A 57,671-nucleotide genomic window follows, 5' to 3' on the forward strand; every position below is an offset into this window, starting at 1 on the left:
GCAGCTGCGCCCGGGTCGACCAGATCAGTGCCATGGAGGCTTCACCATCCATGAGCACGGACTGGCTTTCCGCGCCGCCGCCCCAGTAAGCCACGACGTTTTCCTTGAAGGCTGCGATCTTGTCATGGGCGCGCTTCAGGTCGAGTGGGTAGAGTTTTTCCGGCGCCACGCCATCGGCCATCAACGCCGCTTCCCACATGGCCGAGCCCCATTTGTACAGCGAGCGCTTGCCGGGGAATTTTTTCACATCGAAGAAGTCGGCCATGCCTGTCGGGGCCTGATCGCCGAACTTCGAGGAATCATAGGCGATGATGTAGGAGAAGAAATAGGTCGATGCCGCATGATCCCAGCCGAACCCGGGGCGCATCTTGTTCCTGTCGACAATGGCATAGTCGATGGGTTCCAGCATGCCCTGCTTGCCCAGGGTAATGCCGGAGAAGGGATCAATGTCCATCAGATCCCAGCTCGGCTTGCCGCTCTTGAACTGGGCGGTGATGGCGCCTTCTGTGGGACCCGAGCCATCAAGCTTGATGGCAATGCCGCTCTCCTTGGCGAAGGGCTGGCCATAGGCCTTGTCATAGGCGGTCATGGCATCGCCGCCCCAGTTGACCAGCACCAGATCCTTCGATTGCGCCAATGCCCGGTTAGAGCGCATGAGGGCAGGCGCGCCAGCCAGCAGCATCGCTGCCATCTGGGTGAAACGCCGCCGGCTGATCTCGCCGCGTTCCACCTTTTCAGCCAGTCGTTCCAGACAGTCCTTTTGAAATGCGTGATCCATTGTGTTCCCCTTGGATTGTTATTGTCACATTCCGTATCGTTGGCCATATACCGGCCGTTATGCGCGGGTCTCATTCTGATGCGGCAGCAAAAATCCCTGTTCTGTCGGCCATGACACCCAGACATCGGAGCGATGCGCAAACGGGGCTGTCGCAGCCGTGGGCATCGACACGGCGATGGATGTGCCGCTGCGCGTTTTCAGATGATATTTGGTGACCGCCCCGAGATAGGTCGCATCCTCGATCCAGCAGGCAATGGCATTATGCCCGGCGTTTTGCGGGATGGCCGCGATGGTCATATGCTCGGGGCGCACCGCAGCAACGGCCTTCGGACCGATCTGCGGTCGTGTCTGGCTGAGGACAATGGTTCTGTCCTCGAACTGTCCGGCGGCCTTGTCACCGTCGAGCCGCAGGGCATCGAGCGGCAAAAGATTGATCTCGCCGAGAAACTCCGCAACGAAGCGGTTTTCCGGCCGCTCATAGACGTCCTGCGGGCGTCCAACCTGCAAAAGCTCGCCATGGTTGAAAATCGCCACGCGCGATGACAAGGCGAGTGCTTCCGACTGGTCATGTGTGACGAATACGAAAGTCGTGCCGGTTTCCTGATGCAGGCGTTTGACCTCCTCCTGCATCATCTCGCGCAAATTCTTGTCCAGCGCAGAGAAGGGTTCATCCAGCAGGAGCACCGAGGGTTCGAAAGCCAGAGCCCGGGCGAGGGCAACACGCTGCTGCTGGCCGCCGGAGAGTTTCGTCGGCAGTTTTTTCTCGTGCCCGGTGAGACCAACCCGTTCGACCATTTCGCCAACCCGGCGCTTGATGTCGGCGGACGAGCGGCCCCGCACCTTCAGCGGGAAGGCGATGTTCTGTTCAACTGTCAGGTGCGGAAACAGGGCATAGCCCTGAAACACCATGCCATAGGAGCGGTCTTCGGCGGGAACGTCGGTGATATCTTTGCCATCCATCATCAGGCGGCCTTCGCTCGGCGCAGTGAACCCCGCAAGGATCATCAGAAAGGTCGTCTTGCCCGAACCGGAGGGGCCGAGAAGGGTCAGAAACTCGCCGCGCCCGATGTCGAGCGACAAATCCTTCAGCGCACGGAATGCACCGAATGTCTTGCCGATGGAAACAGCCTTGATCTCGGCGGCTTTCGCGTCGCCCAGTTGCATGCGCTGAGGCATTGATTGACCTCTTTCCCCTGCTTTTTCGGAAAGCCTAGGCACAATCTCCGGTGACGACAATTGAAATATATTACCGCGACACGTGAATGAAATTCACGCCAGCATGAGCAAATATGAATTCGCTGGCTATGCGTTGCGCGTTTGCGACAGGCGGGATTTCAGCCATTCCGTGAACGCCAGCTGGGCCGGATGCTCGATCTTGGCAAAATCCGTGACGAGAAAATACGACTTCGGCGACTTGATCCCGAGGTCGAACGGGCGGATGAGTTGACCTGCCTTCATGGCTTTGCGGCAGGTCAGTTCATCGCCCATGGCAACGCCCTGCGCCGTGATGGCAGCGGAATAGACAAGGTTCATGTCGGAAAAGATGATGCCGCGCTCGGAATCCGGGTTTTCCACATTGGCCAACGCCATCCAGCGGGTCCAGTCCTCGAAATCGCCAAGATGCAGCAGTGGCGCGCACAGCAGGTCTTTCGGTTCGGAAATGCCGCCGATCTTGTTGATCAGCACGGGACTGCACAGTGGGGTGAACTCCACCTCGCACAACAGCTCCACCGCGCGGTTCGGCCAGTTGCCGTCGCCGAACGCTATAAAAATATCGACAGTGGAGTCAGTCACATCATCGAGCTTGCGCGGTGTGACAATGCGCAGCGCGACGTCAGGATATTTTTCCTGAAACTCGGCGATATGGGTGCACAGCCACAGCGATGCAAAGCCCGCTGTCGAACTCACGCACAATGAACCACCCACGCCCGCCGGGCTTTGCCTGCCACCGGCATCGTCGATGACAATAAGCGCTTTGCGCACGTCATTGGCATATTTGCGGCCGCGTGGGGTGAGGGCAACACCCTTGCCGTCCCGTTGCAGCAGTTCAAAGCCGAGATCGCGCTCCAGCAGGCGCAACTGGTGGCTGACGGCGCTGCGCGTCAGGTGCAATTCGTCAGCCGCACGCCAGACGCTGCCATGCCGGGCAAAACTCTCGAGGGACCGCAGGGCCTGCGTGGACGGAATGCGCATGGATGGGTTTCCGGTTGAAGAGGTGAATAGAATTTGCATGTTTTGAAAAAACATATCACTTTTTGTCCCACCTTCCAGATGATTATCTCGCCGCAACGGGAGATGGATCGTGATCACGGCAGCAGGAACCACAGCGCTGGATTTTGTCGATACGCATCAGGCCGACCTGTCGGCATGGACGCGCACCATTTTCGACTTCGGCGAAACCGCCTGGCGCGAATACCAATCAGCTGAATGGTACGTGGCGCTGTTGCGCCGTGAAGGTTTTGACGTGGAGACCGGATCGGGCGGCATGCCCACGGCATTCTGCGCGTACTGGACCAACAAGGCCGGAACGACAGGCAAATCCCCTGTCATCGGCATGTATGCGGAATATGATGCGGTCCCCGGCAATTGCCAGGACGCAGCCACGGTCAAACGGCCAAGACCCGGCCTGAATGAACACGCGGGCGGCCACACGGACCCGCATTCCGGCCTCGGTATTTCCAGTCTGGGCGGGCTTCTGGCGACAAAGGCTGCCATGCAGAAACATGGCATTGCGGGCACGTTGCGCTTCACCGGCGAACCGGCGGAAAAGGTGCGGGGGTCCAAACCCATCCACGCCGCCAAGGGTTACTATGACGGGCTGGACGGGATGATCTCGTTTCATCCGTTCTACATGCTGCCTCTGTGCAATACGGTGCGATGGGATACGCATTGTGGTGCCGCCTATTCGATGATCTACCGGTTTGTCTGCGACCAGCCCGAGGGCTGGGGGCTCAGTGACGGTGCGCCCATCCCGCAATCCCATTCGGCGGTGCGTGCCCCCGGCGCCAATGATGCGCTGATGATGATGTACATGGCCTCGAAAGCCTTGCGCGATTCCATGCTGCCGCATCAGGGCGGCTGGTCGATCAGCGAGGCGATCTTGACGGCGGGGCAGGCAACCGCCGACAACCTTCCTGCCGCGCTTGCCGAAATCCAATATATGATGCGCGTGCCTGACATTGCCATGGCCGAGCGCATCACCGCCGTCCTCGACCGCAATGCCGAACACGCTGCCGCCATGACCGGATGCCGGGTGGAGCGGCACTGGGTGTGCAAGTCGCGGCCCGGCCTTGCCAACCATGCCATGGCAGAGGTGACGTGGGATGCCCTGCAGGCCGTCGGTGCGCCGCGCTGGAACGAGGCGGCAAAGGCGGTTGCGCGGGAGATCCAGGTGAATGCCGGGATTGATGCGATGCAGGAACCATTTCTCGATGAATGCGAGGCATTGATCGCGCCTCGGGAAGCCGAAGCAATCCTGCGCCGCGACCTGCCGCCGTCACAGATCAATTCCACCTCCGACGATTATACCGACATGACATGGCATGCACCCACCGTGCGGTTCTACGTGGCGCGGCCCGCGTTGAAGGCACCGAAAGGCTTTGCCTATCCGGGCTGGGTGATGAATGCGCTCGGCGGTATCCCGGCGACGATCGATCCGATGGTGCTGACCGCTGCCAAGACGGTAGCACTGACAGCTCTGCGCCTGCTTGAAGACGATGCGGCGAGGGGCAAGGCCAAAGACGAATTCATTCAGCGTACCGGCGGCGGCGTTGGCGGCTCGAACTGGATCGCGCCGCTGTGCGACTACGAGCCGCCGATTCATTTCCGCTGGCCGGAATATGTGACCACAGCACGCGGGCGGGACTGGTGGATACCCGCGCGCCCTTGACGAGGAGACGGACCAATGACACGCCATGAACAGGGGTTTGAGAGCGATGCTTTCACACTGAAGCGCCGCAACCCGAACGGCGGCACCGCGCCGCTGAAAGGCTGGGGTTTTCGCAACGAAACCGACCCGCTGACCGATGTACTTTTGGGCTCGCCCGCATTTCTGCGCCACATGGCGACCAGCTCGCTGTCACGCAAGCATCTGCGCGAGGCACCGTGCAACATTCAGGCCGCACAGGCCCAGCACAAGGAACTGGTCGCCGCCTACGAACATTTCGGTGTGAAAATCCACTGGCACGAACCCGAACCGGAACTGCCGATGCAGGTCTATTCCCGCGATTCCAGTGTCATGACGCCCTATGGCGCGATCATTACCGCCATGGCCAACTGGTGGCGGCGCGGCGAAAACTACGCTGCGATCCGCACCTATGAAAAGCTTGGCATTCCGATCTACGACATGGTGACTGCTGGCACGTTCGAGGGTGGCGATTTCAACGTGATCGAGGAGGGCTGTGTCCTCATCGGCTGCGGCGGTGCCCGCACGCAGGAAGAGGGTGCCCGGCAGGTGGAGGAATGGTTCCGCAAGGAGGGCTGGGAGACACGCCTTGCCTTCATCGACGAATACTACGTCCATATCGATCTGATGGTGGTGCCGATTGCGCCGAAACTGACGGCCGTATGCCTCGCCTGCACGGAGCCGGGTATCGTCGATTGGCTGAAAGCCAAGGGTCACGAGATCATCGACGTACCGTTTCAGGATACGATGAATCTGGGATGCAATTTCATGTCGCTGGGTAAGGACAGGATTATCGCCCCGACGTCGAGCAAGACCCTGATCGACAAGCTGCGCGCGCGCGGATTTGAAGTGGCGGCAGTGGATATGAGCGAGATTTCCAAAACCGGCGGTGGGATACACTGCATGGCACAGGCGCTGTTACGGTCAGCGGAGTGAGAGATGATTTTCACCCCCCTCTATCCTGTCGCCCTACCGGGGCGAGCCACGGGTCTCGCCCGCCTTCGGCCCCCCGCAAGGGGGGAGATCAGCCTTCATGACTGCCTTCGCATAATTTGCAATTTTGAAAATAGCGCGAAATCCCTGATGTCGATGTGATCTCCCCCCCTTGTGGGGGAGATGGGCGACAGCCCAGAGGGGGGTGAGAACGACAATCTCATCACTCGTACTCGTTCATACATAAACTTTCCGTCGTTTTTCCTTCTAGCAACCAAGCGAAAAGCCCCATACCATTTCCGGGACGAACAGCATTCACAAGGAGGCGAACATGCTCATCAAGCGGGATTTCTATATCAATGGTGCATGGGTGCCGCCTCTCAAGGCCAATGATCTCGAGGTGATCAACCCGGCGACGGAAAAGCCGATCGCCGTGATTTCCATGGGCACCGCAGCGGATATCGACCGCGCAGTGGCTGCGGCGAAAACAGCATTCCAGACCTACAGCCAGACATCGGTGGAAGAGCGTCTGGCCCTTCTGGAAAAACTGCTCGCGATCTACAAGCGCCGCTACGACGAGATGGCGCAGACAATCACGCTGGAATTGGGCGCGCCGATCACCATGAGCACGCAGCAGCAGGCGGATGTCGGCGTCGGCCATCTTCAGGGCTTTATTGATGCTCTGAAAAATCTGCATATGCGAGAGGAACTGCCGAACGGCGATCTTCTGGTGCGCGAGCCCATCGGCGTGTGCGGACTGATCACCCCCTGGAATTGGCCGATCAATCAGATCGCGCTGAAGGTCGTCCCGGTTCTCGCTACCGGCAGCACCTGCGTGCTGAAGCCAAGCGAGTTCACGCCGCTCAATGCGCTGCTTTACGCCGAGATGGTTGATGAAGCGGGCTTTCCGGCAGGCGTGTTCAATCTCGTCAATGGCGACGGCGCGACGGTGGGCGCTGCCTTGTCCAAACACAAGGACGTCGACATGATGTCATTCACCGGCTCCACCCGCGCCGGTATCGCCGTCAGCAAGGATGCGGCCGAAACTGTCAAGCGCGTCACGCTGGAACTCGGCGGCAAGTCACCCAACATTGTGTTCGAAGATGCCGATCTGGAGGATCGTGTCGCGGGCAGCGTGCTCGAATGTTTCAACAACAGCGGCCAGTCCTGCGATGCGCCGACGCGCATGCTGGTGCAGCGCTCCGTCTACGACAAGGCGGTCAAGATCGCCGAAGCCACCGGCAGGCAGGCACAGGTCGGTGATCCGCAGGAAGAAGGCGGTCATATCGGCCCGCTTGTCAGTCATATCCAGTATGGAAGGGTACAGAACCTGATCGAAGCGGGTATTTCCGAAGGCGCGCGTGTGCTGGTCGGTGGTGCGGGCAAACCGGAGGGCTATGAAACCGGCTATTTCGTCCGCCCGACCATCTTTGCCGATGTGCGCAACGATATGCGCATTGCACGGGAAGAAGTATTCGGGCCGGTGCTCTCGCTCATTCCGTTCGATACGGAGGAAGAAGCAATCGCCATCGCCAATGATACGCCCTACGGCCTCGCCGCCTATGTGCAGACGGGTGACGCGAAGCGTGCGGAACGGGTGGCGTCAAAGTTGAAAGCCGGCATGGTGCATATCAATGGCGGCGCACACCGCTATGGCAGCCCGTTCGGCGGCTACAAGCAGTCGGGCAATGGCCGCGAGGGTGGAAAATTCGGGCTGGAAGACTTTCTCGAGGTTAAGACGATTCATCGGCCATGACAGGTGGAAATGGTTGATGGCTAGATGCCATCAACCGATCAATGTTTCATCGATTTCAATCAGATATGGCTGTCCGCTCGTCTTGGCTTTCAACAATGCGGCGGGCAGTTCTTCCAGCGTTTTCAGCTTCTGCGAAGCCACGCCATAGGCTTCGGCGATTTTCAGGTAATCGGGTGCCGAAGGACGCACGCCCACCGGGTTGATGTGGACATCGCGCATGGCGCGCTCGATTTCCTGATAGCCCTGATTGTTCCAGACAATGAAAATAACCGGAACTCTCTCATCGACCGCTGCGCCGAGTTCCCCCAGCACGAACTGAAATCCGCCGTCCCCGACGATGCAGATCGTCGATGTCTCTGGTTGGCCAAGCGCTGCACCAATGGCAGCAGGCGGACCAAAGCCGAGGGCACCAAAACCGGTTGCTGCATTGAACCAGCCGCCGACGCGGTCGTGATCGTAATAGAGATTGCCGGAATAGATGGCCTGGGTAGAATCACCGACAATCAACGAATCCGGCAGCGTGTCGCGCAGGATATTGAGAAAGCGCACATGGCTCTGTGTCCTCGGGCCGATTTCAGCCCATGCCGCATCGCGTGTGGCGAGTGCCCGGTCTTCACCGGATTTCGTATTGCGCCGTACCGGCAATGTCGCAGCGAGTGCACTTACAGTCTCCCTGGCCGAAGCTTCGATAGGCATGAAGGCTGGGCGGCGGTCAAGCTGACCGGCATCGATGTCGATACGCACGAGACGTTTCAATTCGGGAAAGCCGCCATCACCATACATGTCATAATCGGTCGGCCCCATTTCCGTGCCGATGGCAATGACAAGATCGCTGTCCGCAAGAAGATCGCGCACCGCGGTGAGGCTGGCGCTGGCCGGGATCAGCAGCGCGTGATTGTGCAGGATGCCGCGCGCATTGGTGGTCGCCACCACGGGCGCATCCAGCTTTTCCGCCAGATCCTTGAGTTCCGCCGCAGCGGCTTTGGCGCCGCCGCCGATGAGGATAACCGGCTGTTCCGCCGCAAGGCACTGGCGGGTGAGTTCAGCCATGGTTTCCGCTGATGCCTGAGGGATCGGCGCGTCCGAAATCTGGCGGGTTGCGTCATCCAGTGGCTGCGCCATGACATCGAGCGGTATCTCGATATGCACAGGACCGGGACGGCGCGACGCAAACAGCGCAAAGGCGCGGGCGAGCACGATGGGCAATTCATCCGCTTTTTCAATACGATGCGAGAACATCGCAACGGTTTGCAGCATGGCGCGCTGATTGGGCAGTTCATGCAGGAAACCCATGCCCTTGCCGAGCGACTCCCGCTGATTAACGCCTGAAATCACCAGCATGGGGATGGAATCGGCGCGCGCCTGTCCCATGGCGGTGATCGTGTTGGTGATACCGGGACCGGTAATGACAAAGGCAACGCCGGGCTTGCCGGTTGCCCGCGCATAGCCATCGGCCATGAAGCCCGCGCCCTGCTCGTGGCGCGGCGTGATGTGCCGTATCTTTGAGGCAGCAAGGCCGCGATAGAGTTCGATGGTGTGGACGCCGGGGATGCCGAAAACAGTATCGACATCATAGGATTCAAGCAGATGGACGAGGGCTTCACCAACCGTTGTCATGCGGATTTCCGTTGCTGGAGGCGGGTTGCGAGACGGACGATCCCGGCACAGGCTGCATCGATCTTATCATCGGCAACGCTGAGGCTGAGACGCAGATAACCGGCGAGGTTGTCGCCGAAGGATTCGCCGGGCATGACGGCCACGTGTTCCTCTTCGAGAAGACGCATGGCGAAATCATTGCCGCTCAGTCCTGTGGCGCGGATGTCGGCGAGAATGAACATGCCCGCCTGCGGCACGTCGGCACCGATCCCGGCAATGCCGTCGAGCCGCTTTGAGATCAGCTGGGCGCGGCGGCGATAGCTTTCACGCATGGTGGCAGCGGCTGCCGATGGCTTGCCGAGGGCGTAGGCGGTCATATCGGCAATGAAGGGCTGGACGCCGAACAGCATCGACTCCGACAACGGCAGCAATTTTCGGGTAAATTCGGCTGGACCGACACACCAGCCGCTGCGGAAACCGGGCGCGGCATGGGATTTGGAAATGGAGGCAACCGCAATGGTCCGGTCGGCCAGTTCCGGCCGGTCGAGCGGCGAGGCGAACGTGCCGTCAAAAATCAGCAGCTCATAGACCTCGTCGGACACGATCCACAGATTGTGTTTGCGGCAGACTTCACCGATCTCGGCCACTTCCTTCTCGCTCAGTACTGCGCCGGTCGGATTGTGCGGGGTGTTGAGCAGCAGCACCCTGGATTTCGGCGTGATCACCTTTTCCAAATCTGCTGCCTGCATGCGGAAGCCGTTTTCCGGCCGCAGGGGCACGGACACGCGGGTAGCACCCGTTCCGCGCACAACGCCATCATAGGTGGCATAGAGCGGATCGCCGGTGATGATCTCGTCGCCTTCTTCGGCAAGGCCAAGCATGACGAGCGACAGTGCGGTCTGGGTGCCGGGAAAGCACAGGATGTGTTCGGGGCCGATGGGCCGTCCGGTGCGCGCCGTGTACTTTGCCGACAGCGCCGCGAGCACGCCGGGCTCACCCCGGCCGTTGGAATAGCCGGTGCGGCCGGAGCGCATCGCCCGTTCAGCCACGTCAAGCATATCGGTCGGAGTGGGAATGTCAGGTTCGCCGATGGTAAGCTCAATGATCTCGTGACCGGCGTGCTTCATTTCGCGCGCACGGATATGCACGGCCCACTTATCCGATCCCAGTCCGGCCAGACGGTCGGTCACAGACGCATAGCGCATCATTGGGCGCCTCCTTCAGCTTGTAATGATATACCTAATACGGCTTCAATAGCGGCAACGCCGGTCTCCGCCAATTCCCCATCCTCGAAAATATCGCCGGCAAGGCAGCCTTCCAACCATAATCCGTCGATGATCGCATTGATGGCAATGGCGTGGCGGCGGGTATGGATACGCTCGGCGGGCTTTCCGGCAGCGCGCAGCGCCTCGCGGATCAGGATTTCCAGCTCATCGCGAAAACCGAGATAGCCGTCGCGGTGGGCGGTGGCCATGGCTGGGTCAGCATGCACGAGCGCAATGAAACCCGCCCATAGCGAGAGATTGTGCGGGTCCATGATCGGGGCACCCAGATTGGCGGTGACAAAGGCCTGCAACCGGGAGCGGGGATCATCGGCAGCGTTCTGCAGCGCATCGCTGGCCTGCACGGTCATGCGGTTCATCACGGCACGATAGGCGGCGCCGATCAGGTCATCCTTGGTCGGAAAGTAATAGCGGATCAGCCCGGCGGTCACATCGGCGCGCTGGGCGATCTCGCGCACGGTCGCACCGGCAAGACCGCGCTCGGCCACGCATTCAAGCGTCGCGGCGATCAGATCCTCGCGGCGCTTGTCTTCGCCTTCACGGCGAAAGGTTTTGCGTGTGGCCGATTGTGCATTCATTGCCGGAAGACCGGGCGGGTGAGGCAGGTTGGGCCGCCTTCGCAGGCAATGCACAGGGCGTCGGCTTCAAAGGTTGTGACGGTGCAGCCCGCAGCTTCCATGGCGGCCTTGGTCTTGTCGAAGCCTGCCACGGCGATCACCTCATAGGGCGCAGTTGGCAGCACATTGAGATTAAGTCCGTTGCTCGCGGCAAATTCGTCTTCCGGCGCCGCGATCAGGCGAATGCCCCGCTCTTTCAGCAACTGGTAGAAGGCGGCTGGGAGAAGCGGCAGGTGTACCAATGCAAGGTCTTCGGCGAGGGGCGATATGATCGACATCAGGTGCAGGCAAGCCTCTTCGCCCTGCCAGAGCGGCAAGTCAAATCCGAGGACGGTGACGCCAAGCGGCTCCAGAATGGCGGACATCTGTTCGATACCTGCCTGATTGGTGCGCACGCCGCGACCAATGGCCAGTGTCTTGCTGTCGACCCAGACACAATCGCCGCCTTCAACGGTGCCCGGCGCGACAATGCGGCCGAGAACCGGCACATCCATCTGGCTATAGGTTTCGTGATGCAGATCTGTTTCGTCCAGGCGCAGGGGTTTGCCCATGCGCAGCAGGATCGCGCCCTGGTCTGTGACGAGGGAGGGGTCGTGGGTGAATACGGAATCCGACAATCCATCATTGCCGTCCCTGATCCAGGTGATGTCGGCACCCGACTGGGCCACGAGATCGGCAAAGACCCGGTGCTGTTCGGACGCACGGCGCGGATCGAACTGCGGGCCGTAATGCCAGACATCCCGTTCGGCGCCCGCCATGACGCGGTCAGGCATGCGCATGATGACGCGTTTCAAGGGAAGGGCCATGGACTGGGAACCGAATGCGCTCATGCGACTGCTCTCTCGTAAAAATTGCATATGAGAGTATTTATACGCTTGCATAATTAGAGCGCAAGTGGTGTGATGCACTAAATTAGGCAGTTTCGCCTCATGCTGACAAAACAGGCAGAAATGAACGGTGTCATGACAGCAGGTGCACGACAACCCACGGGAACCCAACAATGACGGGGGCGTTGCACGCATCCGTTGCGACGGACCCTCTCCAATCCGTCACGGCTGAACGAGCCGAAGCCATCCACGTCTGGAACCTGCACAAGAAGTTCGGCGCCCTTGAGGTTCTCAAGGGCGTTTCGCTGACAGCCAAAGACGGCGACGTGGTCGCCATGATCGGCGGCAGCGGTTCTGGAAAATCCACCTTCCTGCGTTGTATCAATTTCCTTGAAAACCCGACGAGCGGCGTCATTCGCATCAATGGCGAAGACGTGAAAATGATCAGCGATGGCGAAGGCGGGCAGTACCCGGCCAACCGGCGCCAGATCGAGCGCATCCGCAGCCGCCTCGGCATGGTGTTCCAGAATTTCAATCTCTGGCAGCATATGACCCTCATCCAGAACGTCATCGAAGTGCCGGTTCATGTGCTGGGCATGAAGCGCGACGAGGCCATGGCCATTGGCGAGCAATTGCTGGAGCGGGTCGGACTCTCGGCCAAGCGTGACGTCTATCCGGCCTATCTCTCTGGCGGCCAGCAGCAGCGCGGCGCGATTGCCCGCGCGCTTGCCATCCAGCCGCGTGTCATGCTGTTTGACGAGCCGACATCTGCGCTCGATCCTGAACTGGTCGGGGAAGTCCTGAAAGTCATCGGTGATCTCGCCAAGGAGGGGCGGACGATGCTTCTTGTCACGCATGAGATGAAATTCGCCCGGGAAGTGGCGAGCCATGTCATGTATCTGCACAACGGCATCGTCGAAGAAGAGGGGCCGCCGGAAGAATTGTTTGGATCACCAAAATCCGAACGTTTGAAGCAGTTTATCCGTACTGTATCATAAGTTGCATGAGAAAATACAGGGAATAATCCTGGGGAACAATAAAGAGAAAAGGAGATAAGAATGCGAGCTTTCTTGAAATCAGCGGTTGCCGCCGCTGTGCTGGTTGCCGGAATGGGTGTTGCCAGTGCTGAACAGGTCAAGGTTGGCATAGCCGCCGAACCCTATCCGCCCTTCGCCTCGCCGGATGCTTCAGGCAAATGGGAAGGCTGGGAAGTCGATGTTGCCCTTGCCATCTGCGCACAGGCCAAACTGGATTGCGTGATCACACCCGTATCGTGGGATGGCATCATTCCTGCGCTGACGACCAAGAAGATCGACATGATCGCTGCCTCCATGTCAATTACGCCGGAGCGCGAGAAGACGATCGATTTCTCCGACAAATATTACAACACGCCCACGGTTATACTCGGCTCGAAGGACGTCAAGATGGACGCCACGCCGGAGGGTCTGAAGGGCAAGATTATCGGCGTACAGGTTTCGACCATTCATCAGGCGTATGCGAAAAAGCATTTTGGCGCCACTGCCGCTGAAATCAAGGAATACCAGACGCAGGACGAAGCCAATCAGGATCTGGCAGCCGGACGCATCGATGCCACGCAGGCCGATTCACTGGCGCTCGAGACTTTTGCCCAGACCGATGCGGGCAAAGCCTGTTGCGAGATCAAGGGCACGGTTGCGCCCGATCTGGAAGTTCTTGGACCCGGTGTTGGTATTGGCCTGCGCAAAGGCGACACGGAACTCAAAGGCAAGATCAATACGGCCATCAAGGAGATTCGCTCCAATGGCAAGTATGACGAGATTTCGAAGAAGTACTTCAACTTCGATATTTATGGCGGTTGAGCCGCTGGCCGGATTGTGGTGCGTGGGTCGTGGTGTGTAATTCGGGGTTCGACAAGCTCACCATGAGGGAGAGTGGTGCTGTAGGGCCAACCGGAAACATTGCGGTATGAGCAATCTTGCAGGACTTGGCTCCTTGAAGTCCTCGCTCTCCCTCATGGTGAGCTTGTCGAACCACGCACTTCGAACCACGCGAGAATGGTAACGCATTGTTTTGAATCGAGGATCGCTTGGCCGACGCATCGATTGCTCCTGCCGCAATAGCCGGTATGTTTGACCTTCTGTCTCCCAATCCGCCGGGATGGGGCGGTAATCTGTTGCGTGGGTTGTTGAACTCGCTGCAGATCGCCTTGGGAGCTTTTGGCATGGGCTTGCTCATCGGCACCGTCGGTGCCTATGGCAAGCTCTATGGCGGCCCACTGGTGCGCGATATCGCCGCGATCTACACCACCATCGTCCGCGCCGTGCCGGAACTGGTGTTGATCCTGCTGCTCTATTATGCCGGCACCGACATGATCAATCGTGTGCTGGAAGGCCTCGGCTATCAGCGTGTGGATATCAGCGGACTTGTCGCGGGTATCGTGGTTCTTGGTTTCGTCCAGGGCGCTTACGCAACCGAAGTGCTGCGCGGCGCCATCAAGGCCATTCCGCAAGGTGAAATCGAGGCGGCAAGGGCCTATGGCATGTCGCCTGTTATGATGATGCGCCGCATCACCCTGCCTGCCATGCTGCCGCATGCACTGCCGGGGCTTGCCAATCTGTGGCTGATCTCGACCAAGGATACAGCGCTGCTTGCAGTCGTGGGTTTCAGCGAATTGACGCTCGTTACCCGGCAGGCAGCGGGCACGACAAAGGCGTATTTCCTGTTCTTCATTGCCGCCGGTATCCTCTATCTTGCCATCACTCTGTTTTCCAATGTCATCCTCGCCAAGGTCGAGCAATGGGCACGCCGCGGCATGCCTTCGGTCAAGGAGGCGCGGTGATGACCGAGACGCCGCTGGAAACACCGATCGAGACATTTCCGATCCACAAGGACAAGGACACAAGCGGTCAGGCACGCAGACTGCCGCCCCACCGCATCGTCCTCATCCTGATCGGCCTTGCGCTTGTAGCGTCCGCCATTTTTTTCATGCGCTGGGACTGGCTGCCCAATTATGGCGATCTGATCCTGCAGGGCCTGTGGCGGACGATCTGGATATTGGTTGTGACGGTGATCATCGGCTTTCTGCTGGCCGTGCCGCTTGGACTGGCTCAGGCCGCGGGACCTGCCGTTCTGGCGGTACCGGCGCGGGTGTTCTGCACCGTTATCCGCGGCACGCCGCTGCTGCTGCAGCTTTGGCTGCTCTATTACGGTCTCGGCTCACTGTTTCCGCAATATCCGTGGATACGCAGTTCGGAACTCTGGCCCTATCTGCGGCAGGCTTGGCCCTATGCCGTTCTCGCGCTCTCCCTGTCCTATGCAGGGTATGAGGGCGAGGTCATGCGCGGGGCTTTTGCCGGTGTGCCCAAAGGACAGCTGGAATCGGCCCGCGCCTTCGGTATGCGCCGTTTTACCATTTTTCGCCGCATCTGGTTGCCTCAGGCCATTCACCGCGCCTTGCCGACACTGGCGGGTGAAGCCGTTCTGCAGCTGAAATCCACGCCTCTGGTTGCGACCATTACGGTCGTTGATCTCTATTCCGTTGCTTCGCGGATAAGACAGGATACCTACATCACCTATGAGCCGCTTCTGCTGCTGGCTGCCGGATATCTCGTCATAACCGGCATCATTGTTTTCCTCTTCCGGCGCTTGGAAAAGCTCATTCCATCGAGGCTCGGATGAGACTTTTTCATCGTGACGCAAATGACGGCACATATGTCGCAAGTGTTTGGTCCGCATAGCCGGACTGATGCGCATAGTGAGTTATAAAAAGGAACACCTCGCAAAGACGAGAAAATGGGATTCATGTTTTCACCGGGTGTTCTGCCCGGTGTGCATTATCTGTTTTCAGGTCCGCTGTGAGGACGAAAGATGATAATGCGGACAGTCGAAACATTTCAGCACCAAGTGAAAGAAGAAGCCGATCTGGGCATTGTACTGCCCGATGGGTGCCGCCTGTCGGCCCGGGTCTGGATGCCCGAAGATGCCACTGAAAACCCTGTTCCCGCCATTCTCGAATTTCTGCCCTATCGCAAGCGCGATGGTACGACGGCGCGCGATAATCTCACTCACCCTTATTTTGCCGGGCATGGCTATGCCTGCCTGCGCGTCGACATGCGCGGCAACGGCGATTCTGAAGGGCTGATGGAGGACGAATATTCGGTTCAGGAGCTGAATGATGCCTGCGAAATAATCAAATGGATCGCGGCGCAGCCGTGGTCATCAGGCAAAGTCGGCATGATGGGCATCTCCTGGGGCGGTTTCAATTCGCTGCAGGTGGCCGCGCTGCAGCCCGAAGCGCTGAAGGCCATCATCACGCTGTGCTCCACCGATGACCGCTATGCCGATGACATCCACTACAAGGGCGGGCTCCTGCTCAACGAGAATCTGGGATGGGGGGCAACCATGCTCGCCTATTCGTCCCGCTCGCCCGATCCGATGCTGGTCGGCGACAAGTGGCGCAGCATGTGGCTGGACCGGCTCGATCATGAACCATTCCTGCCCGCTGTCTGGCTGATGCACCAGACACGCGATGCCTATTGGAAGCGCGGCTCGATCTGCGAGGATTTTTCTGCGGTCAAAGCTGCCACGCTGGCCGTCGGCGGCTGGGGCGATGCCTACAAAAATGCTGTGCCGCGCCTCATGGAGAGCATAAAGGCACCCGTCAAAGGCATTATCGGCCCATGGGTGCACAAATATCCGCATTTCGCCGTGCCGGAACCGCGCATCGGCTTCTTGCAGGAAGCATTGCGCTGGTGGGACCGCTGGCTGAAGGACATCGATACCGGTGTTGAGAACGATCCGGCGTATCGCGGCTATCTCATGGATTCGGTTCGCCCGAAAAGCTGGTACACGGAGCGTCCGGGTTACTGGATCGCCGAACAGCAATGGCCGTCCAAGACGATCCGCAGCGAAATCCTCAATCTGGGTGCTGACAAGTCTTTGGGCGCGAAGCGGGCCGGGGATTTTTCCCATCTCGTCGCTTCGCCGCAGGATTGCGGGATGATGGGCGGCGAATATTGCGCCATCTGGCTTGGCCCGGAACTTCCCGGCGATCAGCGCCGCGATGATGCTCTGTCGGTCTGTTACGACAGTGATATCCTTGAGAAGGCTGTTGATATTGTCGGCGCCCCGGAAATCAGCCTGACGCTGTCCAGCGACAAGCCCGTTGCCATGGTTGCCGTGCGCCTGTGCGATGTGCACCCGGATGGCGCGTCGACGCGCATCACCTACGGCGTATTCAACCTGTGTCATCGTAACAGCCATGAAAAACCGGAGGCCCTTACACCGGGCGAAACGGTAAAAATCAAATTCAAGCTCGACGATATCGCTTACCGCATTCCTGCCGGACACCGGCTGCGCGTTGCTGTTTCATCCAGCTACTGGCCGATGGTCTGGCCATCGCCGGAAGCCGTAAACCTGACACTGCATGCGGGCGCGCTCGATCTGCCATCGCGGGATCTGGCCACCGGGGATGAATGGACCTTTCCGGAACCTGAAGCGGCATCGCCCTGGCAGCTCGATATATTGCGCGAGGGCACAAACAGCCGCCTTATCGAGCACGATCAGGTCAGCGGCAAGATCATCCTGTCGATCATGGATGATTTTGGTGAGGCGCGGGACAGGGAGCATGGTCTCATCCATGGCAGTGTTGCGCGCGAACGCTGGGAGATCCATGCGGATGATCCGCTTTCCGCCCGTGGCGAGACACATTGGACGGAACTGTCCGGCCGCGATGAATGGCGCGTTCGGACGGAAACGTTCACGACGATGCGGTCAGATCAACAAAATTTCCATCTGACCGGCCGCATTGAAGCCTACGAAAATGACGAACTGGTTTTCGAGCGAAACTTCGCCGAGACGATCGCGCGTCAGTACATATGATTGCTGGAGGTCCACGTTAAAGACTCACATTAACGGTTGAAATTCACGGGTATCAAGTCGCATAATTCACAAAAACCGAATTTGGGCGCCAGGCGTTCAAGCAACAAAAGGGGAATGGGTATGTCAAAAGAACTCGATTATCTGAGCCGCAAGGTCGCACGCGGACATCTGTCACGGCGTGACTTTCTCGGCCGCGCTGCCGCACTCGGCGTTACCACCGTCTTTGCCAATTCATTGCTTTCCAGCGCGGCTTTGGCCGAAGGCCCAGTAAAAGGCGGTACGCTGAAAGCCGGCATGCAGGGCGGTGCCTCGACCGACAGCATGGACCCAGCGACATGGCAGAGCCAGGTTCCTTACAAATTCGGCCGCCAGTGGGGCGAACAGCTCGTTGAAATTCAGGCCGATGGCACACTCAATCCCAAATTGGCAACGGAGTGGGGCTCAACCCCCGATGCCAAGGTCTGGACGTTCAAGATCCGCAAGGGCGTGCAGTTCCACAACGGCAAGGACATGACCGCCGACGACGTCGTGGCCACGATGGAACGCCATTCCGACGCCAATTCCAAATCCGGCGCTCTCGGCGTGATGAAGGGTATCGACAGTGTAAAGAAAGACGGCGATACCGTTGTTTTCACATTGAAAGAAGCCAATGCCGACCTGCCGTTCCTGATGGACGACTACCATCTGATGATCCAGCCGAACGGCGGCAAGGACAAGCCCACCGCAGGCATCGGCACCGGACCATACAAGGTCGTCAAGGACGAGCCGGGTGTGCGCCATATCGGTGAAAAATTCGCCAATTATTGGGATGGTGACAAGCGCGGCCACGCGGCACAGATCGAGATTATCGTCATCAATGACGCCACCGCACGCACGTCCGCATTGCAGTCGGGTCAGGTCCACATGATCAACCGCGTGGAGCCGAAGATTGTTGATCTCGTCAAGCGCGTCCCCGGCGTGACCATCCAGAACGTAGCGGGCAAAGGGCACTATGTGTTCATCGCCCATTGCAACACGGCACCGTTCGACAACAATGACCTGCGTCTGGCACTGAAATACGCCATGAACCGCGAAGACATGGTGCAGAAAATCCTGCGCGGCTATGGCTCTGTCGGCAATGATTTCCCAATCAACAAGGCCTATCCGCTGTTCTCCGACGATATCGAACAGCGCGCCTACGACCCCGATAAGGCGGCCTTCCATTTCAAGAAGTCCGGCCACGACGGCGCGGTGCTGCTGCGCACATCCGATGTTGCCTTTCCAGGTGCCATCGATGCGGCACAGCTTTACCAGCAGAGCGCGGCAAAGGCCGGCATCAAGATCGAGATCAAGCGTGAACCCGGTGACGGCTACTGGTCGGAAGTCTGGAACAAGCAGCCGTTCTCGACATCCTATTGGGGTGGCCGTCCGACGCAGGACCAGATGTATTCGACTGCCTATCTGTCGACTGCAGACTGGAATGATACGCGCTTCTTCAATGAAAAGTTCGACAAGACGCTGATCGCAGCGCGCGCCGAACTCGACACTGGCAAGCGCAAGCAGATGTACCGCGACATGTCGGTGACGGTGCGCGACGAGGGCGGCGTCATCGTGCCGATGTTCAACGACTTCATCGACGCCACCAGCGCCAAGGTTGGCGGCTGGGTGAAGGACGGCAATCAGGAAATGAGCGGCGGTTATGCATTGTCCCGCTGCTGGCTGAACGCTTAGGGCCGGGGCGGATGAGCGGTCCTGTCCTCAAACTGGTGGCCCAGCGCATTGCGATGGGCCTTCTCCTCCTTCTGGCAGTTTCGGTGTTGATCTTCGCAGGCACCCAGATACTGCCGGGAGATGTGGCGCAATCCATTCTCGGCCAGTCGGCCACACCGGAGGCACTGGAAAACCTGCGGCGTGACATGGGGCTGAATGATCCGGCCTATATCCGCTACCTGCATTGGCTCGGCGGCATACTGACCGGTGATCTCGGCACGGCGCTCTCCAGCGGACAGGACATCGCGACATCACTCAAGGGGCGGTTGTGGAACACCCTTTTCCTCGCATTCTGGGCAGCGGCCGTTTCCATTCCGCTGGCCATTGCCCTCGGTTTGCTAGCCGTGCGCTATCGCAACGGCTGGGTTGACAAGATCATCTCCGGCCTCGGCCTCGCATCCACGTCGTTGCCGGAGTTTTTTACCGGTTATCTGCTGATCTATTTCGTGGCCGTGCGTCTGCAATGGTTCCCGAGCGTCTCCACGGTTTACGACGGCATGCCGCTCGGCGAACGGCTGAGCGCCATCGCCTTGCCGGTCACGGTGCTGACTCTGGTTGTTCTGGCCCATATGATGCGCATGACCCGGGCGGCCATCCTCAATGTCATGCAGTCGGCCTATATCGAAACCGCGGAACTCAAGGGACTGACACCCTTCCAGATCATTGCCCGCCATGCTTTCCCCAATGCCATCGCCCCGATCGTCAATGTCGTGATGCTCAATCTGGCATTCCTTGTGGTCGGCGTCGTCGTGGTCGAGGTGATCTTCGTCTATCCCGGCATGGGGCAATATCTGGTGGACCATGTAGCCAAGCGCGACGTGCCGGTTGTTCAGGCATGCGGGCTGGTTTTCGCGGCTGTTTACATCACCCTCAATATCATTGCTGACATCGTGGCGATTGTTTCCAATCCCCGCCTCAGACATCCAAAGTGAGGCCGCGCCATGCTGAATGTTAAGAACATCCCCATCAGCGCCTGGATCGGCCTGATCATCACGGCGGTCTTTCTGTTCGCGGCCATCTTTGCGCCGTGGGTTGCCCCGTATTCCGTCGGCGAAACAGTCGGCGATGTCTGGGAGCCCATGTCGGCGAAATACTGGCTCGGTACGGACAATCTCGGCCGGGACCTGTTGTCCCGTATGATCTACGGCGCGCGCATCACCATCTTCATCGCCGCGATGGCTACGGCGCTGTCGTTCATTCTCGGATCGGTGCTGGGTTTTGCCGCCGCCGTTATCGGCGGCTGGTTCGACCAGCTCATGTCGCGTTTCGTCGATCTGATCATGGCGATCCCGACATTGATCTTTGCCCTTGTCGTGTTGTCGGTTCTGCCCGGCAATGTCACCACACTGATCCTTGTCATGGGCCTGCTTGACGCCACGCGCGTCTACCGGTTGGCCCGGGCTGTGGCGGTCGACATCAATGTCATGGATTTCGTCGAGGCGGCGAAGCTGCGCGGCGAGGGGCGTATCTGGATCATCTTCCGCGAGATACTGCCCAACGCCCTGACCCCGCTGATTGCCGAACTCGGCCTGCGTTTCATCTTTGCCGTGCTGTTCCTGTCGGCACTGTCATTCCTTGGTCTCGGCGTCCAACCGCCGGATGCGGACTGGGGCGGCATGGTCAAGGAGAACAAGGAAGGTATCGTCTTCGGCATTCCGGCCGCGCTGATTCCGGCCGCCGCTATTGCCGTGCTGGCGATCTCCGTCAATCTCGTCGCCGACTGGATTCTCAACCGGACCACAAGCCTGAAGGGAGGACGCGGCAATGGCTAAAGCGCCTGCGAAAGACAAGACCGGTCTCCTTCTCGACATCCGCAATCTGCGGATCGAAGCGACCAGTTATCCGCCCGGCGAGGCGCCGCGAAACGTGGTGATCGTCGATAATGTCTCGGTAAAGGTGGAGCGCGGCAAGGTGCTCGGGCTGATCGGCGAATCCGGCGCGGGCAAGTCGACCATCGGCCTTTCCGGTATGGGCTATGGCCGCGGCGGCGTACGCATCACCGGCGGCGAAGTGTTGCTCAACGGGCGTGATATCCTCAAAGGCGGTGCAAAGACGCTGCGGCAGATCCGGGGCCGGGAAGTCTGCTATGTCGCGCAGTCCGCCGCTGCGGCCTTCAATCCGGCGCGCAAACTGATGGATCAGGTGATTGAGGCGGCGCTTCAGCACAGGATCGCCACGCGCGCCGAGGCGGAAAAGCGCGCTATTGGACTGTTCAAAAAGCTGGGCCTGCCCAACCCTGAAACCTTTGGGCAGCGGTTTCCGCATCAGGTTTCCGGTGGTCAGCTGCAACGGGCCATGACAGCCATGGCGCTGTGTTCCGAGCCGGATCTAATCGTGTTCGACGAGCCGACAACGGCGCTTGATGTGACCACGCAGATCGACGTGCTTGCCTCGATCAAGGATGCCATTCGCGATACGAATGTTGCCGCACTCTACATCACCCATGACCTGGCTGTTGTGGCGCAGGTGGCCGATGACATCATGGTGCTGCGTCATGGAAAGATGGTGGAATATGGCGACACGCGTCAGATCATCAAGGAGCCGCGCGAGGACTATACGCGCCAGCTGGTGTCCGTGCATCACATCCCGCACCAGGAAAAGACGTCCGACAATACACCCATCCTGTCGGTGAAGAACATCACTGCTGCCTATGGCGGCGGGCTGGTAAAGGTACTGAAAAACGTATCGGTTGATCTGCATCTCGGCCAGACGCTGGCGGTTGTCGGCGAATCCGGCTCAGGCAAATCCACGCTGGCGCGGGCCATTACCGGTCTGTTGCCGCCGATGGAGGGTACGATCACTTTTGACGGGCGTACGCTATCACCGCGCCTCGCCAACCGCACCCGCAACGATCTGCGCGAATTGCAGATGATCTATCAGATGGCCGACGTGGCGATGAATCCGCGCCAGACCATCGGAACCATCATCGGTCGGCCGCTCGAATTCTATTTCGGCATGCGCGGCAAGGTGCGTGATGCGCGCATTGCCGAATTGCTCGACAAGATCGAGATGGGCAAGGGCTTTGCCGACCGTTATCCAGCGGAATTGTCAGGCGGACAGAAGCAGCGTGTCTGCATTGCCCGTGCACTTGCGGCCAAGCCGAAACTGATCATCTGCGACGAGGTGACGAGCGCACTCGATCCGCTTGTGGCCGACGGCATTTTGAAGCTTCTGCTCGATCTGCAGGCGGATGAACACGTCGCCTACCTCTTCATCACCCACGATCTTGCGACGGTGAAATCCATCGCCGATGCGATTGCGGTGATGTATCGGGGCGAGGTGGTGCGCTACGGCCCGAAATCACAGGTGCTCAAGCCGCCCTTTGATGCCTATACCGATCTACTGCTGTCATCGGTTCCGGAAATGGAACTTGGCTGGCTGGAGGGAGCCGTGAAAAACCGCCGCATGGCGAGTGCGGGGAATTAGGGGAATTTGCCCCATTATCTCTCCCCTTGCGGGAGAGAACGGATTTTCTTGGATTTAGCTTCTTCGCTAAATCCTTAGAAAATCCAAGAGAGGGGATTTATGTGAATTCTGGAACTTCCCCTCTCGTGCGATTTCTAGCACTTGAGCTTCGCTGCGCTCGCTAAGATGCTGAAATCGCTTTCTCCCCCACAAGGGGGGAGATAACCGAGTAACTACTTTAAACTTAAAGCTGGCCCGGCCAGCGGCCCTGTCCCAGCAGATGCACGGCGGTGCAGACGCGGCGGAAACTGGAGCGCGCGCGTGTGACACTGTGGCGGGCGCGCAGGTAGCCATGCACCAGACCGGGTTCGTTGTTCCAGATCGCCTTGCCGCCTGCGGCCAGGATCTTGTCACGGTAGTGGCGGCCATCATCGGAAAGAGGATCGCATTCGGCCGAAATCACGATTGTATCGGGCAGGCCGGAAAAGTCCGTGTCGGCGAGCGGGACAAAGCGTGGATCCGCCGACCAGTCCTCGCCGCCGCTTCTGATCTTTGCATAATAGAGCGTATCACGCGTGGTCAGCATCGGCGCTTCGGCATGGGTGACATAGGAGCCTTGATCCTGCGCACCGCCCAGTCCCGGATAGACCATGACCTGGCCGATGGGTGCGCGATTGCTATGGCGCACATGGTGCGAAACCGCAGCAACCAGATTGCCGCCGGCGCTGTCACCGCACAGGACAATCGGCAGGCTGGACGTGGCCGCCACATGCTCGAATGCCGCAAGGCAATCCTCGAATGAGGCGGGGTGCAGATGTTCCGGAGCGAGGCGATAATCGACCGAGACGACGTGAAAGCCGGTGGCGTCGCAAATCTCGGCACAAACATCATCATGGCTGTCGAGGCCGCCGACGACAAAGCCGCCGCCATGGAAATACAGGCATATCGCTTCGGGATCACTGTCGCGCTTTTCATACATGCGGATTGGTATTTTGCGGTCTTCGGCATCGATGAAACGATCCATCGCCAAAACGCCTGTGGGATAACCGGTAAAGAAGGCCCCGCACATCCGGTTATACACGTCGCGCTGCTGGGCAACAGTATGGTCAACGGCATCGGGCGGATAAAAGCTGTTCGTCCGCTCGATGAAAGCCCAGGTTTCCGTGTCGATCAGGACTGAATAATCAGCGCTCATCTGCCCTTCCATACAGGATCGCGTTTTTCGGCAAAGGCCTTGAACCCTTCCTGACCATCTTCCGAAGCGTACAAGACGTCAACCGTGCGGAATTTACGCTTGGTGATCCAGTTCATGGCATCCTGGAAACTCATGTCTTCCGCTTCGCGCGCCACTTCCTTGATGGCGGCGAACACCAGCGGCGGGCCGCTTTCCAGCAGCCGGGCGATCTCCCAGACCCGTTCCATCAGTTTGTCCTTGGGCAGGACCTCGTTGACGAGGCCCCAGCGATGCGCCTCGGTGACATCCATCCAGCGGCCGGTCAGAAGCAGATCCATGGCCACGTGGTAGGGAATGCGCTTGGGCAGTTTCACCGTTGCGGCATCAGCCAGCGTGCCCGCGCGGATTTCCGGCAGGGCAAAGCTGGAATGGTCGGAGGCATAGATGAGATCGCAGGAGAGGGCGAGTTCGAACCCGCCGCCCACCGCCATGCCGTTGACGGCGGCGATGACGGGCTTGTTGAAGTCGCGCATTTCCTGCAGGCCGCCAAAGCCGCCGACACCGTAATCACCGTCCACCGCATCGCCGCTTGCTGCGGCTTTGAGGTCCCAGCCGGCGCAGAAGAACTTGTCGCCTTCGGTCTGGACAATCGCGACGCGAAGCTCGGGATCGTCGCGGAATTTTTGAAACGTTTCACCGAGCAGGCGGCTCGTCTTCAGGTCGATGGCATTGGCCTTCGGACGGTCCAATGTGATTTCAAGAATGCCGCCTTCGCGGCGCGTCCTGACGACATCATTCATGCAACTCTCCCCTGGTGATGAGCAGCGCATCGGCTATCCATGCGCCTTGGCCGCTGCGGCATACAAGCAGCGGATTGATATCGAGTTCAACAATCCTGCCCGCATTCTTGACCGCAAATCCGGCAATGCCAAGAATTGCGTCGAGCGCAGCATCAAGATCAGCTTTCGGCTTGCCGCGATAGCCATCGAGCAGCGGGAACATGCGCAGGCTCCGAAGCGCGGCTTCGATCTCCACAAGGCTGGACGGCAGGAGCAGCGTAACACTGTCTTTCAACAGTTCCACCAGAACGCCGCCGGTCCCGAGGGTCATCAGCGGACCGAACTGCGGATCATCGACAATACCGACGATGAGTTCGGCAACCGCATCGGTCACCATGCGCTCGACATAGAGACCGCTGCCGATGCTGATGAGGTCGGTTGCCGCCGCACGGACGGCTTCGGCATCGCGCAGATTGAGCCGCACCGCATTGTGTTCGGATTTGTGCGCAACGCCGAGGGCCTTCAATGCCACTGGAAAGGTCAGTTCTTCCGCAGCCGTAATGGCCGCATCGACAGTCTGGCAGCGTCGACCCGGTGGTACGGGCAGGCCATGTTTCGCAAGGATGGCCTTTGCCGCCGCTTCATCAGGCGCCTGTTCGTCTGCGTCACGGATTTCCGGGGAGACGACCGGCTGGGTAAGGGACGTCTTCCATGCCCTGCCGATAAAGGCGGCGGCTTCCGCCGCATCGAAAGCTTCGGTGATGCCGCAGAGCGGCGCGATGCCCTGCGCCATCAGCCCGGCCATATATTCTTCCGGAATGTTTTCCGGCAGCGACGCGACGATGGCGCCCTTGGCCCCGTTGGTCTTGAGGGCCGATTCAAAACCACGCACTGTCGACCACCAGTCCACGTCGGAACAGCGGTCTTTCCGTGGGAAATCAAGCACAAGACAGCTCAAGCCAAACCCGCCTGACACCATGGCGGTGAAAGTTTGGGTCAGCGCCGGTTCATTGTTCCAGATGAACGTGTGGTAGTCCAGTGGGTTGGCCACGGCGACCAGCGGTCCCAGCGTGGATTTGACCTTGGCACGATGCTCGGATGTAAGTGCTGGGAAGTGGATGCTCCGTCCCTCGGCGCTGTCTGCCATGACAGAGGCTTCACCGCCGGAACAGCTCATGGAGCACAGAGTATCGCCATCGAGCGGTCCGTGTACATGCAGGAGTTTCAGGGTTTCGAGGAAAGACGCGATGGAATTGACGCGGGCAATGCCAAGCCGTTTCAGGAATGCATCCGATGCCGCATCCGATCCGGCCAGCGAGGCCGTATGCGACACCGTGGCGGCGCGTGCTTGGGCAGAGCGTCCGACCTTCATGGCGACGATGGGTTTGTTCAGCTCGCGTGCGCGCTTTGCCAATGCTTCGAATTTTGCTGCCGATTGAAATGCTTCGATGTGGAGGCCCAGCGCCGTCACCCGTTCATCCTCAAGCAGGGCAATGGCCATATCAGGCAGGCCCGTCTGCGCCTGATTGCCTGCCGTCATGACGTGGGCAATCGGCAATCCGCGCGTCTGCATCGTCATGTTGATGGCGATATTGGAGGATTGCGTGATGATGGCGACGCCACGCTCGTCGGCGGCGAGCCTGCGCCCACCATGCTGGTCCGGCCAGAGCAGGGCACCATCGCAATAATTGATCAGGCCGTAACAGTTCGGCCCGATGATGGGCATGTCGCCCGCCGCCTCGATCAGCTCATCCTGCAGGCGTGCGCCATCCGCATCATCGGCGCCAGCTTCGAGAAACCCCGAGGCGTAGCAGACGGCAACACCCGCGCCGCGTTCGCGCAATTGCCTGACGATATCAAGGGTCAGAAAGCGGTTGACGCCGACAAACGCGGCATCGGGACTGCCGGGCAGATCGGCAACGGAGCGGTAGGCCTTGAGCCCGAGGATTTCGTCGTGCTTGGGATGCACCGGCCATATCTCGCCGGAGAATCCCATTTTCTGTGATTGCCTGATGACTTCGGCGGCCTGAAGGCCACCGAAGACAGCAATGGTTTTGGGACGGAGCAGACGATCGAGGTTTGCCATGTTTCAGACACCCCCCTCTGCCCTGTCGGGCATCTCCCCCGCAAGGGGGGAGATCACATCGACATCAAAATTTTCGCTTACTTTGCAATATCTCAGAACTGATCGAAACCGTAATGAAGGCTGATCTCCCCCCTTGCGGGGGAGATGGGCGATAGCCCAGAGGGGGGTAAAACCTGATATCATTACCCCTTACGCTCCGTGCGGGCGAAGTAGGGCGCGCGAGATGATATGCCGCTGGATTTCCGATGTGCCTTCCCAGATGCGCTCCACCCGTGCATCGCGCCAGATCCGTTCGAGCGGCAGATCGTCCATCAGCCCCATGCCGCCGTGAATCTGGATCGCCTCGTCAGCGACAAAGGCCAGCATTTCCGTGGCTTTCAGTTTGGCCATGGCCATGTCCTGATCGGTGACGGTGCCCTGATCGAATTTCCAGCCCGCCTCAAACGTCAGGAGGTCGGCGGCCTTCAGTTCCGTTGCCATATCGGCAAGTTTGAACGAAACGCCCTGAAACTTGCCGATCTGCTGGCCGAACTGCTGGCGCTGTGCCGCATATTCAATGGCATGGCCAAGCGCGCGTTCGGCCCGGCCGAGACAGGTCGCCGCGACCTGCAACCGTGTGGCACCGAGCCATGTATTGGCGACCTCGAAACCCTTGTGTACTTCGCCAAGGATCGCATCGGCGGGCAGACGGCAATCATCGAATTCGATGATGGCATTGGTATAGCCCCGGTGCGAGACATTGCGATAACCCTCGCGGATCGTCATCCCCGGATGGCCCTTGTCGACGAAGAAGGCGGTGATTTTCTTCTTCTTGCCGCGCGGCGTGTCTTCCTCACCTGAGGCCACGAAGAGGATGACAAAATCCGCTTCCAATGCATGACTGATGAAGTGCTTGGTGCCGTTGATAACCCAGTCACCACCTTTTTCGACCGCCGTCGCCTTCATGCCGCGCAGGTCGGAACCGGCGCCCGGTTCTGTCATGGCGAGGCAATCGGACTTTTCGCCGCGAATGCAGGGATAGAGGTACTTTTCCTTCTGCGCGTCGGTACCGGCGAGCAGGATGTTGGAGGGACGGCCAACACAGGACCAGTGCAACGCGTAATTGGCGCGGCCAAGCTCCTTTTCATACAGCAGCCATGTCACGGTATCGAGTCCGGCACCGCCGACGGATTCCGGCATGTTGGCCGCATAAAGACCTGATGCAATCGCCTTCTGCTTGAGTTCGTCCGCAAGCTCCTTGCGCAGGACACCCGTACGCTCCACTTCCGCCTCATGCGGGTAAAGCTCGTTTTCGACAAAGGCCCGGGTTGTCTCGACAATCAGCCTTTGCTCCTCCGAAAGACCGAAATCCATGATTTAAGCCTTCTTCTTGGGTTTGGTGGATTTGGCCTTTTCAGCCGCCTTGGAAATCGCAGGCTTCTTTGCCAGTTTGGACAACTGCTTGGTGTAGTCCTTGTAGAGTGCTCCGGCGCCCCAGCCCTTACCTTTGTTCTGGCGCGACAGGGCATCCATGATGGCCACGAGATTGTCGTCGCGAATGCGTTCCAGCTCGCGGATGGACAGGCCATGCGCCTGTTCATCGGATTGTGCAGCGATCTTGTCGACGAGTTCATCGGTGAGTTCAGGCACGTCCATCAGCTTGGTCCACGGCCAGGAAAGGCAGGGGCCGAACTGGGCCATGAAGTGACGCATACCAGCTTCGCCGCCCGCCACGCGATAAACCTGGAACATGCCCATCTGCGCCCAGCGAATGCCGAACGAATAGCGCATGATGTCGTCAAGTTCCTCGACGGTGGTGATGTCATCCTTGATGAGCCAGAGGGCCTCGCGCCAGACGGCCTCGAGCAGGCGGTCGCCGACAAAGGCTTCGATTTCCTTGCGGATGACCACGGGTTTCATGCCGATGGAGGCGTAGAGTTCCCGCGCGGTTTCGATGGCTTCCGGCGACGTCAGCTTGCCGCCGACGATTTCAACCAGCGGCAGCAGGTAGACCGGATTGTAAGGGTGGCCGACAACGAGGCGCTCGGGATGCTTCATCGACGTCTGCATGTCAGACGGCAGGATGCCTGACGTGGACGAGCCGATGATGGCGTCAATGGCCGCATGCTTGTCGATTTCCGCCAGCACCTTGTGCTTGAGGTCGAGGCGTTCCGGCACGCTTTCCTGAATAAAATTGGCACCGGCAACAGCCTCGGCAATCGTCTTGGCAAAAGTCAGTTTGCCCTCTTTGGGCAGGCCGCCGGGAACCATGGTCTTGTAGGCGCGGCGTGAATTCTTCATCACCTCGCTGACCTTGCGTTCCGCTTCCGGGTCCGGATCGAAGATCGACACGTCGATACCGTTGAGGATGAGACGGGCAACCCAGCCCGCACCAATGACGCCGCCGCCGACGGCTGCCGCTTTGCGAATGACGCTCATGATCTTACCAGCCCTTTGTCAGTTTCATGCGGGAACGAACCTCGTCAGGTCCGATGATCCTCGCGCCCATGCCTTCGGCGACCTTCACGGCCCGTTCGACCAACTGGCCGTTGGTGGCAAGGACACCCTTGTCGAGCCAGATATTGTCTTCAAGGCCCACGCGGATATTGCCGCCGGCCAGCATGGCCATGGCGGCATAGGGCAACTGGTTGCGGCCGATGGAGAAGGCCGAGAACGTCCAGTTGGCAGGCAGGTTGTTGGTCAACGCCAGCAGCGTGTTGATATCGTCGGGGGCGCCCCACGGAATGCCCATGCAGAGCTGCACCATGACAGGATCTTCCAGCAGTTTCTGGTCATAGAGCCATTTGGCTAGCAGTAGATGGCCGGTATCGAAAATTTCGACTTCCGGACGCACGCCCAGCGCCTTGATCTGCGCTGCCATGTCTTTCAGCATGGCAGGCGTATTGGTCATGACGTAATCGCCTTCGCCGAAATTCATCGTGCCGCAGTCAAGCGTGCAGATTTCCGGGCGCAGCTTGGCCACATGCACGAGACGTTCCGTAGCACCGACCATATCGGTGCCATTGGGAGAGGGCGGCATCGGCTGTTCGGTGCTGCCAAGCGTCAGGTCACCGCCCATGCCGGCGGTGAGGTTCAGCACCATGTCGACGCCGGATGCCTTGATCAGATCGACCACTTCCGCATAGAGCGCGACATCGCGCGAACCCTTGCCGGTCTTCGGATCGCGCACATGGATATGCGCCACGGCGGCACCGGCATTGGCGGCGGATATGCACTCGTCGGCGATCTGGCGCGGGGTGACCGGAACCTTGTCGGAACGGCCTGTCGTATCGCCCGCTCCGGTGACGGCACAGGTGATGAATACGTCGCGATTGGGGGTGAGTCCCATTGCATTGCTCCCATTTTTCCGTTGAGCAAATCATGCAGCTGTTGCAAATGCATGCTTTGCAATATACGAACTTGATTTGATGAATAGCGAAACATCGCCACTCTTTTTGCCCGATACCAAAACGCTTGATGTGACGGTTCTCGTCTTCAGCGGCGCATCACTGATGTGCGTGGCATCGACCATCGATCCCATGCGCGCGGCCAATCGCGTCTCGGGCAGCAACCTGTTCCAATGGCGGATTGTTTCATTGGATGGAAACCCTGCCATTACTACCTGCGGCCTACCGATTGCCGTCTCAGGCGCATTCAATCCAGCTGACAAGGCCGACATGCTGTTGATGATCGGCGGGTTCGGCACCTCAGATATTTCGCGAACCACCTTTACCGCCAGCCTGCGCCGCGCCACACATCATTACCGGATGATCGGCGGCATCGAGGCCGGATCGTGGCTGCTCGGCAGGGCGGGGCTGCTGCGGGGGCGCCGTGCCACCACCCATTGGGAAGACATGGAGGAGTTCACCGCCGAATTTCCCGAGGCGGACATCCGGCCCGACCGCTATGTCATCGACGGGCCGGTTTTCACCACGGGTGGCGCATCGCCGACCTTCGATCTGATGCTGCATCTTATCCGTTCGCGCTGCGGCATGTCCGTCGCGCTCGATGTGGCAAGCGTGTTCATCTATGACGAAGCCCATGCTTCCAACGACGCCCAGCCGCTTGTCTCGCTTGGAAGGCTCGACGATGTCCATCCGAAACTCGCCACCGCGATCCGTTTGATGGAGAACCATCTCGATGCACCGCTCACCATTGGCGCGATAGCCAAACGCTGCGGCCTGAGCGCGCGCAGCCTCGAAAAGATTTTTGCAAAAGCGGTGGGTGAAGGACCGGGCCGCTACTATCTGCGGTTGCGCCTGAAGATCGCGCGGCGGCTGATCACCGATACAAAGACACCGCTGGCCGATATCGCCGCACGCACGGGTTTTTCATCGGCGGCAGCATTCGCCCGCACATTCCGGACATTTGAAGGCAAGCCGCCGAGCAGTCTGCGTGCAGCAACCAATCGATAGGGTGCCGCCATTCCTAGTCGTTTTTGACACAGTGGGCGGACGGCTGCCATGGTTCAAATGCCGCCGGGTTTTATCAACGAGGGAAATACCAGCATGCCAGAAGGTGAATTGTACCGCTCCGCACCGATAGCCATGGAAAAGGAATGGATCGATTACAACGGCCACCTGAACATGGCCTATTACAACGTGGTGTTTGATCGGGGCGGTGATGAATTCCTTGCCGAACTGGGTTTCGGCCCGAAATACGCGGCGGAACGCAAGCTGACGATCTACACCGCCGAAGTGCATATTTGCTATGTGCAGGAGATCCATCTCGACCATCTGGTGACCGTCACCAGCCAGCTCATCGATTTTGACGGCAAGCGTCTGCATACATATAACGAGATCATTCACGTTGATGGCTGGGTTGCCGCAACAGCCGAGGTGCTGTCGCTCCATGTCGACATGAACGGGCCGAAGGTTGTGCCGTTCCCGGACGATGTGCTGCCAAAGCTTGAATTTTACAAGGCGGCCCATGCGAAACTGGGGATTCCAGAGCGTGTTGGACGGTCTATCGGAATTAAGAGGAAGTAGGTTTGCCCCCCCCCTCTGGGCTGTCGCCCATCTCCCCCACAAGGGGGGAGATCAGCCTTCATATCTATTTCAGCTAATCTTCAGGAGTTGGAAATTGAACGAGATATTAATGTCAATGTGATCTCCCCCCTTGTGGGGGAGATGTCCGACAGGACAGAGGGGGGGTGAGACAACGGCAATCATCAACTTCATCCCCCAAACTGCTCCACCAGCCACTTCTCGAATTGGCGAATCCGCGTTTCATTGACCCGCTCCTTGCGGCAGATCATGTACCACGCGCCGGGTTGCGGGACTTTTAGCGGAAACGGTGCCACCAGACGCCCGGCCTTCAGATCGTCGGCGACGAGAAAGCCCGGCGCGATGGCCAGTCCCTGACCGTCCAGAGCCGATTGCAGGGCGGCAAGATAAGTGTCGAATTTCAGCGTCACGGCCTGACCGCTGTCGGCAATCCCGGCGGCATCGAGCCACGTGCCCCAGTCCTCTGGTGCCGTATAGAGCGCCAGACGCGGCACCTTGTGGAGCGCTTTTGCTCCGGCGTCGCCCTCGATTCGCGCTGCAACTGCCGCGCTGCACACCGGAAACATCTCGGCTTTGACAAGCAACCGGTAGTGCAGGTTCATCCGCTCCGGCCGGGTCGTGTGGATGATGCCGATGTCGGAACTGTCGATATTGAGTTCCCAGTCGAGCTGGCTTGTACCGATGCGGATGGCCAGGTTCGGATTGACCTTGCGGAAGTCCGTCAGGCGGGGAATGAGCCAGCGGATGGCAAACGTTGCATAGGTTTCAAGCGCCAGATCGTCCGTTGTGCCAAGCCGGTTGATCAATGCCGTGCCACGAGCGATTTTTTCGAAGGCATCGCGCATATAGGGATAGTACAGCGTCCCGGCATCGGTCAGCGCCACACCGCGCGGCAGGCGTTCGAACAGTTTTACCCCGAGAATAGCCTCCAGCTCGGAAATGCGATGGCTGATGGCCGATTGCGTCACGCCCAGCTCATCGCCTGCCAGTCGAAAACTCAGCAGGCGGGCCGACGCTTCAAACGCGCGCAACGCGCCGAGCGGGGGTATTCTGGGCTTCGACATCATCGGGCGGCATCCTGTAAAACAGACTATTGAGAATAATTCATGTCTTGATGAGCAACCATCGCTTGAATGCAGCCCAATGCGGAATCATTCTAATCTGCGACGCATCTCAGAAACAATAAGCGTTCGGGAACAATCTTTTCGGAGAATGAAATGGGTGCAGAACAGGTCTTTGCAGAAATTGCGCCGTCCCTGGACAAGATTGATCGCCTGATCGCCGAGCACAAAGCCGGTCACGGGCTGGTGCGTGCCTTCTACATGGACCCGGATGTCTACGTCAGGGACATGGAGCGCGTTTTCCGCCGCCATTGGCACTGTATCGGCCATGCCAGCATCATTCCCAATGCGGGCGATTTCGAGCTGTTCAAGATCGATACGGAAGCAGTGATCGTCTCGCGCACCGAGGATGGTTCGATCCATGCGTTTCTCAACGTCTGCCGCCATCGCGGCGCCGAGGTCTGCACGCAGCAGAAGGGCAATGCCCGCTTCTTTGTCTGCCCCTACCACGCGTGGACTTACATGAATGATGGCAGCCTGCGCGCAGCGCGGCTGATGCCGCGGGATTTCGATCGCAGCGCGCATGGCTTGAAAAAACTGCATGTGCGCGTCGCCGAAGGGCTGGTCTTCATCTGCTTTGCCGACGAACCGCTGAATTTCGACATCATCGAGCAGTCGCTGCGCACCACCTGCGGGCAATATGGCTGGGCCGACGCCAAGGTGGCGCACCGCGAAACCTATCCGGTCGATGCCAACTGGAAGCTGGCCGTCGAAAATTACGTCGAGTGCTACCATTGCGGCCCAGCGCATCCGGAATATTCGCAGACCCATGCGCTGGAGCAGCCGGCGGAAAAAATCGTCGAACTGAATGCCCGGATGGAGCAGCGCACCTGCGCGCTTGGCATCGATATCGCCACCGGCGATCATTGGCAGAGTTCGGCACAGGGCAATGAAACGATTCATACGTTCCGCTATGCGCTTTATGAGGGCGTATCGAGCGGCAGCGAGGATGGCTCGCCTATTGGCCCGTTGATGGGGCGTTTTACCGAATTCGATGGCGGTGTGACCTCCATCCACCTTGGCGGCACCAGTTTTCTGGTCTGCTACCCCGATCACGGCATGATTTATCGTTTCATTCCGAAGACTGCCGACACATGCGAGATGGAGCTGATCTGGCTGGTGCGCGGCGATGCCGAAGAGGGCAAGGATTACGATCTGGAAAAGCTGACATGGCTTTGGAAAGTGACCACCGCCGAGGACAAGACGATCATCGAACACACGGCGCGCGGCGTCCGCTCGCACTATTTCGTGCCGGGGCCCATCGCACCGATGGAATACAACGAGTTGCGGTACATCCAGTGGTACCTCGATGAAATCGCACGGGCGTAAGCCAAACAGCATGAGTTCATGGGAGACTGTATATGTCTGAATTTCCAACGTCGGCGCGGGTCGTCATCATTGGCGGCGGGGCGGTCGGCGTCTCGTCGCTGTATCATCTCGCCAAGGCGGGATGGACCGATTGCGTGCTTTTGGAAAAGAACGAGCTGACATCGGGTTCCACCTGGCATGCGGCGGGCAATGTGCCGACCTTCTCCGCCTCGTGGTCGGTGATGAACATGCAGCGCTATTCCGCCGAGCTGTACCGGCGGCTGGCGCAGGAAGTCGACTATCCCATGAACTACCACGTCACCGGCTCGCTGCGGCTCGCCCATGGCAAGGAACGCATGCGCGAGTTCCAGCGCGTCAAAAGCATGGGGCGCTATCAGGGCATGGATATCGACGTGCTCGGTGTCGATGAGATCAACGGCCGCTATCCCTTCCTGTCGACTCACGATCTGGAGGGCGCGCTGTATGACCCCAATGACGGCGATATTGATCCGGCCCAGCTGACGCAGGCTCTTGCCAAGGGCGCGCGGGATATGGGCGCAAAGATCATCCGCTTCTGTCCGGTGACCGGTGCCCGGCGCGACGGGGATGAATGGGTGATCGCAACGCCGCAGGGCGAGATCCGCTGCGAATATGTGGTCAATGCCGCCGGTTACCGGGCGCAGGAAATCGGCAAACTGTTTGGCCGAGACGTGCCGATGATGGTCATGAGCCATCAATATCTGCTCTTTGATGAAATTCCTGAGATTGCCGCATGGAGCCGCGAGCAGGGGCAGAAGCTGCCGCTGCTGCGCGATGTGGATTCATCCTACTATCTCCGGCAGGAAAAGAACGGCATGAATCTTGGCCCCTATGAACGCAATTGCCGGGCGCACTGGGCCACCTCAGACGATCCGATGCCGGATGATTTCTCTTTCCAGCTGTTTCCTGACGATCTGGAGCGGCTCGAATGGTATCTGAATGATGCGATCGCGCGCGTGCCGATCCTTGGCACGGCCGGGCTGTCAAAAATCATCAATGGTCCCATTCCCTATGCACCCGACGGCAACCCGCTGATCGGGCCGATGCCGGGAGTTCCCAATGCATTCGAAGCCTGTGTTTTCACTTTCGGCATCGCGCAGGCGGGCGGGGCAGGCAAGGTACTGGCGGAATGGGTGACGGAAGGCGCAACCGAATGGGACATGTGGTCCTGCGATCCGCGCCGCTTCACCGCCTTTGCCGATCATGACTACAGCGTCGCCAAGGGCGTCGAAGTCTATGGCCACGAATACGCCATCCATTTTCCGCGCCATACGTGGTCGGCCGGACGCAACAAGAAGCTTTCGCCGCTGCATGAGCGCGTGGCCGGGTTCGGAGCGCAGTTCGGTGCCTATAATGGCTGGGAGCGGGCGAACTGGTATGCGCAACCGGGCGACGACACGTCGGAAGAAGCCACGCAGACATTTACACGGGAAGGGCCGTGGCAGCAGCGCATCCGCGAGGAATGCCATGCGGTGCGCGATGCGGTCGGCATTCTCGATCTTCCCGGTTTCTCCCGCTTCAGGGTGAGCGGTGTAGGCGCACGCGACTGGTTGTCCGGCCTGATCACCGGTCTGGTGCCGAAACCCGGCCGTATCGGCCTTGGCTATTTCGCCGACGCCAAGGGCCGTGTCGTCACCGAAATGTCCATCATGGCCATCGATGAGGACGTGTTTTTCCTCATTACAGCAGGCGTTGCCGAGTGGCACGATCTGGAATGGCTGCAAAAACATCTGCCCAATGGCAGTGCGATCAGCATCAGCAATGTCACCGAGCAGTTTTCCTGCCAGATCGTGACCGGGCCGAAGGCACGTGACCTCTTTGCCGGTATCTGCGATGCGGACCTCGCCAAATCCTGGCTGTCGCACCAGACAACGCAGATCGCCGGCCGTTATTGCCAGCTTGTGCGCGTGTCGTTTGCCGGGGAACTAGGCTGGGAAATCCACACCAAAGTCGCCGATACCCAGGCAATTTTCGATGCGGTCTGGCAGGCCGGGCAGCCATACGGGCTGAAGCCTTTCGGCATGTACGCATTGGACTCGCTGCGGCTGGAAAAGGGCTATCGCGCCTGGAAGGGTGATCTTTCCACCGACTATACGCCGTTGCAAAGCGGGCTAGACCGTTTCATCAAGTGGGAAAAGCCTGAATTTCTCGGCAAGGCCGCGCTGGAAAGCGAAAAGCAGCAGGGTGCGAAGAAACGCTTCGTCACGTTGACCGTCGATGCCGGGGATTGCGATGCACCTTATATGTCGACGCTCTGGCACAAGGGCAACATTGTCGGCGAAACCACCTCTGGTGGCTGGGGACACCGGATCGACAAATCCATCGCGCTTGGCATGCTCAAGACCGAACTCACCGAACCCGGAACGGAAATCGAAGTCGAGATTTTCGGCGAACGCTTCAAGGCCACCGTGCATCCGGATCAGCCGCTATGGGATCCCGCTAACGAAAGAATCCGCGCATGAGTTCTCTTCCGGCCAAGGCCAGAGCCGTCATCATTGGCGGCGGTGTTTCCGGCTGTTCCGTCGCCTATCACCTTGCCAAACTGGGTTGGACAGACATTGTTCTGCTGGAGCGCAAGCAACTGACATCGGGCACCACGTGGCATGCGGCGGGGCTGATCGGCCAGTTGCGCGCCTCGCAGAACATGACGCGGCTTGCCAAATATTCCGCCGATCTCTACGTCAAGCTGGAGGCGGAAACCGAGGTGGCCACAGGCATGCGGCAGGTGGGTTCCATCACCGTTGCACTGACCGAAGAGCGCAAACACGAGATTTATCGCCAGGCATCTCTCGCGCGTGCCTTCGACGTAGATGTCAGGGAGATTTCTCCAAGGGAAGTCAAGGAGATGTATCCGCATCTTAACATTCAAGATGTGGTTGGCGCCGTGCATCTGCCGCTGGATGGCCAGTGTGATCCCGCCAACATCGCCATGGCACTGGCCAAGGGCGCGAGGCAGCGTGGCGCGAAAATCTTTGAGAATGTGAAGGTCTCCGACATTCACAAGAAGAACGGCCGTGTGTCAGGCGTTTCCTGGACCAAGGGCGCGGAACAGGGCACGATCGAAACTGATGTGGTGATCAACTGCGCCGGCATGTGGGCGCGCGATCTGGCGTCCATGTCAGGCGTGACTGTACCTCTGCATGCCTGCGAGCATTTCTATCTCGTCACCGAGGCGATTGAAGGGCTGGGTCGCCTGCCGGTGCTGCGCGTGCCGGATGAGTGCGCTTATTACAAGGAAGATGCCGGCAAGATGATGCTCGGTGCTTTCGAGCCCGTGGCCAAGCCATGGGGTATGAGCGGCATTTCCGAGGATTTCTGCTTCGACCAGTTGCCAGAAGATTTTGAGCATTTCGAACCAATCCTTGAAATGGGCGTCAACCGAATGCCGATGCTCGGCACGGCGGGGATTCACACCTTTTTCAATGGCCCCGAGAGTTTTACCCCGGATGATCGCTATTATCTCGGCGAGGCACCGGAATTGGGCGGCTACTGGGTTGCTGCAGGCTATAATTCGATTGGCATCGTTTCATCCGGCGGTGCTGGCATGGCATTGGCGCAGTGGATTCACGATGGCGAAGCACCGTTTGACCTTTGGGAAGTGGATATCCGCCGCGCCCAGCCATTCCAGAAGAACCGGCAGTATCTCAAAGAGCGGGTCTCCGAGACGCTTGGCCTGCTCTATGCCGACCATTTTCCCTATCGGCAGATGGCAACCTCCCGCAATATCCGTCGTTCGCCCATTCATGAACATTTGAAGGCACGCGGTGCTGTTTTCGGCGAGGTGGCCGGATGGGAACGGGCAAACTGGTTCGCCTGGGAAAATCAGGAACGCGAATACCGCTATTCGTGGAAGCGGCAGAACTGGTTTGACAACCAGCGCGACGAGCATCTGGCTGTGCGCAATGGCGTCGGCCTGTTCGATATGACGTCCTTCGGCAAGATCCGCATCGAGGGCCGCGATGCGCTGGCCCTCCTGCAAAAACTTTGCGCCAACCAGCTTGATGTCGAACCCGGCAGGATCGTCTACACCCAGATGCTTAACAATCGCGGCGGGATCGAAAGCGACCTGACGATCACCCGCCTGTCGGAGACGGCATTTTTCGCCGTTGTTCCCGGCGCCACCCTGCAGCGTGATCTCGCCTGGATGCGCAAGCACCTCAGAGATGAATTCGTTGTCATCACCGATGTGACGGCGGCCGAATCCGTGCTGTGCCTGATGGGGCCGAAATCCCGCAAGGTGATCGAAAAGATCAGTCCCAACGATTTTTCCAACGCGGGTCATCCCTTCGGCACCGCGCGGGAAATCGAGATCGGCATGGGCCTCGCCCGCGCCCACCGCGTCACCTATGTGGGGGAACTCGGCTGGGAGCTCTATGTCTCGTCGGACCAGACCGCCCATGTGTTCGAGGCGCTGGAAGAGGCCGGTCAGGAGCTTAGCCTGAAGCTGTGCGGCCTGCACACGCTGGATTCCTGCCGGATCGAAAAGGCCTTCCGCCATTTCGGCCACGATATCACCGACGAGGACCATGTGCTCGAGGCTGGACTTGGCTTTGCCGTCAAACCGTCGAAAGGCGATTTCATCGGGCGTGACGCGGTTTTGAAGAAGAAGGAAAACGGGCTCGATCGCAGGCTGGTGCAGTTCCGCCTTGCAGATCCCGAGCCGTTGCTGTTCCACAATGAGGCCATCGTGCGCGATGGCGAGATCGTCGGAACGATCACTTCGGGCAATTACGGCCATCATCTCGGCGCGGCGATTGGCCTTGGCTATGTCACCTGCAAGGGCGAAAGCGCAGAACAGATGCTGGCGTCACGCTATGAGATCGAGATCGCCGGAGAACGGATAAAAGCCGAAGCCTCGGTCACACCCATGTATGATCCGAAGGCGGAACGGGTGAGGATGTAGCTTCTTCACCCCCCTCTGTCCTGTCGGACATCTCCCCCGCAAGGGGGGAGATCAGCCCTCATGACTACTTCAGCTAATCCTCAAGAGTTGAAAATTGAGTGAAATGTTGATGTCGATGTGATCTCCCCCCTTGCGGGGGAGATGGGCGACAGCCCAGAGAGGGGTGCTGAAACGCCCCGTCAATTCATGCTGGTCAGTACCTCGTTGAACTGTTCCAGCGCCCAGTCGATCTGATCGCGCTTGATCACCAGCGGCGGAGCAATGCGGATCGTGTCGCCATGTGTGTCCTTGGCGAGAATGCCGCGTTCCTTCAGCTCGTAGCAGAAACGGTTGGCACCGCCGGCTTCCGGATGCAGTTCGATGGCGAGCATCAGGCCGCGACCGCGCACTTCGCGCACGATATTGCTGCGGATACCCTTGAGCTGCTGCAGGAAATATTCACCTTCGATGCGGGAATTCTCGATCATGTTCTCGTCGGTCAGAACACGCAGCGCCGCGCGGGCAATGGCACAGGCCAGCGGATTGCCGCCGAACGTGCTGCCATGCTGGCCGGGCTTCAAAACACCGAGAACATCGCTGTTCGACAGTACCGCCGAGACCGGATAGAAACCGCCGGAGAGCGCCTTGCCGATCAGGGTCACATCGGCCTCGATCGCCTCATGCTCTTCCGCCAGCAACGTACCGGTGCGGCCAAGGCCGGTCTGGATTTCATCGAGGATGAGCGTGACGTTGTTGTCTGTGCAGAGTTCGCGCACCTTGGAAAAATAACCCTTGGGCGGAATGATGACGCCTGCTTCGCCCTGAATGGGTTCAACGAGGAAGGCCACGGTATTGGGTGTGAGCGCCGCTGCAAAAGCATCGATATCGCCAAACGGAACAACCTTGAAGCCCGGCGCAAAGGGTCCGAAATTATCGCGGGCCGAAGGATCGGTGCTGAAGCCGACAATCCCCATGGTGCGGCCGTGAAAATTATCCGAGCAGACGATGATCTCGGCAGCATTCTCCGGCACGCCCTTGACCTCGTAACCCCATTTGCGCACGGCCTTGATGGCCGTCTCGACAGCCTCGGCACCGCTGTTCATCGGCAAAATCTTGTGCGAACCGGTAAGGGTTGCGAGCTCTTCATAGAAAAGGGCCAGCTGATCGTTGCGGAACGCACGCGAGGTCAGCGTCAGTTTGGACGCCTGCTCGGTCATTGCTGCAAGGATTTTGGGGTGGCAATGGCCCTGATTGACGGCGGAATAGGCTGAGAGACAGTCGAGATACCGGTTCCCATCGATATCCCAGACATGCACGCCTTCACCGCGCGACAGAACCACATCAAGCGGCTTGTAGTTATGAGCGCCAAGACGGGACTCGGTCGAAATCAGTTGGGCGGCTGTTTGCAGCAAAATATCCTCCTATTTGCCAAATTTATGCGTTCTGAGCTGTGGTGCTCTGATCTGAAAGGGTGGGGCGTTCGTAAATCTGCCGGCCAAACAGGCTGGCGACGAGATCGACCAGCAGCATGGCGCTCTTGCCGCGATCATCGAGGAACGGGTTGAGTTCGACGATATCGAGCGAACCGACCACGCCGGAATCATGCAGCATTTCCATGACAAGATGGGCTTCGCGATAGGTCGCGCCGCCGGGAACCGTCGTGCCGACACCCGGCGCAAGCGAGGGATCGATGAAATCCACGTCGAAGCTGACATGCAGGATGCCATTGGCTTTCTGCACCCGCTCGATGATACGGCGCATCAGCTTGGCAACCCCGAATTCGTCGATCAGACGCATGTCGATGACATCGATGCCACGCTCGCGCAGCAGTTTGCGCTCGACCGTGTCGATGGAGCGAATGCCGAAGAGATGCAGGTTTTCCGGCTTGATCAGACCGTGTGCCTCGTCGCCGAATACGCCTTCAAGGCCGGGTTCGTTGCACAGGAGCGCCGCCGACATGCCATGCATGTTGCCGGATGGTGATGTGGCCGGGGTGTTGAAGTCGGAATGGGCATCGAGCCACAGGACGAACAATTCGCGGTTGTTCTCTTGGCAGTAACGGGCAACACCGGCAACCGAACCCATGGACAGCGAATGATCGCCGCCGAGAATGACCGGGAAACTCCCGTCCTTCATCGCCTCGTAAGTCTCGGTGCAGAGCATGCGCGACCAGGCGGCAATCTTTTCGATGTGATGGGCGAGGCCTGCGACCGGGGGAACGACCGGCAAGGTCTGCGGCAGGCGAAGATCACCGTGATCGTCGACGGGATGCCCCATCTCCTCCAGCGTGCGGATGAGGCCGGCGGTGCGCAGAGCTGCGGGGCCCATCAGCGCGCCGAGACGACCCGCGCCTTCCTCGATAGGCGCGCCGACAATCATCAATTTCTGTTTTTGGTCGTTTTCAAATTTGCCGAGCATGTTCATCAACAAGCGCCACTTTCGCGTTTGAATGGTCAATAAAATGAAGCCGGGGATTCTCCGGTGTAGCCATTATACTGCCACCCCGAGACGGTGACAAATAGACAGCATCCTGATAGAAATGCGCAACTTAATGCGCAGTTTGCGCATCAAAATTGTGCAAATTGGAAATGATATGGATGATCTTGATCGCCGCCTGTTGTCGCTGCTGCGCGATGATTGCCGCATGCCTGTCTCGTCGATGGCAACGCTGCTGGGTATTTCGCGCGCCACGGTCCGGGCCCGTGTCGACAAACTGACGACCGACGGCACCATTCAGGGTTTCACCGTGACACTGAAAGCCGGAGCAGGTGTCTACGGCGTTCGTGCCATCGCGATGATCGAAGTGGCCGGGCAGGGCGCGGAGAAGGTCATTCGCCGCCTGCAGGGGTTTCCCGAGATCCGCGCGCTCCATACCACCAATGGACGTTGGGATATCGTCGCGGAGATCGAGGTGGAGACGCTGGAAGCGTTTGATCACACGCTGCGCGACATCAGGCATATTGACGGAATCACCCTGACCGAGACAAGTATCCTTCTTTCCACCCGCAAGAGCGGGTGACGCCATCGTTCGAGAAAGGCTGAAAACGGATGCATATCCGTGAAATTCCCTGGCTGGAACCAGTCGATGCTGCCGATCGGCTGAAGCCACTTGGCGGGCTCAGCTTCCTTGACAGTGCCATGCGGCATGACCAGCTTGGCCGTTATTCCTATGTGGCCGCCGACCCCTTCGGCACGCTGGCGGTCCGAGATGGTGTAGCCAGCTGGAACAATCAACCATTGGATATTGGTCCGCTGGAAGCACTGTCGCGCTATCTGGAGCTTTATCGGCTTGAGGATCGCGCCGATCTTCCGCCTTTTCATGGCGGAGCCATCGGGTATTTCTCCTATGAATTTGGCCGCTTACTGGAGGATCTTCCTGAACCACTTAAGCAATCTCAGGGCGACGTACCCGATGCCATCTGGAGTTTTTACGACGTCGTCCTTGCGTTCGATCATCTGAGGCAGCAGGTTTGGCTTGTATCGTCCGGTCTGCCCGAGCTGGCTGGGGAAAAGCGCGCAGTCCGTGCAGGTGAACGCGCCCGCATGGCCCTTTCTGCACTTGAAAGCCCGCCGCCGACGCAGAGTTCCCTGCGACCGCGTATTGCCCGCAAAGTCTGGCAGTCCAATTTCGAGCGCGAAGCTTACATGCAGGCTGTGGCGAAGGTCGTTGAGTACATCCTCGACGGTGATATTTTCCAGGCCAATATCGCGCAGCGTTTTATCGCGGATCTTCCGGAAAATTATCCTGTCTGGTCTTTCTACAAGGCACTGCGACAGCGCAACGCCGCGACATTCGCCGCCTATATTGAGCACGATGATCTGGTGATTGCCTCAAGCTCGCCGGAACGGTTCCTGTCGGTGCGTGGCCGGGATGTGCAGACACGGCCGATCAAGGGCACCGTGCCGCGCTCGGCTGATCCTGATATCGACCAGCGGAATGCGGAGACCCTGCTCGCCTCGGAAAAGGATCGCGCTGAAAACCTGATGATTGTCGATCTGATGCGCAATGATCTGTCGCGCGTCTGCAATCCGCATTCCGTTCTTACGCCCGTGCTGTGCGGCCTGGAATCCTATGCCAGCGTGCATCATCTGGTTTCGGTCGTTACCGGGCGCTTGGCGGAAGAGAGGTCGTTGCCGGACCTGATCCGTGCGGCTTTCCCCGGTGGCTCCATCACCGGTGCGCCAAAACTGCGGGCGATGGAAATCATCACAGAAATCGAAAAGGTTGCGCGCGGCATCTATTGCGGTTCGATCGGCTTTTTCGGTTTCAACGGTCATATGGATACCAACATCGCCATCCGTACCGTGCTGTTTCAGGGCGGGAAGGCGGTGTTTCAGGCAGGCGGCGGCATCACGGCGCTCTCCGATCCTGCGGCCGAGTATCAGGAGACGCTGGACAAGGCGGTGCGGATTTTCGATGTTTTCGATATGGCCGGGGATGTCGGGTCATGATCCTTATCATCGACAATTACGATTCCTTCGTTTTTACGGTGGCACGATATTTTGCCGAGCTCGGCGAAGAAACCCGGGTCGTACGCAATGATGCGATCACGGTGACCGACATCGAAGCGCTGCAACCAGCGGCTCTGGTCATTTCACCCGGGCCATGCGGTCCGCACGAAGCGGGGCTATCTCTGCCGATCATCAAGACATTCAGCGGCAGCATTCCCATTCTGGGCATATGCCTTGGGCATCAATGTATCGGCGAGGCCTTTGGCGGCACGGTGTTGCGGGCACAGGAACCCATGCATGGCCGCTCATCCCTGATCCAGCATGACGGAACGGGCGTTTTCAAGGGTTTGCCGAGCCCGTTCAGGGCCGGGCGTTATCATTCACTGATTGTTGTTTCGGATGAGGGCAACGCCTCTCTTGCCGTGACGGCGCGCTCCGACAAGGGCGAGATCATGGGGCTCGCACACAGGAAGCACCCGACCTTTGGCGTGCAATTCCATCCGGAGTCGGTGTTGACGGAATACGGTCACGCCATGCTCGGCAACTTCCTGCGCATTGGCCGCGCCTTCCAAATGCAAAAGAAATCGTGAACCGGCCCTACGCGCCGCTATTTTCGCCTCTTTGTTCGATATTGCTGTTGGCTGCCAACCTATTCATCCGCTACACCTGAAACGGAACAGCGGACGGGCACTTATCCATCCCTCAATAACACAATCCGACAGCACCAGGCAGGAGACCAATCATGCTTCGCAAGACCGATTTCTACATCAATGGAAAATGGACCGCTCCGGCCGTAGTGAGAGACCTGGATGTCATCAATCCTGCCGACGAGCAGCCCTTTGCTGTGATATCGCTTGGATCGGCTGCGGACGTGGACGCCGCTGTTTCGGCGGCGCGCAAGGCGTTCGCCACATGGAGCCTGACAAGCCGTGAAGAGCGCATTGCCTGGCTCGAGCGCCTCACTGCCGTCTACGAGTCGCGCATCAACGATATGGCGCAGGCCATTTCATCCGAAATGGGTGCACCGATCAAAATGGCTCTGGAAGAGCAGGCCGCGTCGGGCACCAGCCACCTCAAGGCCTTCATGCGCGCCCTGAAGAGTTTCGAATTCGAACGTGCCTTGGATGAACATAATCCCAATGTCCGGATCGCCTATGAGCCGATCGGCGTGTGCGGCCTGATCACGCCGTGGAACTGGCCGATGAATCAGGTTGTTCTCAAGGTCGTGCCTGCCATTGCTGCCGGTTGCACCGTGGTGCTGAAGCCTTCCGAAATTGCACCGATTTCGTCGGTTGTTTTTGCCGAAATCGTCGACGCATCAGGCCTTCCCGCCGGTGTGTTCAACATGGTCAATGGCGATGGTCCTTCCGTCGGTGCGGCCATGTCAGCCCATCCCGGCATCGACATGATGTCCTTCACCGGCTCGACCCGCGCAGGCATTGCCGTCACCAAGGCTGCTGCCGATACGGTCAAGCGCGTATCGCTGGAACTCGGTGGCAAGTCGCCCAACATTGTATTCGCCGACAGTGATGTCGAGGCGGCTGTAACGCGCGGTGTGCTGCATGTGTTCAACAACACCGGGCAATCCTGCAATGCACCAACGCGCATGCTGGTGGAACGCTCGGTTTACAACAAGGCGACTGAGGTGGCCGCAGCCACGGCAAAAGCAACTCTTGTCGGTGATCCCGCGCAGGATGGTGATCATATGGGGCCGCTTGTTTCCGAAGCCCAGTTCAACAAGGTACAGGGCCTGATCGAGCAGGGCATCAAGGAAGGTGCACGCCTCATCGCCGGTGGCACGGGCCGTCCGGAAGGTTTTAATCGTGGCTATTTTGTCCGTCCGACGGTGTTTGCCGACGTCAACAACGACATGACCATCGCCCGTGAGGAAATCTTTGGACCGGTCCTTGCGATGATCCCGTTCGACACCGAGGAAGAGGCGGTCGAGATCGCCAATGACACGCCCTACGGGCTGGCAGCCTATATCCAGTCGGGCGATCGCGAACGGATCAAGCGTGTGTCGAAGCAGCTGCGTGCAGGCATGGTTCGCGTCAATGGCGCATCGCATAAGGCGGACGCACCTTTCGGCGGTTACAAGCAGTCCGGCATCGGGCGCGAAGGCGGTCACTGGGGGCTGGAAGACTTCCTTGAAGTCAAGGCAATCAGCGGCTAGTGGCCGATTCTGGCATTATTTTGAATTTGACGTTCGCGTGTCCGGGGGGATGTCAAATGGGATGCGAACGTCAAATTCGTTCCACCGGGAAGACAGCGCCGCATAAACGCGGCGGCGGTGTCACTCAATAGACGCACGGAAGCAGTAACGCTCTGAAACGGCGCATGATCCATACAGAAATCGATTTCGATTCCGTGGGTTATGCGCTAACTGACGGTATGTAACACGCGTCAGGAAGGCAGGTGCGGACTGATGGATGAAACAGAAACATTGCCTCCGTCCGCCGATGACGAGCGGGACGTCGACATTTACGGTGAAGACGGCGCGGTCCGCTCGTCCTATCTGGCACGTGTCGGCGCCGCGATTGCGGATCGCGATGTTCTGTTTCTGCGCTCCCACGTCGGCAAGCTGCACCAGTCCGAGCTCGGTCACGTGCTTGAAGCACTTCAATCCGAGCAGCGTGCGGCGCTTGTCGAACTGCTTGGCGATGAATTCGATTTTGCCGCACTGACTGAAGTCGACGAGGCGGTACGTCTCGAGATCGTCGATGCCATGCCGAATCAGCAGATTGCTGAAGCGGTTCAGGACCTTGATTCCGATGACGCGGTCTACATTCTGGAAGATCTTGACCAGGAAGACCGCGACGAGATTCTGGCGCAGTTGCCATTCACCGAGCGCGTTCGTCTGCGCCGTTCTCTCGGATATCCGGAAGAGACCGCCGGACGCCGCATGCAGACGGAATTCGTGGCTGTGCCGCCATTCTGGACCGTCGGCCAGACCATCGATTACATGCGCAACAATGGCGATCTGCCGGAGTCCTTCTCGCAGATTTTTGTGATCGATCCGATGTTCCGGTTGCTCGGTGCCATTGATCTCGACCGTATTCTGCGTGCCGGGCGTGACGTGAAGATCGATGAGATCATGCATGAGACGCGCCACGCCATTCCTGCGACCATGGATCAGGAAGAGGCGGCGCAGATTTTCGAGCAGTACGACCTTCTCTCCGCAGCCGTGGTTGACGAAAACGAACGGCTCGTCGGCGTGCTGACGATCGAGAACATCGTTGACGTCATCCAGGAAGAGGCCGAAGAGGACATCATGCGCCTCGGCGGCGTCGGTGACGAAGAACTGTCCGATTCCGTGCTGTCCACATCCCGGTCCCGCACGCCCTGGCTGGTCGTCAACCTTTTCACCGCGTTTCTGTCCGCGTCCATCATCGGATTGTTTGACGGTACCATTCAGCAGATGGTTGCCCTGGCGGTGTTGATGCCGATCGTGGCCTCGATGGGTGGCAACGCCGCGACCCAGACCATGACGGTGACTGTGCGTGCCTTGGCGACGCGCGATATGGATATTTACAATGCGGGCCGCATCATCCGGCGTGAAGCGTCGGTCGGTCTGATCAACGGCCTGGTGTTCGCGGTGCTGATTGGCCTCGTTGCCGGACTATGGTTCCAGAATGTGGAGCTTGGCGGAATCATCGCCTCGGCCATGATCATCAACATGATGGCCGCCGCCCTTGGCGGCATTCTGATTCCCCTGCTGCTCGACAAGTTCGGCGCCGATCCGGCCATTTCATCGGCTGTCTTTGTCACCACCGTGACCGATGTTGTCGGGTTTTTCTCGTTCCTGGGGCTGGCAACATGGTGGTTCGGACTGGCTTGAACACGTAATTCCCCAGTATTTTAGACTAACGTTCGTTTCTGTTAACAAACGTACAATTGACTTTTACGTAATTGCGTGGCCAAACATCCCTGTGAAATATTGAGAAAAATTAGAGCAGTGTCTGTCATGCGCGAATATTATTCCATTACTGAGCTGACGCGGGAGTTTGGCGTTTCGACGCGGACATTGCGCTTCTATGAGGATGAGGGGCTGATCCATCCCGTCCGCCGCGGACGGACACGCCTGTTCCGGCCATCGGACCGGCATTTGCTCAAGCAGATCCTGCGCGGCAAGCGTCTGGGCTTTTCCATCGCGGAAATCCACGAGATCGTGCAGATGTACCGTGAGCCGCCGGGTGAAATGGGTCAACTGCACCTGTTGATGAAGCGCGTGGAAGAAAAGCGCGGCGACCTGCGCCAGAAACGCCGCGACATCGAGGAGACCCTGACAGAACTGGATCAGGTGGAAGAAGCCTGTATCGAGCGGTTGGCGGAACTGGGTGTCAACACCTGAGGATTGCTGCACAGGCAGTGGTTCGTGGTTCGCCCTTCGACAAGCTCAGGAGCTCACCATGAGGGAGAGTGGTGCTGTAAGGCCAATCGGAAATATTGCGGATATGAGCAATCTTGCAGAACATAGCTCCCTGCAATCCTCACTCTTCCTCATGGTGAGCTTGTCGAACCACGCACAATGCGCATGCCAATGAAAGATTTGGCCACCAACCCCGATAATCAGGGCTGCAGGCTTTGTTCCGTGCACATGCCGGTGATGTCCTGTATCTGCGGATCGTTGTCCTGATTGCGCTTGCCCGCATAGACATCATCGAAAATCTTCTGTGTTTCCAATTGGCTCATCGTACAGGTGCAGAAGCGCTCGCAGAAGGCTTTCTCGTTGTCCACCGAGCAACTGCGCGTGCATTCGCGGTCAAAGACCTCGTGCGGTGTGAGCGTGGCAGGCGGAAACACCTGCGCGATGAGGAAAACACAACTGATCAGCGCCGGCTGATGGATGAGATAGAATGCCAGACTGTGCTGTCCGATGAACCGAAGGCCGCGATCCAGCCAGCCGGGGCGGATGTTCCCGGCAAATATCCGCATCAGGTTGAAGTGGAGCAAGGTCTTGGCAAGAGCCATGCCGGCCAGAACCGGGCCGAACCACGGGAAAACAGGTACGTAATCATTTGACCGAATGGGTATTTCCGATAGGCCGAGTGCCCAGAATGCCGGGGCGTCCAATGCCGCAGATGTCAGATAATGCGGCGCAGCGACGACGGCCGCCGCTGCGATAGCGATCATAATGGCCGGAAGGCGCAGAAACAGCAGGCCAAGCACACTGGCCGCTGCAATCTCATGCAGGATACCGAAGAAAACAAAACTGTCCGGGGTAATGTACCGGGTGACAAGGGTAATCCCGAGGGATGCAGCAACGATCTGCGCGAGACGGATCCCGAACGGCCGCCAGCGAATGCCGTTGCGGTGTGCCAGTACAAGGCTGAAACCAACAAGCACAAGAAAAGTCGAGGCAATGATGCGGGCATAGAGCTTCCACGCGCCATGGCCCGTGGTGCCGGGCTCCATATAGCCGAAAAACTCGAAATCCCACCCCGTATGATACGTCGCCATGGCGATGAGCGCGATACCGCGGAGCACATCAAGCTTGCCGAGACGGGATTTGACGGGCGGGGCAGGCGTCTCGGTCGGGTTCATGCTGGAATCTCAATGATTGCAATTCCGCACAGGCTAGGGGAGATGGAAAACAAAATCCATGTGTTTCCGGTATGCACCACGGCAGATATTTTGCACTTGTTTCAACGGTTTCTGCGAAACGGACATATAATGTCGCTTGATTGACTGCTATCCGTGGTTTCGCGCTCCATTGTCAGAGAGCGCTCGAATCAGCATTTCCCCGATAGTCAGACCTGTGATCAATCAAGTTCGCCATCCCATCTGGATCAGCACGGCCAAACGTCCGACAGCAAGGGTGTTTGCGATTCTCTTTGGCATCGAGTCGATGGCCCGTGCGATCATCACCAGCGTGGTGCCGATACAGACGTATGATCTGCTGCAGAGCGAACGCAGCGTCAGTATCCTCTACACCTGCATGTCGATGCTTGGGCTGATGGTGACCTTATCCATTCCGCTGCTGATCGTCCGCATCCCGCGCCGCTGGGTCTACACGGCTGGAGCCGTGTCGCTCATACTGGGCTGTTGTGCCTTTGCGCTCGATACGGTGCCGGGACAGGCGGCGGGGCTTTTCCTGCGCACCTTCGGGGCGGGCGCGCTGTCCATCACGCTCAGCCTCTACATTATGGATCACATCAAGCGGGGCGAACTCGTCCGCGCCGAATCCGTGCGCATGGCAACGGCAACCTTCGCGTGGACGGCCGGGCCATTCCTCGGGGTTTTTCTTTACAGCACCATAGGCATGATTGCACCGTTCCTGCTGTCCATCGGCTTTTCCCTGCTGCTCCTCACCCTGTTCTGGTATTTCCGCCTCAGTGACAATCCGGCTCTGCAAAAAGGTCCAAGCCGTGCTGCCAATCCCATTGCCAATGTCCGGCGGTTCGTTGCGCAGCCGCGGCTCAGGCTGGCCTGGCTCATCGCGTTCTCGCGTTCGTGCTACTGGAGCACATTCTTCGTCTATGGACCCATTCTGATGGTGGCGACCGGGCAGGGCAAGCTTGCGGGCGGTCTCCTTGTTTCCCTGGGAAACCTGTTCCTGCTTGGATCGATCCTGTGGGGCAAGGTCGGCATGGCCAAGGGGCTGATGCGGACGATATCAGGCGTCTTCATTCTTCTGGCCATGGCGTTGGCCGGGGCCGGGTTCGCCGGTGAAAAACTTCCGATGATCGCAGCACTCATGCTGCTCGCCGGAGCATTTTTCTGTGTTGCACTGGATACGCTGGCCTCGACCACGTTCATTCGTGCGGTTCACCCGCATGAGCGCGCGCAAATGACTTCGGTTTACCGGACCTATCTCGACTTTTCCGAACTTCTGCCGGCATTCTTCTATTCCATCATCCTGACATTCTTCAGTCTTGGCGCGATCTTCATCGCGCTGGCAATGCTGATGGTATTCACCGCCATCGTCGTCTGGCGGTATCTGCCGCGCGGCCTATAAATCCGCGTTGATATTGTTGCGCATGAGCGCGTCGCGGGCATTCGAGAAGAACTGGCGACGCAACAGAACAACGGCCACAAGGCTCGTCGTGATCATGAACAGCAGAGGATCGAGGAACCATCCGAGATAGCCGATTGAAAAGAAGATGCCGCGCAGTCCGCTGTTGAAATGCTGGCCGGCCAGAATATTGATCTCCGCTGCGCGGTTGACGGCAAAAACAACCTGCGGATCATCCGGCGCCTTGTCGCGCGCCATGGGGACGCCACCGATCAGAATCGAACAGTAGTTGAACAGGCGGTAGGCCCACGCGAATTTGAAAAAGGCATAGGCAAAAAGGACGAGCAGGCCGAGAACCTTGGTTTCAAAGAGCCGCTCGGTCGTTTCACCCAGAAAGGGGATGTCGTGGAAAAGCGTGACCACCCGGCCGGATGAATTCAGCAGACCAAAACAGCCGCCAATGGCAAGAATCGATGTTGACGCAAAAAAGCCGGTCCCTTGCTGGAGACCGATCATGATGCTCGTGTCGATCATGCGCAGTTCGCGGCTCGACATGGTGGTCATCCACTGCCGCCTGGCATGGTTCATTTCCGATGTCAGCGAGCGCCGATTGAGAAAACCCTTATCGGTCGTGCGGGAATAGAGCATCCACACGCCAAAGAAATAGAGGAGGGCCAGCGCATCGAGCCAGTAAGACATAAAGCGTGCGGATTCCATGCGGGCTCTCTCAATACGAGGCAAGTGCGTACGCAGACAAATTACTCGGTTTGCAGATTCACTCAACATGAATTTACCCCAATCGTAAACGATCCGGTGCGGAGTAATGTTATTTAAGCTGTTGATATTATTGAAGTCATGCAGCGGGCACATTTCAGCTATGCGCTCCCCTGCCGTGATTTTGCCATCTTTGGCGTTGCGAAGAACCGTGCAGACAGATATATCCACGTTCCCAGAGACGGAGCGTTCTGAGAGAATCGTGTCCTTCCGAGAGCAACAGGGAAATACAAAATTCATGGACGACAGCGTTCAAAAATCCTGCTGGGGCATTACTGCCTGGGCAGTCCTCGGTTTTGCGGTGATTATGCTGGTGACCTATCTGGTCGTTATTCACTGAACTGAAAAACAGCCTCCAGATCAGTTGAGCCGGAATAAATTTCTTATGTAGGGGTGCGGCGCGACTGCACCCTTTTTCTTTGGTCGGGCATGTCGTAGAAACACAAGGCTAGGTCGGTGGCTGGCTTCGGAGTATACTTCGGAACAGCCATTATACACTGCATGCAATTTCACCCCTGTTGAGGTAGCCGGATGTTCCTGTCGGTTTTCGATCTGTATAAAATCGGCATTGGTCCTTCGAGTTCCCATACGATGGGCCCGATGACCGCCGGCGGCCTGTTTCTCGCGGAACTGAAGAATGGACAATGGCCGCGCCCGACGGGTGTGAAGGTCGATCGTCTGCGCGTGCATCTGCACGGTTCACTGGCTTTCACCGGGATTGGCCATGCGACGGACCGTGCGGTCATTCTCGGTCTCTGCGGTCTTCTGCCGGCGACGATCGATCCAAATCAAATGGATGCGTTGCTGGAGACTGTTAAACAGGAAAAGCGCATTCATCCGGAAGGGCATCCGGCCTATCGGTTCGATCCGGCCGCCGATCTGATCATGGACCGCAGGACACCGCTGCCGGGGCATGCCAACGGCATGGCGTTTGAAGCCTATGACGCGGACGAGCGCCTGCTTCTGCGCCGTATTTTCTATTCGATCGGCGGCGGGTTTGTCGTCACCGAAGAAGAGCTGGAAAGCGCAAAGACCCGTACCGCGCCAAAGGCTGAAGATCCGGTTCCGTTTCCGTTCAAAAATGCAGCGCAAATGCTTGCTATGAGCGAGGAGAGCGGTCTCTCCATTGCAGAAATGAAGCGCCGCAACGAAGAAATCTTCATGAGCCGCGACGATCTTAATGCCGGTCTTGATCGCGTCTGGTCGGCCATGCGTTCCTGTATCGATCGCGGGCTGGAGCAGGAGGGCATCATGCCGGGCGGCCTCAAGGTCAAGCGCCGCGCCCGCTATCTGCATGACCGGTTGCAGGAGGAATGGCGGCAGAACCGCATGAACCCGCTTCTGGCCAATGACTGGCTCTCGGTCTATGCCATGGCGGTGAACGAGGAGAATGCTGCGGGCGGACGCGTCGTGACGGCACCGACCAATGGTGCTGCGGGTGTGGTTCCCGCCGTTCTGCGCTATTATCTGCATTTCCACGATGACGCCGACGCCGACGGCATTCGTGATTTCCTGCTGACATCTGCCGCCATTGGCGGCGTTATCAAGCACAATGCCTCCATTTCAGGTGCGGAAGTCGGTTGCCAGGGCGAGGTGGGTTCGGCGTCGGCCATGGCTGCGGCCGGGCTTGCTGCGGTAATGGGCGGGTCTGCTGCCCAGATCGAGAACGCGGCTGAAATTGCGCTTGAACACCATCTCGGCATGACCTGCGATCCCGTGGCCGGTCTCGTTCAGGTTCCCTGTATCGAGCGCAATGCACTGGGAGCTGTGAAGGCCGTAACGGCCGCATCGCTTGCGATCAAGGGCGACGGCACGCACTTTGTGCCGCTCGACGCCTGTATCGAAACCATGCGCCAGACCGGACGCGACATGAACGAGCGTTACAAGGAAACCAGCCTCGGCGGACTTGCGGTCAATGTCGTCGAGTGCTGACAGATATGGAAGGCTCATGCGCAATACCTGCGCATAGCCGAAAACACTTTCAATAAATCCGATACAGTCAAATCCCAAAAAAGTGCCATAGTTTTCCTCCCGCCCGATCAGCAATGTTTGGTTGGGCCGCACAAAGGTATTGGGAGGACACTACCTTGGCATCACGTTTGAATGAAAATACGCCAGAGGACCGTCCGGAGGACGAGAATCTGGGTGTGGCCGCCAATCTGGCCTATGGCTTTCAGCATGTTCTGACCATGTATGGCGGGATCATAGCTGTTCCGCTGATCCTTGGTCAGGCGGCAGGGCTGTCACCGAACGATATCGGCCTGCTGATCACCGCATCGCTTTTTGCCGGAGGGTTGGCGACAATACTGCAGACGATGGGTCTGCCGTTTTTCGGTTGCCGGTTACCCCTCGTGCAAGGCGTTTCGTTTTCCGGTGTAGCCACGATGGTCGCCATCACAGGCAATGGCGGGATCGAAGCAGTGCTGGGCGCTGTCATGGTCGCCTCGTTTATCGGATTGCTGATCACGCCGATCTTTTCCAAGATTACCCGGTTTTTCCCGCCATTGGTAACGGGGATCGTCATCACCACTATCGGTTTGACCCTGATGCCTGTGGCAGCACGCTGGGCGATGGGCGGCAACAGCAAGGCACCGGATTTCGGCAGTATGGCCAATATCGAGCTGGCTGCGGTTACCCTCGTCATTGTGCTCCTGCTCAGCAAGGTTGGCAGCGCCAGGATTTCGCGATTGTCGATCCTGCTCGCCATTGTCATCGGCACGCTGATTGCTCTGGCGCTGGGAATGACAGATTTCTCCAAGGTGAGCGAGGGGCCGTTCATCGCGCTGCCGACGATCTTTCAGTGGGGCTACCCGACATTTCAGGTTGCAGCGATCATTTCCATGTTCATTGTCATCATGGTCACTCTGGTCGAAACGTCCGCTGATATTCTGGCGGTTGGCGAGATCATCGAGACCAAGGTGGACTCGCGCCGTCTTGGCGATGGTTTGCGTGCCGACATGCTGTCGAGCCTGATTGCGCCCGTGTTCGGTTCATTCACGCAAAGCGCATTTGCCCAGAACGTCGGGCTGGTTGCGGTGACGGGCATAAAAAGCCGGTATGTGGTGGCAACGGGCGGCCTGTTTCTCGTCGTGCTTGGTTTGCTGCCGGTCATGGGCCGTGTGGTTGCCGCGGTGCCGAGCGCCGTCCTCGGCGGTGCGGGATTGGTACTCTTTGGTACAGTCGCAGCCAGCGGTATCCGAACGCTGTCGAAAGTCGACTATGCCAACAACATGAACCTCATCATCGTGGCCACTTCGCTCGGGTTCGGCATGATCCCGATTGCATCCCCGAATTTCTATGATCATTTTCCCACATGGTTCGCCACGATCTTTCATTCCGGCATCAGCTCGGCTGCGGTCATGGCGATTGCCCTGAATATCGTGTTCAACCATCTGACTGCGGGCAATTCGGACCAGCAGTCGGTTTTTGTCGCGGGTACGGAACGGGTTCTGCGCTATCAGGATGTCGCCCATCTGCATGACGGCGATTATTTCCTGAACGGCAAGCTTTATGACGCGAATGGCGTTGAGGTGCCGGTCGTTGCTACGGATATCCATGCCGTGGCTGCCAAACGACAATCGGGAGGGGCGGCAGCCATACCGGCAACGGGTCACTGAGGAAGCCGTCGGCGGGCGTTCCGCTCGCCGACGTTTGTGGAGAACCGGTTGGTTTCGGTTGACCTCGCCGCGTGAAAGCGTCAAATCTCCCGTATGGCTCTCAATCTCGTCAAACTTTGTGTCGGCTGCACTGCGATCGAAGATCTTGCAGCGTGGATCGATTTCCGTCTGGATGAGCGCAGGCGCGCCGGTCTTTCGCCGGAGCAGTTCCATACGACCCGCATGGTTCCCAAGCGTGTCGAGGAGTTGCTGGCGGGAGGATCGCTCTATTGGGTGATCAAGGGCAATGTTCAGTGCCGCCAGATATTGACGGATATTCGCACCTTTACCGATGATGAGGGGATCTCACGCTGCCATCTGGTGCTTGATCCAAGAATCATTGTGACGGAATGGCAGCCACGCCGGGCATTTCAGGGCTGGCGGTATCTTACAAGTGAGGACGCACCGGCAGATGAAGGGAAGGGCAAGGGCCGAGCCAAGCTGCCGCCGGAACTGCGTAACGAATTGGCGTCCCTCGGTCTGCTGTAAGCAGCACCACCTCTTATCAGGAAATCCGTATCCGGACAGCGGAAACGCCGTTGCGATTGTCAGAGCGAATACGCAGTTTGACTTGCGGCATCGCCGCGCGGCGGGTTCTGGCGGCTTGGCATAGAAGAACGTTCACCAGATCCATTGTTTTGAATGCAGAATTGCCGCGCCGCATGTCGGCAAGGCGCTGTGCAGCCTGTTGCAAGCCGCCAAACAGCGACCGCGATTCCTTGCCGGCAGCTCCGGCTGGACGATGGAAATCATTGACAATAGACATTCGCAAAACCCTCTACTTCAGACAATTGGGTCTTTCGGATTCTTTGCCTTACGATTGCGGTGCAATCGCAAAGCAGTTGAAATTCTGGCGCTTCAGCGCAACGCAGGCATTGTTTGCCGCCTTGGCTGAGGCAATACCGGTAAAGCGGGCCCGGTAGTACGTGGCGGAACCCTTCTGGAATTTTTCCGTATAGGGAGCGAGTGATCCAACGGGCCCGCCAACTTCCGAAGCCGCACGGGCGAGGATTGCCTTGGCGTCGTCGTCGCTGCCCATTGAACCGATCTGGACCATCCAGCCGATGGCCGAGCTCTTTTCGGGAGCGGAGGCCGTTGTAACCGGATCAACGTCGGCGGCTTCTTCCGCCTCGGCGACATCAGCCCGTGCTGTCGGGGTCGGAACGCGCAGGATCTGGGCCGCAGGCGATGCTTGTGCCGGTGCGGAAGCATAGGCAGTTGCTGTCACGACATTGCTGGTTTTCGCCACAACTTCTTCGCGCTGCACAGGCATCGGTGCATCTTCCTCTTCCGGAAGGTCGATAGCCGCGACCTGAACTTTGCTGTTTTTGCGGGATGCGAGGAGATTGCCCCCGTCGCGACGCGATGCGCCAGGCAGATACTGTTCGATCAGCTTGGCCATCTGGGCATCACGGGCACCACCGCTCGTACCGCCCATGACAACGGCGACCATCTTCTTGCCGTCTACATTCACGGAGGAAACAAGGTTGAAACCGGAATCGCGGGTGTAACCGGTCTTGATGCCATCAACACCGCGGACTTTGCCGAGCAAGCGGTTGTGACCGGCAATGCGGCGGCCGCGATAGCTGAAGCTGCGGGTGGAGAAATAGTCGTAATACTGCGGGAAATGCTCACGCAAAGCGATGCCGAGTAGTGCAAGATCACGTGCCGAAGAGCGCTGCTGCGGATTGGGCAGGCCGGAGGCATTGCGGAATGTGGTGTTGCGCATGCCGAGCTGGCGCGCCTTGTTGGTCATCATCTGCGCAAAGCGCTGTTCCGATCCACCGAGATACTCGCCGATCGCCGTGGCCGAATCGTTGGCCGATTTGGTGATGACGGAGAGAATGGCAGCTTCGGCGCTGATCGTCTGACCGGGCTTGAAGCCGATCTTTGTCGGTGGCTGCCCGGCAGCATAGGCAGAAACCGGAATGGGCGTCGACTTCGAAACCTTGCCGGCTTCCATTGCCTCAAACAGCATGTAGAGCGTCATCATCTTGGTCAGCGATGCCGGAAAGCGCTGGGCATCCGCGTTGGAAGAGTAGAGCGTCTTGCCGGTATTGGCATCGACTACAATGGCAGAAGCCTTCGATGACGCGGCAGCTTTTGGGGCTTCCATGAAGCCTATTCCAGAAGCAAGCGCCAAGGCCAGGAATGTATGGGTTAGTCTGGTATAAAGTCTGGAACCTTGGCGGGCTGGATAAAGCACAATCAACACCTGCTCATACTGAAGCATATATGGAATTCAACTGACGGAATGTTGCGTCAGATACGGATCGCTGAACATTAGCCGCAACAGCGTTACCAAACTGTTTATGGTAACTGGAAAGTTCACAAATTCCCGGGCATTCGGTCTTTTAAAAGTCGTGATAATTATTGCACTGCACAAAAAAATTGACTTTTTGTGCAGTGCACACTAGATAACGGCAACAAACAAATTTCTCCATGGAAGGATTTATCATGGCCAATCCGTTCGAAACTCTGAGTGAATCCAGCAAGGAATTCGTCAACAACTCCATGAAGAGTGTCTCTGCTCTTTCGCAGGGTTTGCAGACAATCGCCAATGAGGCCGCTGAATACTCCAAGAAGTCTTTCGAGGACGGCACCGCACTTGTTGAAAAGCTCGGTACGACAAAATCGGTCGAGCAGCTCTACGAAGCCCAGACTGTTTTCTCCAAGAAGGCTTACGAAGCTTTTGTTGCCCAGGCTACCAAGTTCGGCGAACTCTATGCCGACCTCGCCAAGGAGGCCTACAA

General features: G+C 58.6%; 48 protein-coding genes (2 of these 48 cut by a window edge). 28 read left to right on the forward strand and 20 right to left on the reverse strand.

The window, feature by feature from the left end:
- The 3 genes from FHW16_RS19540 to FHW16_RS19550 form a co-directional block, all read right to left on the reverse strand.
- Positions 1-778: the 5' portion of an ABC transporter substrate-binding protein gene (locus FHW16_RS19540; RefSeq protein WP_182550961.1), read on the reverse strand. 338 nt of this gene lie to the left of the window's left edge; the window shows 778 of its 1,116 coding nt (coding positions 1-778); the start codon lies at positions 776-778; its stop codon lies beyond the left edge, outside the window.
- A 57-nt stretch (positions 779-835) separates the two neighbouring features.
- Complete coding sequence (locus FHW16_RS19545; protein ID WP_182550962.1) at positions 836-1,954, reverse strand: ABC transporter ATP-binding protein; 1,119 nt, start codon at positions 1,952-1,954, stop codon at positions 836-838.
- Positions 1,955-2,080: 126 nt separating this feature from the next.
- A complete protein-coding gene (locus FHW16_RS19550; RefSeq protein ID WP_182550963.1) occupies positions 2,081-2,971 on the reverse strand; it encodes a LysR substrate-binding domain-containing protein in 891 nt (296 codons plus the stop codon).
- A 112-nt stretch (positions 2,972-3,083) separates the two neighbouring features.
- Between FHW16_RS19550 and FHW16_RS19555 the strand changes: the two genes are divergently transcribed.
- The 3 genes from FHW16_RS19555 to FHW16_RS19565 all read left to right on the forward strand — a co-directional run bounded on the left by FHW16_RS19555 (position 3,084) and on the right by FHW16_RS19565 (position 7,371).
- Entirely contained in the window at positions 3,084-4,667 is a 1,584-nt protein-coding gene (locus FHW16_RS19555) for an amidohydrolase (protein ID WP_432652060.1), read from the forward strand.
- A gap of 15 nt (positions 4,668-4,682) precedes the next feature.
- The gene (locus tag FHW16_RS19560; RefSeq protein ID WP_182550965.1) at positions 4,683-5,618 is read left to right on the forward strand and encodes a dimethylarginine dimethylaminohydrolase family protein; all 936 of its coding nucleotides are present in this window, start codon (positions 4,683-4,685) and stop codon (positions 5,616-5,618) included.
- 328 nt (positions 5,619-5,946) lie between these two features.
- Positions 5,947-7,371: an aldehyde dehydrogenase family protein gene (locus FHW16_RS19565; RefSeq protein WP_182550966.1), complete on the forward strand. Its 1,425-nt coding sequence runs from the start codon at positions 5,947-5,949 to the stop codon at positions 7,369-7,371.
- A 30-nt stretch (positions 7,372-7,401) separates the two neighbouring features.
- Here the strand turns inward: FHW16_RS19565 and FHW16_RS19570 are convergent, their stop codons facing one another.
- From FHW16_RS19570 to FHW16_RS19585, 4 genes are read right to left on the reverse strand one after another with little or no spacing between them, the layout of a single operon-like run.
- A complete protein-coding gene (locus FHW16_RS19570) occupies positions 7,402-8,988 on the reverse strand; it encodes a 5-guanidino-2-oxopentanoate decarboxylase (RefSeq protein ID WP_182550967.1) in 1,587 nt (528 codons plus the stop codon).
- Positions 8,985-10,172, reverse strand: a complete 1,188-nt coding sequence (locus tag FHW16_RS19575; RefSeq protein WP_182551108.1) for a pyridoxal phosphate-dependent aminotransferase — start codon at positions 10,170-10,172, stop codon at positions 8,985-8,987. The genes FHW16_RS19570 and FHW16_RS19575 overlap by 4 nt, the downstream gene beginning before the upstream one ends.
- Positions 10,172-10,828 (reverse strand): TetR family transcriptional regulator C-terminal domain-containing protein, encoded by a 657-nt coding sequence (locus FHW16_RS19580; RefSeq protein WP_182550968.1) that lies wholly within the window; start codon positions 10,826-10,828, stop codon positions 10,172-10,174. The genes FHW16_RS19575 and FHW16_RS19580 overlap by 1 nt, the downstream gene beginning before the upstream one ends.
- On the reverse strand, positions 10,825-11,697 hold the full coding sequence (locus tag FHW16_RS19585; protein ID WP_182550969.1) for a dimethylarginine dimethylaminohydrolase family protein: 873 nt from the start codon (positions 11,695-11,697) through the stop codon (positions 10,825-10,827). The genes FHW16_RS19580 and FHW16_RS19585 overlap by 4 nt, the downstream gene beginning before the upstream one ends.
- Before the next feature lie 170 nt (positions 11,698-11,867).
- Here FHW16_RS19585 and FHW16_RS19590 point away from each other — a divergent pair, with 170 nt between their 5' ends.
- The 9 genes from FHW16_RS19590 to FHW16_RS19630 all read left to right on the forward strand — a co-directional run bounded on the left by FHW16_RS19590 (position 11,868) and on the right by FHW16_RS19630 (position 22,728).
- Entirely contained in the window at positions 11,868-12,692 is an 825-nt protein-coding gene (locus FHW16_RS19590; protein ID WP_246711861.1) for an ABC transporter ATP-binding protein, read from the forward strand.
- A gap of 60 nt (positions 12,693-12,752) precedes the next feature.
- Positions 12,753-13,532: a transporter substrate-binding domain-containing protein gene (locus FHW16_RS19595; RefSeq protein WP_182550970.1), complete on the forward strand. Its 780-nt coding sequence runs from the start codon at positions 12,753-12,755 to the stop codon at positions 13,530-13,532.
- Between the two features lie 266 nt (positions 13,533-13,798).
- Complete coding sequence (locus FHW16_RS19600) at positions 13,799-14,512, forward strand: ABC transporter permease (protein ID WP_182551110.1); 714 nt, start codon at positions 13,799-13,801, stop codon at positions 14,510-14,512.
- Positions 14,512-15,351 carry an ABC transporter permease gene (locus FHW16_RS19605; RefSeq protein WP_246711862.1) on the forward strand — a complete coding sequence of 280 codons (840 nt, stop codon included), beginning with the start codon at positions 14,512-14,514 and terminating at the stop codon, positions 15,349-15,351. Before FHW16_RS19600 ends, FHW16_RS19605 begins: the two co-directional genes overlap by 1 nt.
- A gap of 195 nt (positions 15,352-15,546) precedes the next feature.
- Positions 15,547-17,553, forward strand: a complete 2,007-nt coding sequence (locus tag FHW16_RS19610) for a CocE/NonD family hydrolase (protein WP_182551111.1) — start codon at positions 15,547-15,549, stop codon at positions 17,551-17,553.
- A gap of 120 nt (positions 17,554-17,673) precedes the next feature.
- Positions 17,674-19,263 carry an ABC transporter substrate-binding protein gene (locus FHW16_RS19615; protein WP_182550972.1) on the forward strand — a complete coding sequence of 530 codons (1,590 nt, stop codon included), beginning with the start codon at positions 17,674-17,676 and terminating at the stop codon, positions 19,261-19,263.
- Between the two features lie 11 nt (positions 19,264-19,274).
- Entirely contained in the window at positions 19,275-20,234 is a 960-nt protein-coding gene (locus tag FHW16_RS19620) for an ABC transporter permease (RefSeq protein WP_182550973.1), read from the forward strand.
- 9 nt (positions 20,235-20,243) lie between these two features.
- Complete coding sequence (locus FHW16_RS19625; RefSeq protein ID WP_182550974.1) at positions 20,244-21,074, forward strand: ABC transporter permease; 831 nt, start codon at positions 20,244-20,246, stop codon at positions 21,072-21,074.
- Positions 21,067-22,728 carry an ABC transporter ATP-binding protein gene (locus tag FHW16_RS19630; RefSeq protein ID WP_182550975.1) on the forward strand — a complete coding sequence of 554 codons (1,662 nt, stop codon included), beginning with the start codon at positions 21,067-21,069 and terminating at the stop codon, positions 22,726-22,728. The genes FHW16_RS19625 and FHW16_RS19630 overlap by 8 nt, the downstream gene beginning before the upstream one ends.
- A gap of 223 nt (positions 22,729-22,951) precedes the next feature.
- Here FHW16_RS19630 and FHW16_RS19635 read toward each other — a convergent pair whose 3' ends face one another.
- The 6 genes from FHW16_RS19635 to FHW16_RS19660 form a co-directional block, all read right to left on the reverse strand.
- Positions 22,952-23,902 carry an alpha/beta hydrolase gene (locus FHW16_RS19635; RefSeq protein ID WP_182550976.1) on the reverse strand — a complete coding sequence of 317 codons (951 nt, stop codon included), beginning with the start codon at positions 23,900-23,902 and terminating at the stop codon, positions 22,952-22,954.
- Positions 23,899-24,681 carry a carnitinyl-CoA dehydratase gene (locus FHW16_RS19640; protein WP_182550977.1) on the reverse strand — a complete coding sequence of 261 codons (783 nt, stop codon included), beginning with the start codon at positions 24,679-24,681 and terminating at the stop codon, positions 23,899-23,901. Before FHW16_RS19640 ends, FHW16_RS19635 begins: the two co-directional genes overlap by 4 nt.
- Positions 24,674-26,746: an acetate--CoA ligase family protein gene (locus FHW16_RS19645; RefSeq protein ID WP_182550978.1), complete on the reverse strand. Its 2,073-nt coding sequence runs from the start codon at positions 26,744-26,746 to the stop codon at positions 24,674-24,676. The genes FHW16_RS19640 and FHW16_RS19645 overlap by 8 nt, the downstream gene beginning before the upstream one ends.
- Positions 26,747-26,935: 189 nt before the next feature.
- The gene (locus tag FHW16_RS19650; RefSeq protein ID WP_182550979.1) at positions 26,936-28,099 is read right to left on the reverse strand and encodes an acyl-CoA dehydrogenase family protein; all 1,164 of its coding nucleotides are present in this window, start codon (positions 28,097-28,099) and stop codon (positions 26,936-26,938) included.
- Between the two features lie 3 nt (positions 28,100-28,102).
- Positions 28,103-29,164: a carnitine 3-dehydrogenase gene (locus FHW16_RS19655; RefSeq protein ID WP_182550980.1), complete on the reverse strand. Its 1,062-nt coding sequence runs from the start codon at positions 29,162-29,164 to the stop codon at positions 28,103-28,105.
- Between the two features lie 4 nt (positions 29,165-29,168).
- Positions 29,169-30,074 (reverse strand): 3-keto-5-aminohexanoate cleavage protein, encoded by a 906-nt coding sequence (locus FHW16_RS19660; protein WP_182550981.1) that lies wholly within the window; start codon positions 30,072-30,074, stop codon positions 29,169-29,171.
- 76 nt (positions 30,075-30,150) lie between these two features.
- On the opposite strand from FHW16_RS19660, the gene FHW16_RS19665 reads away from it, so the two are divergent.
- Positions 30,151-31,140, forward strand: coding sequence for a GlxA family transcriptional regulator (locus FHW16_RS19665; RefSeq protein WP_432652055.1), 990 nt, complete (start codon positions 30,151-30,153; stop codon positions 31,138-31,140).
- A 93-nt stretch (positions 31,141-31,233) separates the two neighbouring features.
- On the forward strand, positions 31,234-31,713 hold the full coding sequence (locus tag FHW16_RS19670; protein WP_182550983.1) for a thioesterase family protein: 480 nt from the start codon (positions 31,234-31,236) through the stop codon (positions 31,711-31,713).
- 188 nt (positions 31,714-31,901) lie between these two features.
- On the opposite strand, the gene FHW16_RS19675 is transcribed toward FHW16_RS19670, so the two are convergent.
- Positions 31,902-32,798, reverse strand: a complete 897-nt coding sequence (locus tag FHW16_RS19675; protein WP_182550984.1) for a LysR substrate-binding domain-containing protein — start codon at positions 32,796-32,798, stop codon at positions 31,902-31,904.
- 150 nt (positions 32,799-32,948) lie between these two features.
- Between FHW16_RS19675 and FHW16_RS19680 the strand changes: the two genes are divergently transcribed.
- Genes FHW16_RS19680 through FHW16_RS19690 form a run of 3 tightly spaced genes read left to right on the forward strand, consistent with a single transcriptional unit; the run spans position 32,949 to position 39,102 of the window.
- The gene (locus FHW16_RS19680) at positions 32,949-34,181 is read left to right on the forward strand and encodes an aromatic ring-hydroxylating oxygenase subunit alpha (protein ID WP_182550985.1); all 1,233 of its coding nucleotides are present in this window, start codon (positions 32,949-32,951) and stop codon (positions 34,179-34,181) included.
- A 32-nt stretch (positions 34,182-34,213) separates the two neighbouring features.
- The gene (locus tag FHW16_RS19685) at positions 34,214-36,661 is read left to right on the forward strand and encodes a GcvT family protein (RefSeq protein WP_182550986.1); all 2,448 of its coding nucleotides are present in this window, start codon (positions 34,214-34,216) and stop codon (positions 36,659-36,661) included.
- Positions 36,658-39,102, forward strand: coding sequence for a GcvT family protein (locus tag FHW16_RS19690; protein WP_182550987.1), 2,445 nt, complete (start codon positions 36,658-36,660; stop codon positions 39,100-39,102). The genes FHW16_RS19685 and FHW16_RS19690 overlap by 4 nt, the downstream gene beginning before the upstream one ends.
- A gap of 179 nt (positions 39,103-39,281) precedes the next feature.
- Here FHW16_RS19690 and rocD read toward each other — a convergent pair whose 3' ends face one another.
- Positions 39,282-40,490 (reverse strand): ornithine--oxo-acid transaminase, encoded by a 1,209-nt coding sequence (rocD, locus tag FHW16_RS19695; protein ID WP_182551112.1) that lies wholly within the window; start codon positions 40,488-40,490, stop codon positions 39,282-39,284.
- 25 nt (positions 40,491-40,515) lie between these two features.
- A complete protein-coding gene (gene rocF / locus FHW16_RS19700) occupies positions 40,516-41,499 on the reverse strand; it encodes an arginase (RefSeq protein ID WP_432652061.1) in 984 nt (327 codons plus the stop codon).
- 175 nt (positions 41,500-41,674) lie between these two features.
- On the opposite strand from rocF, the gene FHW16_RS19705 reads away from it, so the two are divergent.
- The 6 genes from FHW16_RS19705 to FHW16_RS19730 all read left to right on the forward strand — a co-directional run bounded on the left by FHW16_RS19705 (position 41,675) and on the right by FHW16_RS19730 (position 47,884).
- Positions 41,675-42,100: an Lrp/AsnC family transcriptional regulator gene (locus FHW16_RS19705; RefSeq protein WP_105732917.1), complete on the forward strand. Its 426-nt coding sequence runs from the start codon at positions 41,675-41,677 to the stop codon at positions 42,098-42,100.
- Positions 42,101-42,129: 29 nt separating this feature from the next.
- On the forward strand, positions 42,130-43,533 hold the full coding sequence (pabB, locus tag FHW16_RS19710; RefSeq protein WP_182550989.1) for an aminodeoxychorismate synthase component I: 1,404 nt from the start codon (positions 42,130-42,132) through the stop codon (positions 43,531-43,533).
- Positions 43,530-44,123: an anthranilate synthase component II gene (locus tag FHW16_RS19715; RefSeq protein WP_182550990.1), complete on the forward strand. Its 594-nt coding sequence runs from the start codon at positions 43,530-43,532 to the stop codon at positions 44,121-44,123. The genes pabB and FHW16_RS19715 overlap by 4 nt, the downstream gene beginning before the upstream one ends.
- 152 nt (positions 44,124-44,275) lie before the next feature.
- Entirely contained in the window at positions 44,276-45,706 is a 1,431-nt protein-coding gene (locus FHW16_RS19720) for an aldehyde dehydrogenase family protein (RefSeq protein ID WP_182550991.1), read from the forward strand.
- Between the two features lie 252 nt (positions 45,707-45,958).
- Positions 45,959-47,371 carry a magnesium transporter gene (mgtE, locus tag FHW16_RS19725; RefSeq protein WP_182550992.1) on the forward strand — a complete coding sequence of 471 codons (1,413 nt, stop codon included), beginning with the start codon at positions 45,959-45,961 and terminating at the stop codon, positions 47,369-47,371.
- 126 nt (positions 47,372-47,497) lie between these two features.
- Positions 47,498-47,884 carry a MerR family transcriptional regulator gene (locus tag FHW16_RS19730; RefSeq protein ID WP_182550993.1) on the forward strand — a complete coding sequence of 129 codons (387 nt, stop codon included), beginning with the start codon at positions 47,498-47,500 and terminating at the stop codon, positions 47,882-47,884.
- A 218-nt stretch (positions 47,885-48,102) separates the two neighbouring features.
- Here the strand turns inward: FHW16_RS19730 and FHW16_RS19735 are convergent, their stop codons facing one another.
- On the reverse strand, positions 48,103-49,077 hold the full coding sequence (locus FHW16_RS19735) for a heparan-alpha-glucosaminide N-acetyltransferase (RefSeq protein ID WP_182550994.1): 975 nt from the start codon (positions 49,075-49,077) through the stop codon (positions 48,103-48,105).
- A gap of 214 nt (positions 49,078-49,291) precedes the next feature.
- On the opposite strand from FHW16_RS19735, the gene FHW16_RS19740 reads away from it, so the two are divergent.
- Entirely contained in the window at positions 49,292-50,491 is a 1,200-nt protein-coding gene (locus tag FHW16_RS19740; RefSeq protein WP_182550995.1) for an MFS transporter, read from the forward strand.
- On the opposite strand, the gene FHW16_RS19745 is transcribed toward FHW16_RS19740, so the two are convergent.
- Positions 50,486-51,205, reverse strand: coding sequence for a DUF599 domain-containing protein (locus FHW16_RS19745; RefSeq protein ID WP_182550996.1), 720 nt, complete (start codon positions 51,203-51,205; stop codon positions 50,486-50,488). The genes FHW16_RS19740 and FHW16_RS19745 overlap by 6 nt on opposite strands.
- A gap of 588 nt (positions 51,206-51,793) precedes the next feature.
- Between FHW16_RS19745 and FHW16_RS19750 the strand changes: the two genes are divergently transcribed.
- From FHW16_RS19750 to FHW16_RS19760, 3 genes are all read left to right on the forward strand, one after another.
- Complete coding sequence (locus FHW16_RS19750; protein ID WP_182550997.1) at positions 51,794-53,194, forward strand: L-serine ammonia-lyase; 1,401 nt, start codon at positions 51,794-51,796, stop codon at positions 53,192-53,194.
- Between the two features lie 113 nt (positions 53,195-53,307).
- On the forward strand, positions 53,308-54,879 hold the full coding sequence (locus tag FHW16_RS19755) for a nucleobase:cation symporter-2 family protein (RefSeq protein WP_182550998.1): 1,572 nt from the start codon (positions 53,308-53,310) through the stop codon (positions 54,877-54,879).
- Between the two features lie 93 nt (positions 54,880-54,972).
- On the forward strand, positions 54,973-55,407 hold the full coding sequence (locus tag FHW16_RS19760; RefSeq protein WP_182550999.1) for a DUF1489 family protein: 435 nt from the start codon (positions 54,973-54,975) through the stop codon (positions 55,405-55,407).
- Positions 55,408-55,423: 16 nt separating this feature from the next.
- Here the strand turns inward: FHW16_RS19760 and FHW16_RS19765 are convergent, their stop codons facing one another.
- Positions 55,424-55,684 (reverse strand): hypothetical protein, encoded by a 261-nt coding sequence (locus FHW16_RS19765; RefSeq protein WP_182551000.1) that lies wholly within the window; start codon positions 55,682-55,684, stop codon positions 55,424-55,426.
- A 48-nt stretch (positions 55,685-55,732) separates the two neighbouring features.
- Positions 55,733-57,151 carry an SPOR domain-containing protein gene (locus FHW16_RS19770; protein ID WP_432652056.1) on the reverse strand — a complete coding sequence of 473 codons (1,419 nt, stop codon included), beginning with the start codon at positions 57,149-57,151 and terminating at the stop codon, positions 55,733-55,735.
- Positions 57,152-57,375: 224 nt separating this feature from the next.
- Between FHW16_RS19770 and FHW16_RS19775 the strand changes: the two genes are divergently transcribed.
- A protein-coding gene (locus tag FHW16_RS19775) for a phasin family protein (RefSeq protein WP_182551002.1) crosses the window boundary here: on the forward strand, positions 57,376-57,671 show its 5' portion. It continues 37 nt past the right edge of the window; 296 of the gene's 333 nt are visible here — the first part of the coding sequence; the start codon lies at positions 57,376-57,378; the stop codon falls past the right edge of the window.

The organism is Phyllobacterium myrsinacearum, assembly GCF_014138285.1.
In the GTDB taxonomy this organism is placed as follows: Bacteria; Pseudomonadota; Alphaproteobacteria; order Rhizobiales; family Rhizobiaceae; genus Phyllobacterium; species Phyllobacterium myrsinacearum_A.

Coding starts and splice junctions, on each gene's coding strand:
- FHW16_RS19545 (WP_182550962.1), bottom strand. CDS start 1,954: ATGCCTCAGCGCATGCAACTGGGCGACGCGAAAGCCGCCGAGATCAAG.
- FHW16_RS19550 (WP_182550963.1), bottom strand. CDS start 2,971: ATGCGCATTCCGTCCACGCAGGCCCTGCGGTCCCTCGAGAGTTTTGCC.
- FHW16_RS19560 (WP_182550965.1), top strand. CDS start 4,683: ATGACACGCCATGAACAGGGGTTTGAGAGCGATGCTTTCACACTGAAG.
- FHW16_RS19565 (WP_182550966.1), top strand. CDS start 5,947: ATGCTCATCAAGCGGGATTTCTATATCAATGGTGCATGGGTGCCGCCT.
- FHW16_RS19570 (WP_182550967.1), bottom strand. CDS start 8,988: ATGACAACGGTTGGTGAAGCCCTCGTCCATCTGCTTGAATCCTATGAT.
- FHW16_RS19575 (WP_182551108.1), bottom strand. CDS start 10,172: ATGCGCTATGCGTCTGTGACCGACCGTCTGGCCGGACTGGGATCGGAT.
- FHW16_RS19580 (WP_182550968.1), bottom strand. CDS start 10,828: ATGAATGCACAATCGGCCACACGCAAAACCTTTCGCCGTGAAGGCGAA.
- FHW16_RS19585 (WP_182550969.1), bottom strand. CDS start 11,697: ATGAGCGCATTCGGTTCCCAGTCCATGGCCCTTCCCTTGAAACGCGTC.
- FHW16_RS19590 (WP_246711861.1), top strand. CDS start 11,868: ATGACGGGGGCGTTGCACGCATCCGTTGCGACGGACCCTCTCCAATCC.
- FHW16_RS19595 (WP_182550970.1), top strand. CDS start 12,753: ATGCGAGCTTTCTTGAAATCAGCGGTTGCCGCCGCTGTGCTGGTTGCC.
- FHW16_RS19600 (WP_182551110.1), top strand. CDS start 13,799: ATGTTTGACCTTCTGTCTCCCAATCCGCCGGGATGGGGCGGTAATCTG.
- FHW16_RS19605 (WP_246711862.1), top strand. CDS start 14,512: ATGACCGAGACGCCGCTGGAAACACCGATCGAGACATTTCCGATCCAC.
- FHW16_RS19610 (WP_182551111.1), top strand. CDS start 15,547: ATGCGGACAGTCGAAACATTTCAGCACCAAGTGAAAGAAGAAGCCGAT.
- FHW16_RS19615 (WP_182550972.1), top strand. CDS start 17,674: ATGTCAAAAGAACTCGATTATCTGAGCCGCAAGGTCGCACGCGGACAT.
- FHW16_RS19620 (WP_182550973.1), top strand. CDS start 19,275: ATGAGCGGTCCTGTCCTCAAACTGGTGGCCCAGCGCATTGCGATGGGC.
- FHW16_RS19625 (WP_182550974.1), top strand. CDS start 20,244: ATGCTGAATGTTAAGAACATCCCCATCAGCGCCTGGATCGGCCTGATC.
- FHW16_RS19630 (WP_182550975.1), top strand. CDS start 21,067: ATGGCTAAAGCGCCTGCGAAAGACAAGACCGGTCTCCTTCTCGACATC.
- FHW16_RS19635 (WP_182550976.1), bottom strand. CDS start 23,902: ATGAGCGCTGATTATTCAGTCCTGATCGACACGGAAACCTGGGCTTTC.
- FHW16_RS19640 (WP_182550977.1), bottom strand. CDS start 24,681: ATGAATGATGTCGTCAGGACGCGCCGCGAAGGCGGCATTCTTGAAATC.
- FHW16_RS19645 (WP_182550978.1), bottom strand. CDS start 26,746: ATGGCAAACCTCGATCGTCTGCTCCGTCCCAAAACCATTGCTGTCTTC.
- FHW16_RS19650 (WP_182550979.1), bottom strand. CDS start 28,099: ATGGATTTCGGTCTTTCGGAGGAGCAAAGGCTGATTGTCGAGACAACC.
- FHW16_RS19655 (WP_182550980.1), bottom strand. CDS start 29,164: ATGAGCGTCATTCGCAAAGCGGCAGCCGTCGGCGGCGGCGTCATTGGT.
- FHW16_RS19660 (WP_182550981.1), bottom strand. CDS start 30,074: ATGGGACTCACCCCCAATCGCGACGTATTCATCACCTGTGCCGTCACC.
- FHW16_RS19670 (WP_182550983.1), top strand. CDS start 31,234: ATGCCAGAAGGTGAATTGTACCGCTCCGCACCGATAGCCATGGAAAAG.
- FHW16_RS19675 (WP_182550984.1), bottom strand. CDS start 32,798: ATGATGTCGAAGCCCAGAATACCCCCGCTCGGCGCGTTGCGCGCGTTT.
- FHW16_RS19680 (WP_182550985.1), top strand. CDS start 32,949: ATGGGTGCAGAACAGGTCTTTGCAGAAATTGCGCCGTCCCTGGACAAG.
- FHW16_RS19685 (WP_182550986.1), top strand. CDS start 34,214: ATGTCTGAATTTCCAACGTCGGCGCGGGTCGTCATCATTGGCGGCGGG.
- FHW16_RS19690 (WP_182550987.1), top strand. CDS start 36,658: ATGAGTTCTCTTCCGGCCAAGGCCAGAGCCGTCATCATTGGCGGCGGT.
- rocF (WP_432652061.1), bottom strand. CDS start 41,499: ATGCTCGGCAAATTTGAAAACGACCAAAAACAGAAATTGATGATTGTC.
- FHW16_RS19705 (WP_105732917.1), top strand. CDS start 41,675: ATGGATGATCTTGATCGCCGCCTGTTGTCGCTGCTGCGCGATGATTGC.
- pabB (WP_182550989.1), top strand. CDS start 42,130: ATGCATATCCGTGAAATTCCCTGGCTGGAACCAGTCGATGCTGCCGAT.
- FHW16_RS19715 (WP_182550990.1), top strand. CDS start 43,530: ATGATCCTTATCATCGACAATTACGATTCCTTCGTTTTTACGGTGGCA.
- FHW16_RS19720 (WP_182550991.1), top strand. CDS start 44,276: ATGCTTCGCAAGACCGATTTCTACATCAATGGAAAATGGACCGCTCCG.
- mgtE (WP_182550992.1), top strand. CDS start 45,959: ATGGATGAAACAGAAACATTGCCTCCGTCCGCCGATGACGAGCGGGAC.
- FHW16_RS19730 (WP_182550993.1), top strand. CDS start 47,498: ATGCGCGAATATTATTCCATTACTGAGCTGACGCGGGAGTTTGGCGTT.
- FHW16_RS19735 (WP_182550994.1), bottom strand. CDS start 49,077: ATGAACCCGACCGAGACGCCTGCCCCGCCCGTCAAATCCCGTCTCGGC.
- FHW16_RS19745 (WP_182550996.1), bottom strand. CDS start 51,205: ATGGAATCCGCACGCTTTATGTCTTACTGGCTCGATGCGCTGGCCCTC.
- FHW16_RS19750 (WP_182550997.1), top strand. CDS start 51,794: ATGTTCCTGTCGGTTTTCGATCTGTATAAAATCGGCATTGGTCCTTCG.
- FHW16_RS19755 (WP_182550998.1), top strand. CDS start 53,308: ATGTTTGGTTGGGCCGCACAAAGGTATTGGGAGGACACTACCTTGGCA.
- FHW16_RS19760 (WP_182550999.1), top strand. CDS start 54,973: ATGGCTCTCAATCTCGTCAAACTTTGTGTCGGCTGCACTGCGATCGAA.
- FHW16_RS19765 (WP_182551000.1), bottom strand. CDS start 55,684: ATGTCTATTGTCAATGATTTCCATCGTCCAGCCGGAGCTGCCGGCAAG.
- FHW16_RS19770 (WP_432652056.1), bottom strand. CDS start 57,151: ATGCTTCAGTATGAGCAGGTGTTGATTGTGCTTTATCCAGCCCGCCAA.